This window comes from Staphylococcus sp. FSL W8-0271, from assembly GCF_038006605.1.
Lineage (GTDB): Bacteria > Bacillota > Bacilli > Staphylococcales > Staphylococcaceae > Staphylococcus > Staphylococcus cohnii.
The window spans coordinates 1,326,446-1,384,116 of sequence record NZ_JBBOVM010000001.1 but is presented as its reverse complement, the minus strand read 5'-3'; the positions used below and the strand labels follow the sequence as shown (position 1 = coordinate 1,384,116).

General features: G+C 31.7%; 55 protein-coding genes, 1 pseudogene and 1 riboswitch (1 of these 57 cut by a window edge). Of the genes and pseudogenes, 9 read left to right on the top strand and 47 right to left on the bottom strand.

The features are described 5' to 3' along the window. The 21 genes from NST87_RS06880 to cmk form a co-directional block, all read right to left on the bottom strand. On the bottom strand, nucleotides 1-80 hold the 5' portion of the coding sequence (locus NST87_RS06880) for a helicase C-terminal domain-containing protein (protein WP_040029879.1). Its footprint begins 2,620 nt before the window's first position; only the first 80 of its 2,700 coding nucleotides appear in the window; the start codon lies at nucleotides 78-80; its stop codon lies beyond the left edge, outside the window. Nucleotides 81-104: 24 nt separating this feature from the next. Beyond that, the gene (locus NST87_RS06875; protein WP_019468929.1) at nucleotides 105-1,076 is read right to left on the bottom strand and encodes a biotin--[acetyl-CoA-carboxylase] ligase; all 972 of its coding nucleotides are present in this window, start codon (nucleotides 1,074-1,076) and stop codon (nucleotides 105-107) included. Next, a complete protein-coding gene (locus NST87_RS06870; RefSeq protein ID WP_040029880.1) occupies nucleotides 1,060-2,268 on the bottom strand; it encodes a CCA tRNA nucleotidyltransferase in 1,209 nt (402 codons plus the stop codon). The genes NST87_RS06875 and NST87_RS06870 overlap by 17 nt, the downstream gene beginning before the upstream one ends. Beyond that, on the bottom strand, nucleotides 2,261-3,409 hold the full coding sequence (gene bshA, locus NST87_RS06865; RefSeq protein WP_019468927.1) for an N-acetyl-alpha-D-glucosaminyl L-malate synthase BshA: 1,149 nt from the start codon (nucleotides 3,407-3,409) through the stop codon (nucleotides 2,261-2,263). Before bshA ends, NST87_RS06870 begins: the two co-directional genes overlap by 8 nt. A 32-nt stretch (nucleotides 3,410-3,441) precedes the next feature. Continuing rightward, on the bottom strand, nucleotides 3,442-3,759 hold the full coding sequence (locus tag NST87_RS06860; protein ID WP_019468926.1) for a nucleotide pyrophosphohydrolase: 318 nt from the start codon (nucleotides 3,757-3,759) through the stop codon (nucleotides 3,442-3,444). Between the two features lie 319 nt (nucleotides 3,760-4,078). Further along, nucleotides 4,079-4,774, bottom strand: coding sequence for a zinc metallopeptidase (locus NST87_RS06855; RefSeq protein WP_019468925.1), 696 nt, complete (start codon nucleotides 4,772-4,774; stop codon nucleotides 4,079-4,081). A 37-nt stretch (nucleotides 4,775-4,811) separates the two neighbouring features. Continuing rightward, nucleotides 4,812-5,414 (bottom strand): DUF1405 domain-containing protein, encoded by a 603-nt coding sequence (locus NST87_RS06850; protein WP_019468924.1) that lies wholly within the window; start codon nucleotides 5,412-5,414, stop codon nucleotides 4,812-4,814. 4 nt (nucleotides 5,415-5,418) lie between these two features. Then, nucleotides 5,419-5,979 (bottom strand): YpiB family protein, encoded by a 561-nt coding sequence (locus tag NST87_RS06845; protein WP_019468923.1) that lies wholly within the window; start codon nucleotides 5,977-5,979, stop codon nucleotides 5,419-5,421. Between the two features lie 21 nt (nucleotides 5,980-6,000). After that, nucleotides 6,001-7,248: a tetratricopeptide repeat protein gene (locus NST87_RS06840; RefSeq protein WP_071560129.1), complete on the bottom strand. Its 1,248-nt coding sequence runs from the start codon at nucleotides 7,246-7,248 to the stop codon at nucleotides 6,001-6,003. A gap of 3 nt (nucleotides 7,249-7,251) precedes the next feature. Beyond that, the gene (gene aroA, locus NST87_RS06835; protein ID WP_040029881.1) at nucleotides 7,252-8,550 is read right to left on the bottom strand and encodes a 3-phosphoshikimate 1-carboxyvinyltransferase; all 1,299 of its coding nucleotides are present in this window, start codon (nucleotides 8,548-8,550) and stop codon (nucleotides 7,252-7,254) included. 9 nt (nucleotides 8,551-8,559) lie between these two features. After that, a complete protein-coding gene (aroB, locus tag NST87_RS06830; RefSeq protein WP_135879122.1) occupies nucleotides 8,560-9,627 on the bottom strand; it encodes a 3-dehydroquinate synthase in 1,068 nt (355 codons plus the stop codon). Nucleotides 9,628-9,664: 37 nt separating this feature from the next. Further along, complete coding sequence (gene aroC, locus NST87_RS06825; protein ID WP_019468919.1) at nucleotides 9,665-10,831, bottom strand: chorismate synthase; 1,167 nt, start codon at nucleotides 10,829-10,831, stop codon at nucleotides 9,665-9,667. Nucleotides 10,832-11,217: 386 nt separating this feature from the next. Next, nucleotides 11,218-11,667: a nucleoside-diphosphate kinase gene (ndk, locus tag NST87_RS06820; RefSeq protein ID WP_019468918.1), complete on the bottom strand. Its 450-nt coding sequence runs from the start codon at nucleotides 11,665-11,667 to the stop codon at nucleotides 11,218-11,220. Between the two features lie 124 nt (nucleotides 11,668-11,791). Continuing rightward, on the bottom strand, nucleotides 11,792-12,745 hold the full coding sequence (locus NST87_RS06815) for a polyprenyl synthetase family protein (protein WP_071560144.1): 954 nt from the start codon (nucleotides 12,743-12,745) through the stop codon (nucleotides 11,792-11,794). Nucleotides 12,746-12,770: 25 nt separating this feature from the next. Next, nucleotides 12,771-13,472, bottom strand: a complete 702-nt coding sequence (locus NST87_RS06810; protein ID WP_026034781.1) for a demethylmenaquinone methyltransferase — start codon at nucleotides 13,470-13,472, stop codon at nucleotides 12,771-12,773. 17 nt (nucleotides 13,473-13,489) lie between these two features. After that, nucleotides 13,490-14,047: a heptaprenyl pyrophosphate synthase subunit A gene (locus tag NST87_RS06805; RefSeq protein WP_071560132.1), complete on the bottom strand. Its 558-nt coding sequence runs from the start codon at nucleotides 14,045-14,047 to the stop codon at nucleotides 13,490-13,492. A 327-nt stretch (nucleotides 14,048-14,374) separates the two neighbouring features. Then, nucleotides 14,375-14,647: an HU family DNA-binding protein gene (locus NST87_RS06800; protein WP_019468914.1), complete on the bottom strand. Its 273-nt coding sequence runs from the start codon at nucleotides 14,645-14,647 to the stop codon at nucleotides 14,375-14,377. Between the two features lie 169 nt (nucleotides 14,648-14,816). After that, complete coding sequence (locus tag NST87_RS06795) at nucleotides 14,817-15,815, bottom strand: NAD(P)H-dependent glycerol-3-phosphate dehydrogenase (protein WP_019468913.1); 999 nt, start codon at nucleotides 15,813-15,815, stop codon at nucleotides 14,817-14,819. Nucleotides 15,816-15,831: 16 nt separating this feature from the next. Continuing rightward, complete coding sequence (gene der / locus NST87_RS06790) at nucleotides 15,832-17,142, bottom strand: ribosome biogenesis GTPase Der (RefSeq protein WP_340721464.1); 1,311 nt, start codon at nucleotides 17,140-17,142, stop codon at nucleotides 15,832-15,834. 195 nt (nucleotides 17,143-17,337) lie between these two features. Continuing rightward, entirely contained in the window at nucleotides 17,338-18,516 is a 1,179-nt protein-coding gene (gene rpsA, locus NST87_RS06785) for a 30S ribosomal protein S1 (RefSeq protein ID WP_019468911.1), read from the bottom strand. Between the two features lie 297 nt (nucleotides 18,517-18,813). Continuing rightward, nucleotides 18,814-19,470, bottom strand: a complete 657-nt coding sequence (cmk, locus tag NST87_RS06780) for a (d)CMP kinase (protein WP_019468910.1) — start codon at nucleotides 19,468-19,470, stop codon at nucleotides 18,814-18,816. 78 nt (nucleotides 19,471-19,548) lie between these two features. On the opposite strand from cmk, the gene NST87_RS06775 reads away from it, so the two are divergent. Further along, complete coding sequence (locus NST87_RS06775) at nucleotides 19,549-20,523, top strand: asparaginase (RefSeq protein WP_019468909.1); 975 nt, start codon at nucleotides 19,549-19,551, stop codon at nucleotides 20,521-20,523. A 93-nt stretch (nucleotides 20,524-20,616) separates the two neighbouring features. On the opposite strand, the gene ypdA is transcribed toward NST87_RS06775, so the two are convergent. Further along, complete coding sequence (gene ypdA / locus NST87_RS06770) at nucleotides 20,617-21,603, bottom strand: bacillithiol disulfide reductase YpdA (RefSeq protein ID WP_019468908.1); 987 nt, start codon at nucleotides 21,601-21,603, stop codon at nucleotides 20,617-20,619. Nucleotides 21,604-21,930: 327 nt separating this feature from the next. Between ypdA and NST87_RS06765 the strand changes: the two genes are divergently transcribed. Then, nucleotides 21,931-22,083, top strand: a complete 153-nt coding sequence (locus NST87_RS06765) for a hypothetical protein (RefSeq protein WP_019468907.1) — start codon at nucleotides 21,931-21,933, stop codon at nucleotides 22,081-22,083. 492 nt (nucleotides 22,084-22,575) lie between these two features. Here the strand turns inward: NST87_RS06765 and ebpS are convergent, their stop codons facing one another. The 3 genes from ebpS to NST87_RS06750 all read right to left on the bottom strand — a co-directional run bounded on the left by ebpS (nucleotide 22,576) and on the right by NST87_RS06750 (nucleotide 26,671). Further along, a complete protein-coding gene (gene ebpS / locus NST87_RS06760) occupies nucleotides 22,576-24,192 on the bottom strand; it encodes an elastin-binding protein EbpS (protein WP_340721461.1) in 1,617 nt (538 codons plus the stop codon). Nucleotides 24,193-24,339: 147 nt separating this feature from the next. Then, nucleotides 24,340-25,719, bottom strand: a complete 1,380-nt coding sequence (locus tag NST87_RS06755; RefSeq protein ID WP_019468349.1) for a RecQ family ATP-dependent DNA helicase — start codon at nucleotides 25,717-25,719, stop codon at nucleotides 24,340-24,342. Next, nucleotides 25,706-26,671, bottom strand: a complete 966-nt coding sequence (locus tag NST87_RS06750; protein WP_019468350.1) for a helix-turn-helix domain-containing protein — start codon at nucleotides 26,669-26,671, stop codon at nucleotides 25,706-25,708. The genes NST87_RS06755 and NST87_RS06750 overlap by 14 nt, the downstream gene beginning before the upstream one ends. Nucleotides 26,672-26,780: 109 nt before the next feature. On the opposite strand from NST87_RS06750, the gene NST87_RS06745 reads away from it, so the two are divergent. Beyond that, nucleotides 26,781-27,029 carry a ferredoxin gene (locus tag NST87_RS06745; protein WP_019468351.1) on the top strand — a complete coding sequence of 83 codons (249 nt, stop codon included), beginning with the start codon at nucleotides 26,781-26,783 and terminating at the stop codon, nucleotides 27,027-27,029. Between the two features lie 505 nt (nucleotides 27,030-27,534). Here NST87_RS06745 and NST87_RS06740 read toward each other — a convergent pair. The 6 genes from NST87_RS06740 to NST87_RS06715 all read right to left on the bottom strand — a co-directional run bounded on the left by NST87_RS06740 (nucleotide 27,535) and on the right by NST87_RS06715 (nucleotide 33,113). After that, nucleotides 27,535-28,080 carry an ECF transporter S component gene (locus NST87_RS06740; protein ID WP_019468352.1) on the bottom strand — a complete coding sequence of 182 codons (546 nt, stop codon included), beginning with the start codon at nucleotides 28,078-28,080 and terminating at the stop codon, nucleotides 27,535-27,537. A gap of 63 nt (nucleotides 28,081-28,143) precedes the next feature. Beyond that, a riboswitch (FMN riboswitch) is annotated at nucleotides 28,144-28,280 on the bottom strand. Nucleotides 28,281-28,498: 218 nt separating this feature from the next. Then, complete coding sequence (locus tag NST87_RS06735) at nucleotides 28,499-30,271, bottom strand: ATP-binding protein (protein WP_019468353.1); 1,773 nt, start codon at nucleotides 30,269-30,271, stop codon at nucleotides 28,499-28,501. Then, nucleotides 30,255-30,980, bottom strand: coding sequence for a response regulator (locus NST87_RS06730; RefSeq protein ID WP_019468354.1), 726 nt, complete (start codon nucleotides 30,978-30,980; stop codon nucleotides 30,255-30,257). Before NST87_RS06730 ends, NST87_RS06735 begins: the two co-directional genes overlap by 17 nt. A gap of 136 nt (nucleotides 30,981-31,116) precedes the next feature. Further along, nucleotides 31,117-31,854 carry a pseudouridine synthase gene (locus tag NST87_RS06725; RefSeq protein WP_019468355.1) on the bottom strand — a complete coding sequence of 246 codons (738 nt, stop codon included), beginning with the start codon at nucleotides 31,852-31,854 and terminating at the stop codon, nucleotides 31,117-31,119. Continuing rightward, the gene (gene scpB / locus NST87_RS06720; RefSeq protein WP_340721459.1) at nucleotides 31,847-32,395 is read right to left on the bottom strand and encodes an SMC-Scp complex subunit ScpB; all 549 of its coding nucleotides are present in this window, start codon (nucleotides 32,393-32,395) and stop codon (nucleotides 31,847-31,849) included. The genes NST87_RS06725 and scpB overlap by 8 nt, the downstream gene beginning before the upstream one ends. After that, on the bottom strand, nucleotides 32,379-33,113 hold the full coding sequence (locus NST87_RS06715; protein ID WP_019468357.1) for a segregation and condensation protein A: 735 nt from the start codon (nucleotides 33,111-33,113) through the stop codon (nucleotides 32,379-32,381). The genes scpB and NST87_RS06715 overlap by 17 nt, the downstream gene beginning before the upstream one ends. Nucleotides 33,114-33,204: 91 nt before the next feature. Here NST87_RS06715 and NST87_RS06710 point away from each other — a divergent pair, with 91 nt between their 5' ends. After that, entirely contained in the window at nucleotides 33,205-33,711 is a 507-nt protein-coding gene (locus NST87_RS06710) for a DUF309 domain-containing protein (RefSeq protein ID WP_019468358.1), read from the top strand. 69 nt (nucleotides 33,712-33,780) lie between these two features. On the opposite strand, the gene xerD is transcribed toward NST87_RS06710, so the two are convergent. The 3 genes from xerD to NST87_RS06695 all read right to left on the bottom strand — a co-directional run bounded on the left by xerD (nucleotide 33,781) and on the right by NST87_RS06695 (nucleotide 35,798). Further along, a complete protein-coding gene (xerD, locus tag NST87_RS06705) occupies nucleotides 33,781-34,668 on the bottom strand; it encodes a site-specific tyrosine recombinase XerD (RefSeq protein WP_019468359.1) in 888 nt (295 codons plus the stop codon). Between the two features lie 36 nt (nucleotides 34,669-34,704). Next, the gene (fur, locus tag NST87_RS06700) at nucleotides 34,705-35,151 is read right to left on the bottom strand and encodes a ferric iron uptake transcriptional regulator (protein ID WP_071560138.1); all 447 of its coding nucleotides are present in this window, start codon (nucleotides 35,149-35,151) and stop codon (nucleotides 34,705-34,707) included. A gap of 104 nt (nucleotides 35,152-35,255) precedes the next feature. Next, nucleotides 35,256-35,798 (bottom strand): NUDIX hydrolase, encoded by a 543-nt coding sequence (locus tag NST87_RS06695; RefSeq protein ID WP_019468361.1) that lies wholly within the window; start codon nucleotides 35,796-35,798, stop codon nucleotides 35,256-35,258. Nucleotides 35,799-35,983: 185 nt separating this feature from the next. Between NST87_RS06695 and NST87_RS06690 the strand changes: the two genes are divergently transcribed. After that, entirely contained in the window at nucleotides 35,984-36,898 is a 915-nt protein-coding gene (locus NST87_RS06690; protein WP_019468362.1) for an aldo/keto reductase, read from the top strand. A 203-nt stretch (nucleotides 36,899-37,101) separates the two neighbouring features. Here NST87_RS06690 and NST87_RS06685 read toward each other — a convergent pair whose 3' ends face one another. Next, on the bottom strand, nucleotides 37,102-37,860 hold the full coding sequence (locus NST87_RS06685) for an SDR family NAD(P)-dependent oxidoreductase (RefSeq protein WP_019468363.1): 759 nt from the start codon (nucleotides 37,858-37,860) through the stop codon (nucleotides 37,102-37,104). A gap of 145 nt (nucleotides 37,861-38,005) precedes the next feature. Between NST87_RS06685 and proC the strand changes: the two genes are divergently transcribed. Further along, nucleotides 38,006-38,821, top strand: coding sequence for a pyrroline-5-carboxylate reductase (gene proC / locus NST87_RS06680; protein ID WP_019468364.1), 816 nt, complete (start codon nucleotides 38,006-38,008; stop codon nucleotides 38,819-38,821). Nucleotides 38,822-38,916: 95 nt separating this feature from the next. Here the strand turns inward: proC and rnz are convergent, their stop codons facing one another. Beyond that, complete coding sequence (gene rnz, locus NST87_RS06675) at nucleotides 38,917-39,837, bottom strand: ribonuclease Z (RefSeq protein WP_019468365.1); 921 nt, start codon at nucleotides 39,835-39,837, stop codon at nucleotides 38,917-38,919. Between the two features lie 148 nt (nucleotides 39,838-39,985). Here rnz and zwf point away from each other — a divergent pair, with 148 nt between their 5' ends. After that, a complete protein-coding gene (gene zwf / locus NST87_RS06670) occupies nucleotides 39,986-41,470 on the top strand; it encodes a glucose-6-phosphate dehydrogenase (protein WP_340721457.1) in 1,485 nt (494 codons plus the stop codon). A 284-nt stretch (nucleotides 41,471-41,754) separates the two neighbouring features. After that, the gene (locus NST87_RS06665; RefSeq protein WP_340721456.1) at nucleotides 41,755-42,624 is read left to right on the top strand and encodes an AraC family transcriptional regulator; all 870 of its coding nucleotides are present in this window, start codon (nucleotides 41,755-41,757) and stop codon (nucleotides 42,622-42,624) included. A gap of 118 nt (nucleotides 42,625-42,742) precedes the next feature. Here NST87_RS06665 and NST87_RS06660 read toward each other — a convergent pair whose 3' ends face one another. The 3 genes from NST87_RS06660 to NST87_RS06650 form a co-directional block, all read right to left on the bottom strand. Beyond that, nucleotides 42,743-44,392, bottom strand: a complete 1,650-nt coding sequence (locus tag NST87_RS06660) for a glycoside hydrolase family 13 protein (RefSeq protein WP_040030039.1) — start codon at nucleotides 44,390-44,392, stop codon at nucleotides 42,743-42,745. 446 nt (nucleotides 44,393-44,838) lie between these two features. Next, nucleotides 44,839-46,248: an NADP-dependent phosphogluconate dehydrogenase gene (gene gndA / locus NST87_RS06655; RefSeq protein WP_019468369.1), complete on the bottom strand. Its 1,410-nt coding sequence runs from the start codon at nucleotides 46,246-46,248 to the stop codon at nucleotides 44,839-44,841. A gap of 68 nt (nucleotides 46,249-46,316) precedes the next feature. Beyond that, the gene (locus tag NST87_RS06650; RefSeq protein WP_019468370.1) at nucleotides 46,317-47,456 is read right to left on the bottom strand and encodes a M20/M25/M40 family metallo-hydrolase; all 1,140 of its coding nucleotides are present in this window, start codon (nucleotides 47,454-47,456) and stop codon (nucleotides 46,317-46,319) included. Nucleotides 47,457-47,666: 210 nt separating this feature from the next. Here NST87_RS06650 and NST87_RS06645 point away from each other — a divergent pair. Continuing rightward, nucleotides 47,667-47,756, top strand: a pseudogene (locus NST87_RS06645) (hypothetical protein); the annotation flags it as partial. Nucleotides 47,757-48,171: 415 nt separating this feature from the next. Here the strand turns inward: NST87_RS06645 and NST87_RS06640 are convergent. From NST87_RS06640 to recN, 8 genes are all read right to left on the bottom strand, one after another. Continuing rightward, entirely contained in the window at nucleotides 48,172-49,167 is a 996-nt protein-coding gene (locus NST87_RS06640) for an aromatic acid exporter family protein (protein WP_019468371.1), read from the bottom strand. 12 nt (nucleotides 49,168-49,179) lie between these two features. Continuing rightward, nucleotides 49,180-49,617 carry a bacilliredoxin BrxB gene (brxB, locus tag NST87_RS06635; RefSeq protein WP_071560143.1) on the bottom strand — a complete coding sequence of 146 codons (438 nt, stop codon included), beginning with the start codon at nucleotides 49,615-49,617 and terminating at the stop codon, nucleotides 49,180-49,182. Between the two features lie 212 nt (nucleotides 49,618-49,829). Then, complete coding sequence (locus NST87_RS06630; RefSeq protein WP_019468373.1) at nucleotides 49,830-51,110, bottom strand: dihydrolipoamide acetyltransferase family protein; 1,281 nt, start codon at nucleotides 51,108-51,110, stop codon at nucleotides 49,830-49,832. A 12-nt stretch (nucleotides 51,111-51,122) separates the two neighbouring features. Beyond that, complete coding sequence (locus tag NST87_RS06625) at nucleotides 51,123-52,106, bottom strand: alpha-ketoacid dehydrogenase subunit beta (protein WP_019468374.1); 984 nt, start codon at nucleotides 52,104-52,106, stop codon at nucleotides 51,123-51,125. Continuing rightward, nucleotides 52,099-53,097: a thiamine pyrophosphate-dependent dehydrogenase E1 component subunit alpha gene (locus NST87_RS06620; protein ID WP_340721454.1), complete on the bottom strand. Its 999-nt coding sequence runs from the start codon at nucleotides 53,095-53,097 to the stop codon at nucleotides 52,099-52,101. The genes NST87_RS06625 and NST87_RS06620 overlap by 8 nt, the downstream gene beginning before the upstream one ends. 16 nt (nucleotides 53,098-53,113) lie before the next feature. Beyond that, nucleotides 53,114-54,535 carry a dihydrolipoyl dehydrogenase gene (gene lpdA, locus NST87_RS06615; protein WP_340721453.1) on the bottom strand — a complete coding sequence of 474 codons (1,422 nt, stop codon included), beginning with the start codon at nucleotides 54,533-54,535 and terminating at the stop codon, nucleotides 53,114-53,116. A 463-nt stretch (nucleotides 54,536-54,998) separates the two neighbouring features. Further along, entirely contained in the window at nucleotides 54,999-55,907 is a 909-nt protein-coding gene (locus NST87_RS06610; RefSeq protein ID WP_019468377.1) for a phosphate acyltransferase, read from the bottom strand. A gap of 76 nt (nucleotides 55,908-55,983) precedes the next feature. Beyond that, nucleotides 55,984-57,660 (bottom strand): DNA repair protein RecN, encoded by a 1,677-nt coding sequence (recN, locus tag NST87_RS06605; RefSeq protein ID WP_071562505.1) that lies wholly within the window; start codon nucleotides 57,658-57,660, stop codon nucleotides 55,984-55,986. Between the last annotated feature and the right edge of the window lie 11 nt (nucleotides 57,661-57,671).

Below are 57,671 nucleotides of genomic sequence, written 5' to 3'. Positions count from 1 at the left end.
CCAATTTGAATAATTTCATCATAATCTAATTGATTACCCGTCGTTTCTAAATCAACAACAGCGTAACAAGGTTGTGTCATATTCATTCCTCCTTTTCTTATAATTTAAAGTTCTATATCTGCACTCATGAGTTTGTGTTGTATCTGTTGGTCATCTATGACGATCAAATAGCCATCTTCATCAATATCTATAGCTTTACCTTGAAATTGTTGCGCATTTTCAGTGAATTTTAGAGTTCTATTCCAAATATTTGAAGCTTCAATATATTCGTTTCGTATAGTAGAAAATGGCTGGGTTAAGAATTGGTGATAACGCTTTTCAATTTGATTTATTAATTGTTCTAAAAAATGATAACGATGTATTTTTTGGTTAGCATGTATTCTCAGGCTCGTAGCTTTTAACTGTAACTCGCCTTGAAAGTCTTCAGCCAAGTGATTCATGTTTATGCCTATACCACATATAACCGCTTCTATACCATCACTATTAGCCACCATTTCTGTCAAAAAGCCACAAGCTTTTTTTCCATCAATGTAAATATCGTTCGGCCATTTTATAGTAACGCTTTCTTTACTAAATTGTTGCATTGTATCTCTGATACCCAATGCCATAAACAAATTAAATTTCGTTATCATTTCAAATGGCACTTTTGGTCGCAGCACAATAGACATCCATAACCCTTTACCACGTGATGAATCCCACGGCCTGTTGAAACGGCCTTTTCCTTTCGTTTGTTCATCACTTAAAATTAAAAAAGTATCTGTATTGCCAACTAATTTCTGCTTAGCGAGTAACTGTGTGGAATCTATTTGCGTTATTACCTCTACATGATCAAACATTTTTTGTTCATCGATTAAAGGTTCTACAATCCCACTATACCATTTATCAGGTAGTTCAATTAAGCGATGTCCTTTATGGTTAATTGATTCAATTTCGCATCCTTCTTGCTTAAGTTGATCGATTACTTTTTTGACTGCTGTGCGAGAAATTGCAAGATGTTCAGCGATAAATTGACCAGAAATATATTCATCTTGATTTGTATATAAGATTTGAATAACGTCTTTACTGTATTTCGACATGTGATTTCACCCACCTAATGAGTTCTGATTTAATATTTTGAACATCTCCATCGATAATCGCAAGCTCAATATCTCTCAATATCGTTTTTAGCCAAGGACCGCTTTGTTTATTCACTGCCTCAAGGATAACTTTACCATTAATATCAATATCTTTTCTCGATTGAATTGGTAGTTGTTTTGATACTTCTTTTACAGACTGTGTATTTATAATGAGTGGTGAAAAAGAGGGTAAATGGTTTTTTATGTGTAAATCCATATAATTTAATATGGATTGTATATCTTGCTCCCCATAATCATAAATAAGTATTTTAAAGTCTGATTTTGATTTAATATTGGGTAATTGATTGAGTAACTTTTCTAACTTGCTTATATATTTTTTGTCATTATTACTGATTTTCAGATCATTAAGATTGCCTTTTATTGAAGGTTGCTGTACTTTCAATAACGCTACTAGTAAAGTGAAAGGAATGGCTTCATCCAAAATAAAATTATTTAGATTATAATGTTTAAAAAAAGGAATGTAATTAAATGCATTCAAACGTTGTAAGTTTTCAAAACTATTGGCTACATACTTACCAGAAGTAAGTTTCTTTAACTCAACCACGATACGTTCAATGGATAAATGTTCAATATCATTGATGTGTGATTGCATACCGTAAAAAGTTTCATTTTCTAGTGAGAATCCTAATTGTGATTGAAAACGTAACCCTCGAATGATTCTTAATGCATCCTCATTAAAACGTTCTTGTGCATTACCTACAGTTCTGATTATGCGATTTTTTATATCTTGTTGCCCATTAAAATAGTCATGAATATGAAAATCGGCGTCCATGGCTATTGCATTCATTGTAAAATCACGTCTTTTAACATCCTCATATAATTCACGCACAAAAAATACTTCGTTAGGTCTACGATGATCATCATAATCACCTTCTGCACGAAAAGTCGTTACTTCATAATGTTCCCCATTATAAACGACATTGATTGTACCATGTTCTCTACCTATAGGAATTGTCTTTTCAAAAATAGCTTCTACTTCTTCAGGTGTTGCACTCGTAGTAATATCGATATCGTGTATTGTTTTATGCATTAGATAATCTCTGACAGATCCCCCAACAAAATACGCTTGATACTGATTAGATTGTAAAGTTTTTAAAATTGGTTTTGCTTGTTCGAATAATGTTTTAGTCATGATTACCCTCTAACATTTTTTTATAATAATATTCATATTGATCAGCAATTAAATCTGAAGAAAAACGTTCAGCAACATCTTTCAACATTTGCTGCTGCATTTTTTTATAAAGCTGATCATCTTTCAACAATTGTAAGGCATACGTACTAGCTTTCTCACTATCTCCGACATCTACTAGAAAACCTGTTTGATTATGTTTAATTACTTCCTTGATGCCTCCAGCAGTTGAGCCCACTGGAAGTACACCTGATTTCATTGCTTCTAGTAATGTAAGACCAAAACTTTCCTTTTCACTTAATAATAATACTATATCTGATATTTGATAAAATTCACTTACCCAATTTTGCTTACCTAAAAATAGCACGGAATCTTCAATATTTAATTCACGTGCCTTTGTTTTCATATCCATTAATTGAGGACCATCACCTAATAAAATAAGTTTTGATGGCAATTGCTGGTGTATCTTTGCGAAAGTTTCAATAACTGTATCAATACGTTTGACGGCTCTAAAATTAGAAACGTGAATAACCACTTTTTCTTCAGGTTTTATCCCGTAACAAGCTTTTAATTTGATATCAGATTCAGTCGGTAATGAATGTTTTGTAGGAAATTCATTTTCTCTAACGAAATTATAAATTGGAATAATAGCTTTATCAGTTTCAATAATATCAGTTGTTTGTTCGGCTAGTGATTTACTTACGCTTGTTACTATATCACTACCTTCTATACCAAATTTAATCGCATTTTTTAATGAATGGTCATATCCCAATACAGTAATATCAGTGCCATGTAAAGTGGTCATTATTTTAATATCTTTACCTGACATGTGTTTTGCTAAGATACCACAAACAGCATGTGGTACCGCATAATGCATATGTAATAGATCTAAGTCATACTCATTGATTACTTCAGCGATTTTTGTACTTAAGGTGATATCATAAGGTGCATATTGGAACACAGCATATTGATTCACTTCAACTTGATGAAATGTAATATTTGGTAATGGTTTTCTAATTCTAAAAGGTATATTTGATGTTATAAAATGGATATCATGTCCTCTTTCTGCTAACTTGATACCCAATTCAGTAGCGATAATACCAGAACCACCCATAGATGGGTAACATGTAATTCCTATTTTCATAGGTGGCACATCCTTTCTTAATCAATGTCAATCTATTTTCTTTCAAAACGATTTTTATCACGTGTATTAAATTTATCCATTGTTTCATTAAAGCTTTCCGTCATGTCTATATCTAAAGAATTAGCAATACATAGTAGCACAAATAAATTATCTCCAAGTTCTGCTTTTACTGTGTTTGCTGCTTCACTATCTTTTTTCTTTTTTTCACCATAAAAGTGATTAATTTCTCTTGATAATTCGCCCACTTCTTCTGATAACCTTGCGAGATTTGCTAGAGGTGAAAAGTAGCCTGTTTTAAATTGATTTATATAGTCATCTACTTCGATTTGCATATCTTTCATTGATTTCATGATAAACGCCTCTCATTCTTACAGTTTCTTTTATAGTATAGACTAATTCTATGATTCATGCATTATTCCTGCAACCTTTATACGCTATTCATTGTTAACTGAGCATTGAATATAATGATAATATGATACACATAAAGCATATAATAATAAACCTTACAAAAAATGAACATAATGAATATTTATATTAAAAGATAATTATTGCAAGCATAAAAAAGAGGCTGGACAAATTTATTGTCTCAACCTCTTTTGCTAATATTGTCATTCTTACCACAGTAAAAGAAGAAATCAATTAGATTCCTGTTCTATGCCCATGGCCAAATTATTCACTTGATCTAGCGATTAAAATGAAACGTGCAAGTTCTGCTAATGCTACAGCAGTTGATGCAACGTATGTCATTGCAGCAGCAGATAATACTTTTTTCGCATGTCGATATTCTTTTTCATTAACAATATCTAAACTTTTGATTTGTTTCATTGCTCTACTACTGGCATCAAATTCGACTGGTAAGGTAACAATTGAGAAAAGTACTGCAAATGACATTAATGCAACGCCAATCCAAAGTGCAGTTGAACCCAATGTACTCTGTAAACTAGTTAAAACAATACCAGCAAACACTGCCATGTAACCTAAAGAACTACCAATATTTGCTAAAGGTACTAATGATGTTCTAAACCTTAAGAAGAAGTAACCCTGAGCATGCTGGATAGCATGACCTACTTCATGGGCAGCTATTGCTGTTCCAGCTACAGAAGGTCTATTGAAGTTCGCTGGTGATAAGACAAGTACCTTTTTACTAGGATCGTAGTGATCTGTTAGAAATCCTTTACCTTCGACAACATCTACATCATAAATTCCATTTGAATGGAGTATTTCAAGCGCTACTTCACGCCCTGTTTTTCCACTTGTTGATCTTACTTGAGAATACTTTTCATAGTTAGATTTAACCTTGTGTTGTGCCCATAGAGGCAGAACCATTAAGATAACAAAGTATATAATCATATAAATAAAAGACAAAAATCCTCACTCCTTTATAAACATTTTACTGTGGACGTTAATAATGGTCAAATATTTTATCTTTTTTAAATAGAGTTAAACTTAAATATAAAACTAAAGGTATGACACTTAACCAAAATGCTAAGTATGCAATTGCCCCAATGTGACTTTCAATAAAATCATAAAATGGATATTGCATGAATACATAATCGATAATGTCATTATGGAACACCCATATCATCGCTACGAAAAACGAAAACATAGTCACTTTAAATCTTGGATAAAATATAAAAGCTTCAATGGCCATAATGCCGTGGGAAAGTATCAGCATACAACCTGTAATTGTAATCATGTCATATTGGATAAATAGAATAATATTCATAATTACAGCCCATACACCATATTTGATTAATGTGACAAAAGCAAGTGCTTCAATGATTGGTATGTTTTGGTTAACAATTAACCCTAGAATAGCAATACATAAAAATAATGATGCAGTCGGACTATCAGGTACAAAAGGTATAAAATACCATGGTGTAAGACTCATTTGTGAACCATACCAAATATACCCATAAATCGTTCCCAATAAATTACATATTAATAAGAAATATAGCATCCCTTTATTATAAATGATAAGTTGCCAAAGCGAATAAATGTTCATATAGTCAATCCTTCGATAATGTATTAAGATTCCTCAACTTAAATGTATTAAGGATTTGAGATAATTGATAAAATAAAGCTTTATCTTGTAATTGTAAACTTAAGTCAATATTGTCTTGTAAATATTTGATAATAGATGATTCACTTTGTTTTGATAATGGCAAGCCATAAATGTCTTGAATATATATAGCATAATAAGGAGAATGAAGTAATTGTGTTAACAATAATTCATCTAATCTTGTATCTCTTGAACCTTCATTATTTAAATATAATTTGATATCAAAATAGATGTTTTGATTTGCGATATAGTCAAATATTTTTTCATTGTTAATATATTGTTGATTCTGCACTTTAAGTTTTATGGCGATATTGTCTGTATTCACTGCAGAAATTTCTAAAGTATTATGACTAGGAATTTGCTCATCTACAAAGTATATTTTTTGTAATAATTCAGGTGAGGATTTTATCAAATTTAATACCCATACACTAATTCGAGATTTAAATCGATATTGGAATAATACGTATTCTATAAAACTTGCTTTTACTTGTTGTAAGGTATCAGTCAATGTGCTCACCTTCCTTACTTTTTAGAATGATTGCAATCTCTCAGCTTCATCATGCCATGTTTCATTAGATGGATCTATTTCCAGTAATTGTTTTAAGATTTGTTGAGCTTGTTCTATATAACCAATTTCAACTAAATAGAAATAATAATCACTTAAAAATGCTGATTGCGTTCTCATAGTTGGATAAGCTAATTCAAAGAAATGTTGGGCTTCTTTATCTCGCTCTTCTTGGCCTAGTGCATGTGCTAAATGCCACATAAATACTGGATCTAAATCTTCTTCATCTGCATATTGTAGTAAGCCAATAATTGAATCGTAATCTTCTTCTTGTCTATAGAAATCACTTAAGATTAAAAATGGTTCCTGATAAGCATTGTCTACATCTAAGGCTTGTAGTAGTAATTGAACACCTTCATTAGCATCTCCGTGTTCGATTTGAATACTCCCTGTTGATACCATTAATTCTTTATAAAATTGACTCAATCGCAGCCCTTCTTTACCAATTTCAATGGCATCCGCGTGATTGTGCTCGTTTTCATACAATTGTTGTAGATAAAAATAGCCTTGTAGGAAATCTGGATCTTTTGATAATAGCGTTTGTACTAATTTGATCGCTTCTTGTGTTAAATCATTTTTTTCATAAGCAATCGCTTTTTTGAAGTAACTTTCTGAATCCATTTCATCATCACTGATTTCATCAAACATCGTAATTGCATCGCTATAATTTCCACTTTGCAAGCTACAATCAGCTAAACGTGAGAATAAATTAACATTATTGATCTGATATTCTCCCGTTTCTAGTACCGTTTCATATTCCGAAGTAGCGCGTAAATATTGTCCATCAAAATAAAGTAATTCTGCCAATGCGAAATGGATGATTGGGTCGTTCGGTTCAATATCAATAGCTTCTACTAATTTATCAATAGCTACTTCTAGCATATTTAATTGTTGGTACAAATCTGCTTCTAACATCAAACGTTCCGTAGAAAGTTCAACAGTACTTAAATATTCTAATGCTTCATCCGTTTGATCTTCCGCAATCAGCCCTTCAATAAAATAAATTAACAGTTCACTTTCATCTGGATATTTATGATAAAGTGTACGAAACACCTCAAGGCCTTGCGGCATTAATCCATAATTATATAGTGTTTCACCAAGTATAAAGAGTGCATCATCTTTTGGAGAACTTAACGCGTCATTTACACGTGTATCTAAGTTGTCTAGTTTTTGTAAGTTGATATCATCTATAAGTTTATAGATATCTTCCATACTTTATCCCTCTTTTTCTAATTGTTTAAATTTAGCTAAGAAACCTGGGAAGGAAACATTGACTGCATCAAATTGATCAATCGTTAATGTATCATCGGTTAATAAAGAAGTTACAGCAAGCATCATTCCAATACGGTGATCAGTAAAACTATCCACTGTGGCAGTTTGTTCCAATCTTGATGGATGTATAATCATACCATCACTTGTTGGTTGCAATGTAAAGCCTAATAAATTCAACATGTTTGCTGTAGTATCAATACGATTTGTTTCTTTGACCTTTAATTCTTCCGCTTCTTTTATAATACTTGTGCCATTTGCTTGAGTACAAAGTAAGGCAATAACTGGTAATTCATCAATTGCTCTAGGTACTAAATCACCTTCGATATGAATAGGTTTCATGTTTGGCGTATACTGTATACGTATTGAAGCGGTAGGTTCTGAACCATTAGTTTGATTGAATAAAGTTATATTTCCACCCATTTGTGTCACGATATCAATAATACCTGAACGTGTTGGATTTATGCCAACATTGTGAATTGTAATATCACTGCCTGGTGTTATCAAGCCAGCAACAATGAAATATGCAGCTGAAGAAATATCACCAGGTACATGAAAATCAGTGGCAGTAATATGTTCGATACTATTTGCTGGTAATTCAATCGTTTTATCATTGGTAGTGATTGGAATTTGATAATGTTCAAACATCGTTTCTGTATGATCACGCGTAATACCGATTTCAGAAATAGTCGTTTGTTCGTTTGCAAATAAGCTTGCAAATAATATTGCGCTTTTAACTTGAGCACTTGCGACTTCCATTTGGTATGCTATGCCTTTAATTTGAGCAGGTTTGATTATTAAAGGTGTATAATTATTATTCACACCTGAAATATCTGCATTCATTAAGGTTAAGGGTTTCATAATTCGATCCATAGGCCTTTTTCCAATTGAAGCATCACCTGATAGCACTGTTTCAATACCAAGACCACACAATAATCCAGCAACTAGGCGTGTAGTTGTTCCGGAATTACCAGTATAGAGTACTTGATGTGGTGTTTGGAAAAATTTATATCCAGGTGAATTAATTTCTATTTTATCTTCTAATATATCTATTTCCACACCAAGCAGACGGAAAATTTCAACTGTACGAATACAATCTTCACCAAGTAATGGTTTATATATCGTTGATTTGCCAGATGCTAATGAGCTAAGAATAATAGCTCTATGTGTCATTGATTTATCTCCAGGAACTTCTATATCTCCAATCAGAGGACCTTTTATATCAATTGTTTTACTAATAACCAAATATGCCACCTACTTTTTAATATATGTTTGTAATGCATTAAAACTCTCTAATAATATGGATTTATCAACATGTTTAACCACAGGGTTACCTAATCCTTCTAATAAAACCATCTGCACCCCTTGTTGATCATTCTTCTTATCTCTTAACATCAACTCATAAAGTGGATCAAAATCGAAGGTATTGATAATATTTAATGGATACTCTAGAGAATTTAAATAACTGATGTAATGTGAAATATTAAAATTTTGATTTAAAATATGATTTGACACAATAAATTGGAAGAGGATGCCAATCATTACTGCATGACCATGTGGTATTTTAAATTTATATTCAACGGCGTGACCAAAAGTATGTCCTAAGTTTAAAAATTTACGAACGTTTGATTCTTTTTCATCTTTTACAATGATATTTAACTTAGTCTCTATGCCCTTAAAAAGATAATATTCAATTTCATCTAATGAGGCTAACGTAGCTTTATTATAAAAATGCGCTTCAATATCCCGTACTGCGTTCGCACTATTTAATAATGCGTGTTTATATACTTCAGCATAACCACTCAATACTTCTGTATAAGGGAGTGTCGAAAGAAAATTCAAATCATAGATAACCGCATTTGGTCTATAAAATGCACCAATCAAATTCTTACCGTGTTTCGAATTGATGCCCACTTTACCACCAACACTAGAATCGTGTGCTAATATCGTCGTAGGTACCTGAATAAAATCAACGCCTCTCAATAAGGTAGAAGCTATAAATCCAGCGAAATCACCTGTAGCTCCCCCTCCTACTGCAATGATACACGTATTTCTGGTCAAATTTTTATTCAATAATGTTTCAATACTTTCGGCATAATAAGCTAGAGATTTTGTGGTTTCACCTGATGGAACCATCAGCTTGTGTGCATCGTATTCAGATGTAATAAATTCTAATGTGTCATCCCATTTGTTTGCGATTTCGCTATCAACAACAAGTACAATATCTTTATAATTTTCAATATAATGACGTAGATCCTTTAATGCGTTATGTTCTATGATGATGGGATAATTATTTGTCTCATACGTAGTTTGTAATTTCATAGATATCACCTGGCTAATTTTAAAATTTTAATAAAACTTAGTATTCTATATTTAACAAGCGACGTTCTTCAATTTGTGATTTTAATTGATCAATATGATTACATTGGAATTCTTCTAATAGTGCTTTTGCAAGTTCAAATGCAACAACATTTTCTACTACAACACTTGCAGCTGGAACAGCACAACTATCAGAACGTTCAACAGAAGCTTTAAATGATTCTTTAGTGTTAATATCTACTGAATTTAGAGGTTTATATAGTGTTGGAATTGGTTTCATAACGCCATTGACGACAATAGGCATACCATTAGACATACCACCTTCAAATCCACCTAAATGATTTGATCCTCTGTAATAACCATTGGTTGTATCATATAGTATTTCGTCTTGTATTTCACTACCAGGTTTTTCAGCCGCTTTAAATCCTTCTCCAAAACTCACACCTTTAAAGGCATTGATACTTACGACACCTTGAGCAATTCTACCATCTAATTTACGATCATAATGGACATAACTGCCGATACCAATTGGCACACCTTCAATAACAGTTTGCACAACACCACCAATAGTATCTCCTGCCTTTTTAGCATCATCAATTTTATCTCTCATTTGTTGAGCGATATCATCATTAATAACACGGACATCATTTTTATCAATATTAGATTTAATCGTTTCAAGATCATACTCTAAATCATCTTTAATACCACCAATTTCCATTACTCGACTATAAAAATGAATATCGAGTTGCTTAAGTAATATTTTAGATACAGCGCCAACAGCTACTCGGGCAGCAGTTTCTCTAGCAGAAGAACGTTCTAAAACATTTCTTAAGTCTCTATGATTATATTTCATACCACCGATTAAATCTGCATGTCCAGGACGTGGTTTTGTAATCACACGTTTCATGTTTTCTTGATCTTCATCGCTAATAGGGTCAGCCCCCATTATTTTTCTCCAATGTTTAAAATCATCATTTGTGACAATAAGCGTGATTGGACTCCCAAGTGTATAACCATTTCGCACACCTGATACAATTTCAACACTATCTTTTTCAATTTGCATGCGTCTACCTCTACCATAACCACCTTGACGCTTAAACATTTCTTCATTTATATCTGCAACATTAATTTCTAAATTTGCTGGTACACCTTCAATAATTACTGTTAGCTGTGGACCATGTGATTCTCCTGAAGTTAAATATCTCATTATTTACCCACTCCGTTCTTTAGTACTTTAAATGATTATATGTTCCTTATCTTATCATATTCATTTGTTCAAATTAACAGAAAAATTTCAAATAACTAAACTTTATAAGATTTACCTACATTCAACTATAACATCTGGATCAATTTTAGTAGTAACTTAAGATATTAAACGACTTCACTAAAGAATGCAATTGCAACTATTATCCATAGAAAAAACACTTTCGCATCAATTCATATTATTATGAATACAACGAAAGTGTTTTGATTTTAATCACACGACCAAGTACCGTGTTTTAAGTATCAGTTTTTTATCTATATTGTTGAAAGTATTAAAAGTTAATAACGAATGTCATTTTATTCGCATTAGTTTGTTTAATTCAAAGACAATTATTCATATAACCAAGCTTCACGTGATTCTGTGAAATCACTTAATTCTTCTGCGTTAAACCAAAGCTTGATTTCTTTATTAGCAGATTCTACTGAATCTGAACCGTGAATAATGTTTCTGCCTACAGTCAAACCAAAGTCTCCTCTAATTGTACCAGGTGTAGCTTCTGATGGATTTGTTGCTCCAATAATGTGACGTGCAATATGTACAGCATCTTCACCTTCGACAACCATTGCAAATACTGGTGCAGATGTAATAAAATCAATTAAATTACCATAGAATGGTTTGTCTGTATGTTCGGCATAATGTTCTTCTGCAAGCGATTTTGGTACCGTCATTAGTTTAGCGCCTACAAGTTTTAGTCCTTTACGTTCGATACGTGAAACGATTTCACCTATCAAGTTACGTTGAACCGCGTCCGGTTTAATCATTAAAAATGTTCTTTCCATTGTGTGTTTATCCCCCTGTTAATGATGTAAGTTTTATAAAAATATAAAACAAAATATTATAATGTCTTAAAGCACATTATAATATTAACAGTTAATTTAAGCGCTTTCAATGCTTTTCACACAATTATCCGTTTCTTTTTCCTACTTTTTTAATTATTTTTTTAAATATAGGTTTTGCTTCATCTCTTTCTAGCTGATCAATAAGATGTAAGGCTTTATCTAAATATCTATCACTGATTGCTTGCGATTGGTTTATGACATCAGAATGTTTAATTGTTTGAATACATTCATCAAATAATGATTGATCACTGTTAGGACTAAGTTGTTCGATTTTTGATTTGAACTCAGGATTTTTACGCATTTCTAACAATACTGGTAAAGTTAAGTGGCCATTCATTAAATCACTGCCTACAGGTTTTCCTAATTTTTTTTCAGAACTAGTAAAATCTAGAATATCATCTACGATTTGAAAACTCATCCCAATATAATGTCCAATCATTTTTAAATTACGAACTGTTTTAGTATCGGCGTGTGAAGCAATTGCACCAACTTCTGTTGATAATTGTATGAGCAAGGCTGTTTTGCGATTGATTCTTCTTAAATAATTTGTAATTGTTTGGTTTGCATTAAATTGATCTTGAAATTGGTACAATTCACCCATACATACTTCAACAATAGCACTTGATATCACTTTATGTACTCGATTATCTTCTATATTTGAAATATATTCTAAACCGACTGCTAATAGAAAATTACCAGTAAGAATCGCAGTATCTTGATCCCACTTTTTAGCAATAGTTAAGCTACCTCGACGTTTATCACTTTTATCAATGACATCATCATGTACTAAAGTAGCCATATGTATTAATTCAAGTGCAACAGCTACACGATATACGTCTTCATTCATTTCTTCACCAAACTGACTACTTAATATTACAAAGGCAGGTCTTACACGTTTACCACCTGATGAAAATAAATGATAAGAAGCATCTTCTAAGATTTGGTCTTTACTTATTAATGCTTCCTCTAATCGTTTTTCAATTATTTTAATTTCATTATTCATATTTAACTTTGACACAGTCATCACCTTTGGTTGTTTCATTTTATTTATAGCCTAGGTGCATCGCTGCAACGCCACCAGTGAAGCTACGTACCTTTATATTACTAAATCCTGCTTGTGAAAATAAACGTTTCAATTTTTCTTTATCTGGAAAATCAAAAGTGGATTGTTGTAACCATTCATATTCATCTTTTGATTTCGCAAATATTTTACCGAATATAGGCATAATAAATTTAAAATATAATTTATAACACTGTTTGAATATTGGTGCAGTTGGCTGGCTTGTTTCTAAACAAACAACCATACCACCAGGCTTTAATACTCTATTAAGTTCCTTAAGTGTTGCTAGATAATCAGGTACATTACGCAAACCAAAGCCGATTGTGACATAATCAAATTCATTATCTTCAAACGGTAAATTCATTGCATCACCATGAATAAGTTGGATGTTATGCATATCCGTTGTTTTCTTTTTCCCTACTTCAAGCATGTTTTCACTAAAATCTACACCTATCACTTCACCAGAAGGTCCGACTGCTTTGCTTAAAGAGATGGTCCAATCAGCTGTACCACAACAAACATCTAATGCTTTGCTACCGTCTTTAACATTCATTTCTTTCATTACACGTTTTCTCCATGTTTTATGTTGTTCAAAGCTAATGATGTTATTTAAGCGATCATACTTTCCAGAAATATTTTGAAAAACGTTATGGACTTGTTCTTTTTTTGCTTTATTATCTGTCATCATTGATTACCTCTTTTTTAATAAATTTCTGATTTAATTTCATCTAAAAATGTATTTAATTCATCTTTTGAATATTTCTTTAAATACGAAGGATGATTTTCTAATAAGTTTGCTAATAATTTTTGGTTTATATTTACTGTTTCTGTATTTGGTACGTATCGATTGATTGTTATAAGTGGAAATTTATTTTCTATCATTAAAATATAATGTCCAATTTTTTCTTTTGGAATCACTCCATTATGGATGGAGGATTTCATTTCGTTTATTTCAACAATCGCTAAACTAATTTGCTTTTGAAAAATTGGATCATGTAACTTCGCTAATAATGTATAAAAGTGAGCGCTTAGTAAATCACCAATTAATATGGCTTTCTTAGAGGATAAATTTTTGGAAACCTCATCTAAATGACGCATCGCAGTATCTATAGTGAGGCAAGCTAATTTAGCATCTTCAGGTATATCATAAGAATCAAGGATTTTTGCTAATACTTCATTTATATAAATAGCGTCATAATGATGTATACCTTTCAAGCGTTGGGTAATTTGTTTTTCTAAAATACTTAATGTCGTTTCCATGTTCACACCTCACGTTATTATCAATATACATATTAACATTATATAAGGAAAATTAAAATCAACGGTTTTCAAACTGATAAATATATACGTTTTATGTATTTTATGAATAATAAAAATTATTCAAAGAAATGAATTATGTTTTGTTAATTATCACTGTAAATATTAATTTGATGTTTAATTATTTTAAAAAGCTCTTAATATCATATCATCATATCGAATGATACCCCATTAAGAGACATAGTTTACAATCTATTTTTATTTGCGTTTAAAAGTTTTTACCAAAAGAAAAAAGCCCCTGTAACAAGGGCTTCACTTGTAAGTAAAGAATTATTTAACTGCATCTTTTAAAGCTTTACCAGCTTTGAACGCCGGTACTTTGCTTGCAGGGATATCAATTTCTTTACCAGTTTGTGGATTACGTCCTTTACGAGCAGCACGTTCACGTACTTCGAAATTACCGAATCCAATTAATTGTACTTTTTCACCTTTAGAAAGTGATGTTTGAATTGATTCGAATACTGCATCTACAGCTAAACCAGCTTCTTTTTTAGTTAAGTCAGCTTGTTCAGCAACAGCATTGATTAAATCTGTTTTGTTCATTATGAATTCACCTCCCCTAGGGTTTATAATGATAACTTAATATCATTATGGTATGACTTTAACACAACGAATACTGCAACTGCAATGATTTATGTGTAAAAAACGTTGAATTAATAGGATTTTAATATCAAATTGTTATATATTCGCTAAAAAGTGTAATACTTCTATCTTATTCAGCTTTTTTGCCACGTTCCATTAAATCTTTTACGCTTTCATCGACAGGTTGGTTTTCAAATAAAACTTTGTATAATGCAGTTGTAATTGGCATATCAATATTGTGTTCTTTTGCTAAATTATAAACTGATTTTGTCGTGTATACACCTTCAACAACCATATTCATTTCTTCCAATGCTTTGTCTAAGGATTTGCCTTCACCTAATTTATAGCCAAGTGTATAATTTCTTGAATGTGTAGAGGTACAAGTTACAATTAAATCGCCAATACCACCCAAGCCTAAAAACGTGAGTGGATCTGCACCTAATTTTTCGCCAAGGCGACTTATTTCAGCTAAACCTCTAGTCATTAATGCCGCTTTAGCATTGTCTCCAAACCCCATTCCTGAAATCACACCACTTGCAACAGCTATAATATTTTTCAAAGCGCCACCCAATTCTACACCAACTAGATCGTCATTAGTATAAACTCTTAAATAATCGTTCATAAATAAATCTTGAGCTAGCTTACTTACCTCTGCAGATTTAGAAGAAGCAGCTACTGTAGTTGGTTGTTTGATGACAACTTCTTCAGCATGACTTGGCCCTGATAATACACCTATACCTGCATTATGTTCAGGGCTGATTGAGTCTTCTAACATTTCAGAAACACGTTTATAAGTGTCGTTTTCTATTCCTTTAGCAACATGGATAAAGGTTTTTTTCGATGATAAATGTGAATCTATTTCACTTGCTACTTCTCTCATCGCTTTAGTAGGTAAAGCCATGAGATATACATCTGAATGTGCTATTGCTTTATTTATATCAGTAGTTGCGTTAATTGATAACTCAAGTTGTGCATTTTTAAGGTATTTTGTATTTGAATGTAATTCATTTATTTCTTTAACAGTCGTTTTGTTTTTTCCCCACATTAATACTTGATGTCCATTTTCAGCTAAGACATTTGCTAATGCCGTACCAAAACTCCCCGTACCAAAGACAGTTATATTAGACATGTAACCCCTCCATTTATTAATTTCTTCTTCTAGATATGATGTGTACAGGAGTACCTTCAAATCCAAAGGCAGCTCTTATTTGATTTTCAAGATAACGTTTATAAGAAAAATGCATTAATTCTACGTCATTTACAAATACAACAAATGTAGGAGGCTCTATTGCAACTTGTGTAGCATAAAATACATTTAATCGGCGCCCTTTATCTGTTGGTGTAGGATTCATAGAAATCGCACCTGTGATAACTTCATTTAATGTTGAACTTTGTACACGTTTTTTATGATTTTCACTCGCTTCTAGAATGTATGGGAATAGCGTAGATAATCTTTTCTGTTCTTTAGCTGAAACAAATGCGATTTGTGCGTAATCTAAGAATTGAAATTCTTTGCGCACTTCGTCTTTAAATTTCTTCATTGTGTTTGTTTCTTTATCTACAGCATCCCATTTATTGACAACTATAACAATTGCTTTTCCTTCTTCGTGCGCATACCCAGCGACACGCTTATCTTGTTCTATAATACCTTGTTCTGCATCAATTACTACTAAAACAACGTTTGATCGTTCTATCGCTTTAAGTGCTCGTAAAACTGAGTACTTTTCTGTATTTTCATATACTTTACCCTTTTTTCGCATACCAGCAGTATCAATAAGGACGTAATCCTGATCATCATAGCTATATTCAGTATCAATAGCATCTCTAGTTGTCCCAGCAACATTTGATACGATGACACGATTTTCACCTAATATGGCATTAACTAAGCTTGACTTACCAACATTAGGGCGACCAATGATTGATAAACGAATTGTATCTTCGTCATATGGGTCTGGTTCTTCTTCTTTGAAGTTTTTAACTACTTCATCTAATAAATCACCTAATCCCAAACCATGTGAACCTGAAATAGGATAAGGATCTCCGAAACCTAGTGAATAAAAGTCATAAATTTCATTACGCATTTCAGGATTATCAACTTTATTCACAGCTAACACAACGGGTTTTTTGGATTTGTATAGCATTTGAGCTACCATTTCATCACTTTGTGTTAAACCTTCTCTAACATTTACCATAAAAATAATGACATCAGCTTCATCTATGGCAATTTCTGCTTGTGCTCTTATCTGTGTTTGGAATGGGGCTTCACCGATTTCAATACCTCCAGTATCAATGATATTGAAATCATGAGTTAACCATTCGCCTGATGAATAAATTCTGTCACGAGTCACACCTGGTGTATCTTCAACAATAGAGACACGTTCACCTACGACTCTGTTAAAAATTGTAGACTTTCCAACATTCGGTCTTCCTACAATAGCAACTATAGGTTTAGTCATAACTAACTTCCTCTCTTTTTTAATCTCTATAATTCTATCATACGGGGTAAGTATTTCAAAAGAAATTATTAAAGAAACCATTTAAATGATTTTCATTAAATACAATTACTTAATTGATTGATATGGACATTAAAAAAATAAATCTTGCCCTAACATAATATAGGACAAGATTTGGATTTGGTCTTATGATAATTATTAAAACTTAATATCTTTAAGTTTATCTCCGAAAACATCGCCAAGTGTTGGATTGTCTTCATCTTCGTTATTATCTAAATACGATTGGGTTGTTTCATTATCACTTTCAGCAACGTTTTCGTCAGGTAATGTTGCTTTAATAGAAAGTGAGATACGTTCATTATCAATATCGACACTGAGTATTTTAACACTGACAACTTGTCCTGGTTCTAACACTTCACCAGGTGTACCAATGTGTGAATGACTGATTTCTGAAATATGAACTAAACCTTGCACCCCAGGTTTGATTTCAACAAAAGCGCCAAAATTTGTAAGTCTGACAACTTTACCTTCTATTACATCGCCTTCATTAACCTCTCCTCTTAAAGATTCGAATGGGCTTGGTAACGTATCTTTAATTGATAATGAAATACGTTCAGAATCTTTATCAACAGATTTTACCTTCACTTTAACTTGATCACCAATTGAGACAACATCTTCTGGTGATTTAACATGTTCATGTGATAATTCAGAAACATGTACAAGTCCATCTACGCCACCAATATCGATAAACGCTCCGAAGTTTGTTAAGCGTGCAACTTTACCTTCTATTACATCTCCTTCGTTAAGATTATTTAATAAGTCATCTTTTTTCTCCGCATTTTCTAATGCTTCTACAGCTTTACGACTAAGAATGACGCGATTATTTGCTGGATCTAGCTCTTCAACTTTTAATTTTAGAACTTGACCTTCAAAATGAGAGAAATCTTCGATGAAATCGGTTGAAATTAATGAAGCTGGTACAAACCCTCTTTGACCAACATCTACTACTAAACCGCCTTTTACAACCTCAGTGACTTTAGCTTCAATATTTTCATCATTATCTAATTTTTCTTGTAAAAATTCATATGACTTTTCAGTTTCTAATTGACGTTTAGATAAGATATAAGTACCTGTCTCATTCTCTTCGTCATATTCCACTTTTGTAACATATGCACCGATTTCGTCACCAACTTTAACAGCATCACTCGGATTATCAATATGATGTGTTGAAAGTTGACTTATAGGGATAATACCGTTAAATTTACCACCGTTAACATGTACAATTACTTGTTTTTCTTCAATTTCTTGAATTTCACCAGTAATTCTATCCCCTTCTTTAATTTCGTTAATCATTGATTCATTGAATTCTTCAGTCATCTTGTCTGCCTCCTTATTACACTACATATTTATAACATCTTATAATTTGACAGAATTGTCAAGAAATTCCACTTTATAGTGAACACTCTAATTCTATACATTTAAAAATATTAATTGATAATTATCATGTAGATAATAGTTTTAATATCAATAGCAATTTACATTGACTTATATGTAGTCCAAATTTTAAAAATCTACTACAATAATATACCCTGATTTTGATATTTTATAACTTTTTTACACTATTTTAACAAAAAGACAAAAAGAATAACAAATAGACTATGCATGCTTAAATATTTAAATTTTTTCTACTAATGTTAAAATTTTATCAGTAACTTCTTCGATACTCATGCCAGTAGTATCAATTGTTATTGCGTCATCAGCTTTTTTTAATGGAGATATTTCTCTATTCATATCATAGTGGTCACGCTCAGAAATTTCTTTTTTTAATTGTTCTACTGTTGATTGAATACCTCTAAGTTCATTGTCCTTTTGACGACGTACAGCACGTTCTTCCACAGAAGCAATCATATATATTTTTAAATCAGCATCAGGTAAGACAACAGTACCGATATCTCTTCCGTCCATTACGATTCCTTTTTGCTCTGCCAATTCTTGTTGTTTTTCAACTGCAAATGAACGCACTGATTCTTTTGAAGATACATAGGAAACATGATTTGTCACATCATTTTCTCTTAAATAATCTGTAACATCTTGATTGTCTAAAATAATTCTTTGACCTTTTTCTTCATCATAAGTTAATGCTAGCTCCGTTGACTGAACAAGTTCAGAAAAATTTTCAGTTTTATTTAATTGTAAATATTTATAAGTAATAGCACGATACATTGCACCAGTATCTACATAAACCATTGACAATTTGGCTGCCACAAGTTTTGCTATTGTACTCTTACCTGCGGCTGCAGGTCCATCAAGTGCGATATTTATTGGTTTCATTTTAGTAACCCTTCCTTGTTGTTTTATAAATATTATTTTATCATAAATATGTATTTTATAAATAGGAGGAATGCACACATGAAAAAACTTCTTGTCATACATACTGGTGGTACGATTAGCATGTCACAAGATGAATCAAACAAAGTTGTTACAAATACGGATAATCCAATTTCTAATCATCAAAATATTATTAATAAATATGCTGATGTAACTGAAATAACACCTTTTAATGTACCATCTCCACATATGAATATTGAGTATGTAGAAACATTAAAACAAATTATTAACCAATCTGAAAAACAAGATGATTATGATGGTTATGTGATTACACATGGCACTGACACGCTAGAAGAAACGGCGTATTTATTAGATTTAACAGTGGATATCTCGAAACCAATTGTGATCACAGGCGCGATGCGTTCCTCAAATGAAATTGGTGCAGATGGATTATATAACTTTTTATCAGCAATTAGAGTTGCAATCAGTGATGAGTCATTAAACATGGGTGTTATGGTGGTATTTAATGATGAGATTCATACAGCTAGAAATGTTACGAAAACACATACTTCTAATACGAATACTTTTCAAAGTCCGAATCATGGTCCCTTAGGTGTGATCACAAAACAAAGTGTACAATTTCATCACAGACCATTTGATCATTTAGTACTGACTGAAATAAATCAATCTTTAAATATTCCATTAGTTAAAGCATATATGGGGATGAATAGTGATGTATTAGCTTTTTACAGTGAAAAACAAGTGGATGGCATTATAATAGAAGCTCTCGGACAGGGTAATTTACCTCCGACATGTTTAGTAGGATTGAATCAATGTTTAAGTAATAATATACCAGTCATACTTGTATCTAGATCATTTAATGGCATTGTTGGTCCCATTTATGCCTATGAAGGTGGAGGCGCAACATTAGAAGAAAAAGGTGTTATTTTCTCTAATGGATTAAATGGACAAAAAGCGAGACTGAAATTATTAATCGGATTAAGCAATCATTTAACGTTTGAACAATTGAAAAAATATTTTGAAGCTCAGTTATAAAATAAAAAAGAGTTGAGATAAGCAATATTGGATTTTTAGAATGTTGAATAAATTCTAAAATAATAATCACTTATCCAGCTCTTTTTTTATATATTATGACTCTAAAGGTGTTTGTTTTTTAGATAAAATATTTTGAGTGATGATGCCACCATGATACTTACCATTTTCAATGAAAATGGTATTAGCATCATTTCCTGCTGCAATCACACCAGCAATATAACAATTTTCAACATTTGTTTCATAAGTTTCTTTGTTATGAACTGGCGCTGTACCATATTCATTTTCATTGATTTCAATTCCAATTGATTCTAGGAAATTATAGTCAGGGTGATAACCGATCATTGCAAAAATATAATCGTTAGGAATCTCAATTACTTCCCCATTTTGCTCATAAATAACACTGTCTTCAGTTATTTTTGTGACGTCAGCGTTAAATGCCATGTTTATTTTTTCATGTTTCACTAATGATTCAAAGTTAGGTAAAATCCATGGTTTAACTGCTTTTGGATAGTCAGAACCACGATAGATAACTGTGACATGTGCACCAGCTTTTTCTAATTCTAATGCTGCATCTACTGCTGAATTTTTGCCACCGATGATAACAACATTTTGATCAAAATAAGGATGTGCTTCTTTAAAGTAATGTTTTACTTTTGGTAGTTCTGCACCTTCTACTTCTAATGTATTATGTTGACCATAATAACCAGTAGCTACAGTTAGAAATCGACACTGATAAACGTCTTTCGTAGTAGTAAGTGTAAAACGATTATTAATTTTTTTAACAGTAAGGACTTCTTCGAAAGCATTGATACGTAGTTGATGATGTTTAACAACTTCTCTATAATACACTAATGCTTGATTTCGACGTGGCTTACTTTCTTCTACAATGAACGGAATGTCGCCAATACTTAATTTATCACTTGAAGAAAAGAATGTTTGATGTGTTGGATAGTTATAAATAGCATCCACAACATTTCCTTTTTCAATTACTAATGTATCAATCCCTTTTTTCTTTTGTTCGATAGCCGCACTTAAGCCACATGGGCCACCGCCAATGATTATACTTTCTACTGTTTGCATAGTATTTGTCCTCCTTTTACCACCCATTTATTATACCAGTAGATTTTAAAAAACCAAGTGATAGAATTTGAAAATTTGATTACAATACAAATTAATTCATTAAAATTAGCACAATATGAAAAAACTTACTCATTTGATAAAGATTAGTCCCAAGTTGTCGACAAAGACTTCGACTTTGTTGGTGTTTGTTTGGGTTTTTTATGAACACTTTTCGCGAGCACTACCTTAGCCTATAGTCTTCGGCTAGTGCTATTCCCGCAGGATTCGGCATAAATCACTGCCAATATTATAATATATGTAAATTAAGCAGTGATGGTGCTTGTTGTGTTGAATAAATCAATTGATAAAAGAGATCAATATGAAATGATTTCTATTTCTGAATTAGTCCTTAATAATCATTTATTACGTAAAGTCGACGTGATATTAGATTTAAAATTTGTGTATGAACTTGTCGAAGACAAATATTTGAGAAAATATTAGAAATAGCTATCAAAAATAATTTAATAGATCGCTCAGCTTTATTTATTGATTCTACTCATATTAAAATAAATGCAAATAAGATTAAATACATCAAAAGAATTGTGAAAAAAGATACACTTCACTTCCTGAGAGCATTGGACGAGGAAATAAATGAACAAAGAAGAGCACAAAGAAAAAATATTAAAAATAAAAACAAGGAAAAAAATAAAGCAAAAAGGTAAGCACAACTATTCCAGAAGCAGATACTACATTAATTTATGCTACCATGAATCTTAAAAAACGCAATGTGACTAGTAAAAGTACCAGTAATTGTCTGAAAGATTACTACTATTTAAAAAAACTATATAAATAGAAAATAAACAAACCCTTCGCAAAAATTAATGCGAAGGGTTTGTTTACGTTCAGGGACTACTTCATTTGATAAAGATTAGTCCTTTTATGGAAATGAGCATGATATTCAAGCTCATTATATTTGTACAATGTGAATGATAATTATTGAGGGATAACTAGTTGTTGTCCATTATGAATATCATTACCTTGTAAACCATTAGCTTTTCTGATTTTTTCTACATTTTCAGGAGAACCACTTCCATAATATTGGATAGCTATTCTGTATAGATTTTGACCATTTACAGTATGCGTTTGTTGTCCTGAATTGTTGTTTGAAGATTGATTGTTCTGTTGATTATTTTGTTGATTGTTTTGGCTGTTAGTTGCTTGGTCTTGATTTGCTGAATCATTACCTTGATTCGTAGCTTGGTTATCTTGTTGAGATTGATCGTTTTGACCACTTTGTGCATTTTGATCACTTTGATTGCTTTGATCTGATTCAGTAGCTTGATTTTGATCGCTAGTAGCAGCATCATCAGAATTAGAATCAGTTTGATTTGAACTATCATTATTATCTGATTCAGCGCTATCGTCATTGTTTTTATTTGCTTTATCACTATCAGCATCTTTGTCTGAATCTTTTTTGTTGTCTTTGTCTGAGTCAGCATTTTTATCTTTATTATCAGCTACTTTTTTGTCGTCGTTGCTGCCACTATCATCATTATTACCAGTTAGTGCCATACCTCCAAAAATTCCGATTGCTGCTAAAATTAAAATTGCTGCTATAATAGGCAATATTTTTCCGAACAAACCGCCTTTTTTCTTGTTGTTATCATCATCATTATTATCGTTATTATTGTTACCATTACCATTACTTCCACCAGAGCCGTTGCCATTTGAATGTGCAGCTTTTGCTCCTGCGGCTCCTGCACCAGCTGCGGCTGCTCCGCCAGCTAAGGCAGCACCTTTTTTCTTGTTCTTATTGTTATCATCATTATTATTATTGTTACCGTTGCCGTTATTTCCACCGGAGCCATTGCCATTTGAGTGTGCAGCTTTTGCTCCTGCGGCTCCTGCACCAGCCGCGGCTGCTCCGCCAGCTACGGCAGCACCTTTTTTCTTGTTGTCTTTATGCTCTTTATCTTTTTCAGACTTAGTATTAGTTTCTTCAGTATGTTGATCTTTATTATTAGTAGCACCTACGTCTGTGCTAGCACCACTTTCTTCTTTATCTTTTGTTGATGTGTTATCATCTTTTGAATCAACAGATTCGTCTTTTTTGTCATGATGTTTTTTAGCAGCATAGGCGCCAGCACCAGCTGCTGCCGTTCCACCAGCTACGGCAGCACCTTTTTTGTTATCGTTTTTATCTTCAGAATGGTTGTCATTGTGTGTTTCGTTATCTCTATCTTTTTCATCTCGGTTTTGATTAATATTATTGTTTTCTGAAGGGTCTTGATTCTTACTGATTTCATCTGTATTAGATGATGAATGTGTGTCTTGTTGTTGCTCATCATCTATTTGATTTGATGTATCATTATTCTCATCAACAGGTGTTTGGTTTCTTTCATTTTGATGTGTTGCCGTATCTCTTCTACGTTGTCTTCTTTGAGCATTTCTAGGAGGGAATTGTTCGTCTTTTTTATCAGAAACTTCCTCTTTTACGTTGTCAACGGAATCGTTAACAGAATCCTGTACATCATCATGATGTTCTTTTGGATCAATAGATTGACGATTTTTCTCAAAATCATCTTTGAAATTATTATTAGACAAATTCATCATCCTTCCGTCATTTAATTTTAGTATATACTGTTTTACCCTAAAAGGTAGTATATATGTATAAATTTTATATGAAAAATAAATAAAACTTTAGTGTATATCTAGTATTATAGCTTGATTGAAAAAGTGAAGTAAAGCATTTATCTTTTATTTGAATATATTTTGTAATTTTTCTTTATAATCCATTTTTCTTTTCACTTTTTTACTATTAATTATATGAATTGGGCTTAATTCTGAATCATTATCACAACACTGTGTTGGTTTAGTTGTTAAATTTTCACCGAAAAATTCTATCATATATGCTCTGCGACATTGATCTAAGTTTTTATAGCCTAGCATTCGATAATAACCTCGTTGTTTTCGTTCAAAAGCTGTTTTGAAAATAGCACGTAATTGTTCAATTTTATAATAGCTACTAAGAACGTCTAATATTTCATTTTTTTCAGGTGGTAAAAACATACCTAATTCAAATGCACTCACATCTTCTTCAGTAATGATATCGGCAAAGAGTAACGTTTCTAATAAATAGCTGTCATCTGGTTGATAAAGACTGATTGCCTGGCTTGACTTACCATCACGGCCTGCACGTCCAATTTCTTGCATATAACTTGATGGGCTCGTAGCTAAATGAAAATGTATGATTGTTCGAATATCTTTTTTGTTTATTCCCATTCCAAAAGCACTCGTTGCTACAATAATGGGTATTTCATTATTTATAAATTGATGTTGTACTGTATGTCTTTCCTGATAGGTTAAATCACCATGGTATATTCCTGTTAAAAAGCCATATTGGTAAATTGCTTTGGCTAAAGTCAGGCACATTTTTTTAGATGAAACATATATGATTGTTGGTCCTGATTGTTCTAACATTGGAAGTAACCACTTTAACTTTTCATGATCATCTTCGAAATTTTTGTGAGATAATGTAATATTTTCTCTATTCGTCGTTGTTTTCACAACAGTAAATGTTTTATTTAACATGTGATTTAGGTCGTATGTTAAATATGGTGGTGCTGTAGCAGTCAAAGCAAGTATGTTTGCTTTAGGAAAATGATTGATGATTTTCCCTACAAGTGCATAGTGTGGTCTGAAATCATAGCCCCATTCAGATAAGCAATGCGCTTCATCTAAAACAATTAACCCTAAATCCAAACTTTGTATAAGTTTAAAATTATGTGGTTGCAACAAAAATTCAGGACTTAAAAATATGAAGCGACTATGTCGCAAAGATTGTATATTTTGTTTTTTTTCATTTTCATCTAATCCTGAATGGATACATGAAACATAATGCTCACCTTGAAGTTTTAATTGCATGACTTGATCATCCATTAAAGATATTAATGGTGAGATGATGAGCGTTGGTTTTTGCTTAATATAGGTTGGTAATTGGTAACATAGACTTTTTCCGCTACCAGTAGGTAATATACCCAAAGTATTTTTATCATTTAATATATGTTCTATGATTTCTTGTTGTCCAGGTTTAAATGTATCAAAACCAAACCATTTTTTTAATTCATGATGTAACATTTAAATCACCTCTTTCAAAACCGATGATTAATAGTTTTATTTCAAAGTAATTTAATTTAGGAAATTTTTCTTTGTAGTTTCTTAGTCTTTCGCTACGGTTTTCTACATAATAACTTAAAAAATGTGTATACGTCTTCTCGTAGATAAATGTATCGTAGTGTGATAAATATCCTTTAATAAATAATTCTAGTATATGATCTTCGATTGTGTTTGGTTTTACATTTTGTATTTTGGCTAATTGTTTAAAATTGAGTCCTCTTTTTATGCCTTTGTAAGTTTCTTCTGTTTTAAAAAGTAAAGTAGGTAAAATAATCAATTGACTTAAAATAGGATATTTAGTTACATTTTCTAATTCAAACATCATTATTACTAAATCATTCATTTCTAGTACAAACAATTGTTGTTGAGAAATGCCTTCTATTAAGCTAACTTGTTGTCTTGTATACATACTTTCTTTATATCCTTGTAAATAGTAATGTAAGTACGTTTTATTATTCTTTTCCGTAATTGAAGAAAATAAAATGTTTAATTCGTTATTTATTTTGTATGATATGTCCTTATTTTTAAAGTTGTTATATACTTTTTTTACTCTATATTGAATTGTACTGTTGTGGGTTACAGGTACAAATTGAAATGAATCATGAGCTACATTCGAAATTGTTTGAGTTAATAATTGAATTGCCTTAAAAGTATTTAATAAACTATCGTATGTATACCTTGGATGTGTACGAATTAATTGCGTATCATCAACATCTTGTGTTTCATTTTGAGCATATCCAACAAATGATGGATATTTTAAGTTTGGTAAGCTATGATACAATGATAATAGTTGTTGGCTACAGGCGTCAAAAAAGGTTTGATGGGACTTTTTGCCTGTGATAATATTATATATGCTTTTTTCTGTTTTGTAATTATGTGCTTGCGTTCGTGTAAAGTGAATTAAATTATACATGTGTGCTCCCTCATTTTATAAAACAAAAACATTTGAAAAAATTTAAAACAGTAACTACAATACTAATTGTGTTATTAGTGTAGCATGTTTGTTAAAGGAGGCGAAGAGTTTGGCTAAATATACAATTGTTGATATGGATACATGCATTGCATGTGGTGCTTGCGGTGCTGCTGCCCCTGATATATATGATTACGACGATGAAGGTATTGCATACGTTATACTAGATGATAACCAAGGTACTGCGGAAGTACCAGAAGAATTATATGAAGACATGGAAGATGCATTAGAAGGTTGTCCGACAGATTCTATTAAAATTGAAGAGGAATCTTTTGACGGCGACCCTTTAAAATTTGAATAATAAAATTAATCACATAGATATTCATTTTTGAAAAAATTTAATTTGTATAAGCTCAGTGTATTCATTGTATTAATGAAAATGCTGAGCTTTTATATTATGAAAATATAAGCATTATGCAAGTTATCATTTTGAAATGAACGAGTAAAGCTTTGTACATAAATCTTATGTACAAAATAAATGACCAATCCGTATACAAAAGGATTGGTCATTTTTTATTTAATATTTTACGATTTTATGCGTGCTTGCTTGCCTGGGTATGGTGCGATCCTGTAGTCTCTCACTCATACTATTCCCCCCGGCGTCAGCACGTTACAAAATTGATATAAATGAGGCGTATAAGCACAACAAATAAAGAGACATGATAAATGTTAATAACTTCAAGTTTAAAATTTATCAAAGCCTTTTAATAACAAAAGAAGCTGAGATAATAAATTTATCTCAGCCAATCTCATGTCTTGTATACTTATTTGTTTCATATCTTTAGATTAAAACGTGTACTTATCTATTAGTTAAGTAAAATTTTTTTTAAACGTTTGAATAGTAGCATAAATATTAAAGAAATTATGATACCTTTTATTATGTTAAAAGGTATAACACCTGAAACTATAACAATTTTAATATTTTCAACTACATTAGTTAAGTTCATGATCATACCATATAGTGGTAATAAAACAAAATAGTTTAAAATACTCAAGACAATCGTCATGACAATTGTCGCTATAGCAAATCCAATAATTTGTGTTTTGACAGTATGTTTATTTTTAATAATATAAAAAGCACTTAAAATAAAGCTCGCACCAGCTAAGAAATTAGCAATGGGACCCACTGGATCACCTATATTAAATAAGAAATTAAGTAAATTTTTTATAAATAATATAATAATACCGGCTACTGGCCCTAAACTAAAAGTTGCTAATAAAGCTGGAATATCACTAAAGTCTAATGTTAAATACGGCGGTAAAAACGGAATTGGAAATTTGATAAACATCAAAATAAATGACACCGCACTTAACATACTTATTGTAATAAGTCGTTTGGTTTGTTGTTGCATATTCAATTATCTCCTTCCATTCATCTTACACAGAAAAGGAGGATTTAATTGCACAACAAAACCCTCCATCTTCTCCCATCCAGACTATACTGTCGGCTCTAGATTTACACTAGATCAGCCATTTATCTCATTAATAGATAAACGGGTCGCAGGCTTAAATTACTGCCGGTTGGGAATTACACCCTACCCCGAAGATGAATTTCTTAAATTTTATAAATATATCATAGCCTATTACTCAGATAAAAACAATAGTCGTGCTCTATTCTAAGTAAATGATATTAATTTAAAAAAAGACGAGATTGGAAATCAATATTAAAATAGTGATTTCTTATCTCGCCTTTTTCAGAACACGCATACTTCATAAATATTCATATTTATAAAGTGAATTAAATTTTACTTTATAATAATTAATTGATACTCAAGTGTTTTCATGTTCATCTGTTGGTTTTGGTAGATTTATTATAAATGTAGTGCCTTTGCCAAGCTCACTTTTAACGTCAATCGTTCCACCGTGTTCATCGATAATCATACGACAGATAAACAGTCCTAAACCAGTCCCTTGTTTACCCCGTTTACGAGCGGTATCAACTTTATAAAAACGATCAAATACTTGTTGTAAGTGTTCTGGAGCAATGCCAGATCCTGTGTCTGAAATGTATAAGATATTTTCAGTTTCTGTTTCTCCATAACTAATTGATATTAAATCACCAGGTTCTGTATATCTGGTTGCATTATCAATAAGATTGGTCAACACTTGTTCAATTCTATCAGTGTCGAAATACCATAATTGATTGTGCGTATTTGGATTTAAATTCATCGTTAACTTTAAATCATTTGCTTGTTTTTGGTATTTTTGTTGCATTCTACTTAGCAGCGGATCAATCGGTTGTTTTACTTTTTCTACAGTTAGTCCTTCGGCATCCATTCGTGCAACATTAAGTAATTCATTTACTAATCGATTTAAACGCTTTGTTTCGTCAAGTACAATTGACAATGATTCATGTATTTCGTCTGGCTCTGTTACAATACCATCAACAATCGACTCTGTATATCCTTGTAATAATGAAATAGGTGTACGCAATTCATGTGATACATTAGCAATAAAATCTTTTTTCATTTGATCAATATTATGCTCATTGGTCATATCACGAATAATAGCTACAATACCACTTCTACCATCAGGTTGAATTTGTTCAATATAACTTGTAATAATGACAAAATAACGTGTACTAATTTCGTATTCTTCGAATTGTGTTTGTTGGGTTTTAAATGTTAATTCGTTTTGACGATCAAGTTTTTCTAAATCGTGAGCATCTAATATTTTCAAAATATTTTGTGCCATCTTGTTTGATATGATTATTTCTTGTTTATCATTAAAGCCAAGTACACCTTCAACCATAGAATTTATTAAACTATCTCTGATATTTTTAGATGAGGATAATGCGTCTATATGTTGTTGTATTTCGGAACTCATCGTGTTAAAAGCACGTGATAATTCTCCAATTTCATCTCGAGAATTAACAGGAACTACTTGAGCATAGTCACCTTTAGAAACTTTTAATGCTTGTGTCCTTAAATTTCTAAGCGGTTTTGTAATTCGTGATGATAAGAAAAAGGCAAACACAGTTGTAATAGATAAAAAGATTATTGCAATAATTAATATAATGACTGTGATCACATTATTGGTATCTTCTATCGTTTTCAAATCTTGATAGATAAAAACACCACTATATTTACTATTATGAGGACTAGACTCTAGATTTTTAGATGGATAGCCTATTAAAACATAAGTTTTTTGCTGTTTATTCATATCAATTGTCACGTGCTCTGATATCTGTTTTCCTCGATCGAACACTTTTTCATAGTTTTTATTACCTTTTATTTCTTTGAACATTTTTTCTTTTGTTTCATCATTATTAATACTATCCATATGTTTATGGTTCATGATGATGAGTCCTACTGGCCCCTCAATGAGAGATTTACTATGTTTTATGGCAGTTGCTTTATCATCTGAATTCTCAACTAAATGACTTATTCTTTTAGCATCTTCAAGTAATGAATCTTCTGTTTCTTGCGTAAAGTAAGATTGTATAAACGTTATAAGTGCTGCACTTAATAAAATTAAAACTGTCGTTACTATAAAGATTATAGTTAACCACAGTTTTACTACTACGTTATTGAGTCGGTTCATTTTCAGATTTAACCTCAAATTTATAGCCAACGCCCCAAACAGTCTGAATCATTTGGGCAGCTTCATCAGAAACGCGATTTAATTTCTCTCTTAAACGTTTTACATGTGTATCAACAGTACGCAAATCTCCGTAAAATTCATAGTGCCATACTTCTTTTAAAAGTTGTTCACGATCAAAGACTTTATTTGGCGTTTTTGCTAAAAAGATTAAAAGTTCATATTCTTTTGGAGTTAAGTTTACTTGATTGCCATCTGCTAGCACACGGTGTGCGTCATTATCAATAACAAGATGTTCAAATTCTATTAAATCTCGTGCATGTGGTTCGCTTTGTTCTGTATGTGCAACTTGAGTTCTTCTTAATAAAGCTTTGACACGTAAAACCACTTCACGTGGTGAAAATGGTTTTACAATATAATCATCTGCGCCGGATTCAAAACCTTCTACGCGGTTTGTTTCTTCTCCTTTAGCAGTTAACATAATAATTGGTGTTTCTTTTTGCTCTCTTAATCTAGATGCGACAGTAATGCCATCCATTTCTGGCAACATTAAATCTAATAAGATACATGCATAATCATGTTCCATTGCCATTTTGTATGCTTCTTGTCCGTCTCTAGCTTCATGAGTTTCAAAAGATTCTCTTTCTAAGTACAATTTCAATAATCGTCTGATTCTATCTTCATCATCGACGATAAGTATTTCATTTGCCATAGGTTCGTACCCTCCCACACTGCTAACTTTCAATTTCAACCATATTATATCATAGGTTGAGCTATAAAAGTGTTTATGAATGAAAAGTTTGTGAAAAAATTATCAATATCAAGTTTTTGTTAAAGTAAAGTCATATTTAATGTCCGTGTTCTGCAATTTGACGTAACGTTTTTACTTCATGAGGTGTAAGTACGCGACCTTCACCTGCATTGAGTCCTTTTAGGTTTAAAGGGCCAAATTCTATACGCTGTAATTTTGATACTTGATGACCAAAGTGTTCAAACATGCGTCTGACTTGTCTATTGCGACCTTCAGTTATTGTAATTTCAACAAGTGTAGTGTTTTTATCTTTATCTTGATTTTTAATTTTAACTGTCGCAGGTTGTGTTTTTCCATCTTCTAAATTAACACCTTGTTCTAATGCTTTAACTTCTTCACGCATAAGGTAACCTTTTAATTTAACTACATATTTCTTTTTGATTTTATAACGAGGGTGTGTCATTAAGTTAGTGAACTCACCATCGTTAGTAAGTAAAAGTAACCCTGATGTATCATAATCTAAACGACCGACTGGATAAATCCTTGTCTTAATTTGTTTAAAATAATCCGTAACGACCTTTCTACCTTTGTCATCTGATACGCTAGTGATAACTTGCGAAGGTTTATAGAAAAGAATATATAGTTTATCTTCTTGTTCTAATTTAATTCCTTCAACTTCTACCATATCTGTCGGTTTAACTTTAGTACCTAATTCTGTTTCAATTTCACCATTTACTTTTACTTTACCTTCTGTAATTAATGTTTCAGCTTTACGTCTTGATGTATAACCACTATTTGCGATACGTTTTTGTAATCTTTCTGTTTCTTTATTCATTATTATCTCCTTTTTGATTTACTAAATTACTAAAGAAAGCTTCTATTTCTTCGTCTTCTTCATCGGTAGTTGGTAAATCATCTAATTGTTCAATACCAAATACATTTAAAAATAATGCTGTTGTATATAATTGTTGACTTCTGGAATCTTCCTCATCTTTAGCTTCAATTAAACCACGTGCTATCAGAGTTTTGACTGCTCCGTCAGAATTAATGCCTCTAATCATTTCGATATCACTTCGAGATAATGGCTGATTATATGCTATTATCGATAAAGCTTCCATTGCTGCTTGTGATAATTTCATTTTAGATTTTTGTTCTATTAACTTCTCAATGTATTCTGACGCGTCTTTTTTAGTTGTTAAGACATAATGTTCCCCATAATGTTGGATTTTTAAGCCACAAGCGTCATATTCTTTTATTAATGTATGAAAACGATCTTGGTCAATGTCTAAAATTTCTAGAATTTGTTTTTCTTCAAGTCCTTCATCACCTGCAGTATAAAGTAATGCTTCCAGGATTCCTTTATCGTTCAATGCCATAATTAACTCCTCTTAAAATATTAATATCGTCAAAGCTTTTTTGTTGTTCAATATTTACTATTCCAGATTTAGACATTTCTAGTATTGCAAGAAAATGAGTAACAACCATTTCCAATGGTTCAGTAAAATTGAATAAACTAAAAAAGTTGAAGGATTCATGCTTTTGTAAACGTTGAGTTACTTGTGTAGTAGCTTGTTGAATTGTAAACGTTTCTTTTCGAATATCAACAGATTTAGGTGTTTGATATTCAACACGATTTTTCACTTTTTGGTAAGCTATGATTAACTCTGTTAAATCAATCGTATTATTAGGGTCCCAAGTTTCATTTGATTCTAAGTGCGTTAAATCTGTTGGATGCTTAGAATAATACTTTTCTCTTTCCGCCCTTTTTTCGTTTAAGAGCACTGTGTATTCTTTATAGTTTTGATATTCAATTAATCTCTCAACCAAATTTTCACGCGGATCATCATCTAAATCGTCAATTTCTTCTGAATGAGGCAATAGCATTTTGCTTTTTATCATAAGTAATTCTGAAGCCATAACTAAATATTCACTTGCCACATTAATTTCTAATTGACTCATCGCATGTATATATTGCATATACTGTTCTGTTAAAGATTTCATTGGTATATCATAAATATCAATTTCAAATTTTTGAATAAGATGCAATAATAAATCTAAAGGACCATTAAAGGCATCGAGTTTTACTTCATACATTTTATCTACCTCATATTAGCAAGTTAAGTGCGTAATTCACTAAATTATTATAGCATGTTTATTATAAACATTTAAAATCGGAGCGATATTCATGTTGAAAAATGCACTAAAAGATTTTTATTTTCAATTTCATACAAAGCAACATTATTTTCTTTGTCACGATATTTTAGAAGAAGCTTGGAAAACCAAACCAAATTACAATAAGGATGATGCTGTTGTGAGCCTTATATTGATTGCAACTGGATCTTATCATTACCGTAGACATAATTATGTAGGCGCCCACAAATCTTTTAATAAGGCATTAAGAGTTATTGAAAACTATGATTCAGCGATTAATATTGGACTTGATATACAAGCGTATAAAAGGCTGTTAGTCGAATTAATTAAAGCTACAAAAAAAGAGCAATCTTTTGAGCCATTTCATCTACCTTTAACAGATACAATGGAACAAATTATATTAGAACAGTACCCGAATTATGTGATGACATATTATAAAATTGAAGATGACTATATCATAGATCACCATTTAAAAAGGGATAGAACTGAAGTTGAAGCGGCGAGGAAACGTGCATTACAAGCGCGAAATAGATCAGTATAAACACTTATGATTTATGGCATCAATAAAAAAACACAGTCCAGTTATTCAATCGAATAAACTAGTCTGTGTTTATGCTCTTGGATGAAATTCGTTATACATCTTACGAATTTGTGATTTCGAAACGTGTGTATACAATTGTGTTGTAGATATATCAGAATGACCGAGCATTTCTTGAACTGCACGTAAATCTGCTCCGTTTTCAAGTAAATGGGTAGCAAATGAATGTCTTAATGTATGTGGTGTTAAAGTTTTTATTATATTTGCTTTGATACCATTTTGTTTAATCATTTTCCATATCGCTTGTCTCGATAAAGGTTTACCATGCATGTTTAAAAATAATGTGTCAGTAACCGTATTTTTTAATAATTGTGGTCTTACCGTTTCTAAATAAGTGTTTAAGTATTCAATTACTGTATCACCTAATGGTACAATTCTTTCTTTATTTCCTTTACCAAAAACACGTATAAAGCCCATAATTAAATTAACGTCTTCTAATTCAATCTGAATCAGTTCTGATACACGCATTCCGGTAGCATAAAGTAATTCTAACATTGTGCGATCTCTATAACCGTTGTTTTTGGATAAATCAGGTGTCTCTAATAGTCTAAGTACTTCATCTATTTCTAAAACATCTGGTAATTTACGATCATATTTAGGTGTTTCTATTAATACCGTTGGGTCTTTTGCTGCATATTTTTCTCTTAATGCAAACTGATGAAAACTGCGAATAGTAGAAATGAAGCGAGCTAATGATTTTGAAGATGCACCTTCATCATGTAAGTGACCCAAACACTCTTGAATGAGTTGTCTATCCACAAAATCAATATGACTAATTTTGTGTGATGTTAAAAATTCATCATATTTTTTTAAATCTCTTCGATATGCACCAATTGTATTTACACTTAACCCTTTTTCTAATTGTATAAATTTCAAATATTCATCTATAATATTTTTCACTGTACTACCTCTATTTCTGAAATAGTATTTTTAAATTTATTTCCCTTTTGCTTGGCATGACGCACAAATACCATGGAATGTTAAACGGTGGTCTAATATTTTAAATTCGAATTCATTTTCAACTCTTTCTTCTACACGAGGTAATAAGTCTTCTTCGATTTCTTCTACTTTACCGCATTTCATACAAACAAGATGGTGATGAAAATGTTTTGCTCCTTCTTTTCTCAAATCAAATCGAGCAACACCATCGCCGAAATTTATTTTATCGACCACTTTTAATTCTGCTAGCAATTCTAAAGTACGATATACAGTTGCAAGTCCAATTTCAGGTGCTTTGTCTTTAACTTTCAAATAAACATCTTCTGCACTTAAATGGTCTTTTTCATTTTCAATTAAAACTCTTAAAGTTGCCTCACGTTGTGGCGTCAATTTATAAGATGATTGCTGTAATTGTTGCTTCACGCGATTTAATCGTTCTTCCACGGAAGCCTCACTCCCCTACTAATAATTATAATCATTTTAATTTAGTTATGATATATATATATAAAATACCAATAATTGATAAAATTCGCAAGTATTCTCGTATCTTATTTATAATGATTATAATTAAGTAATAAATGTTGTAAAGCAATTATAGTTTTTGCGTCTTCTAATTCTTTATTGTCTAATAATGTTTTAATTTCATTCATATCATAATATGCTAATTCTAAAAATTCATCTTCATCTAATTGCATTTTACCTTTTGTTAAATTTTCAGCTATATAAATTGATATTTTTTCATTTGAGAAACCTGGAGAACCATACATTTCCGTAATATGTTCTAATTCATCAGCAATATAACCTGTTTCTTCTTCAAGTTCACGTTTGGCAGCTGAAATTCGTTCTTCTCCTTGTTCCAATTTGCCTGCGGGTATTTCTAAAAGTGGTTTTTCACAAGCCTTACGAAATTGTTTCACTAATATCACTTTATTTTCAGGTGTAATTGGACAAACAGCGACAGCACCATTATGGTATATCAATTCACGTTTAGAAGTTTGTCCATCGGGTAGTTCAACATCGTGGACTTCTAAATCAATGATTGCCCCTTTATAAATAGAAGTACTATGTAAAGTCTTTTCAAATAGGTTCATAAATAATCACAGTCCTTTTAATTGGTTTAAGATATTGTTAAGATGTACTCATTAGTTATTATGGGAATAGCGAGGAACATATACATGTTTCATTTTTGCTATGTATAGATAGTTAATATTGAATATCCAACTTACTTTATTACGTCTACACCCCATTATTCAAGTGTATCGAAAGGAGATAAAACATGCAAAAAAATGTTTTGAAAAGCGGTATAGAAATTTCAGAGTTAGGTTTAGGTTGTATGAGTCTCGGGACAAATAAAAAGCAAGCAGAGCCTATCATAGAACGTGCAATTGAACATGGTATCACTTATTTTGATACAGCTGATATGTACGATAAAGGTGTAAACGAGACAATTGTTGGTGAGACTTTAAAGAAATACCAAAATAGAGATGATATTATCATTGGTACAAAAGTAGGAAATCGTTTAACGGAAGATGGTTCTACAACATGGGATCCTTCTAAATCTTATATTAAAGAAGCAGTGAAAGGCTCATTGAAAAGACTTGGGTTAGATCATTTAGATTTATACCAGTTACATGGTGGTACGATTGATGATCCAATTGATGAAACAATTAGTGCTTTCGATGAATTAAAGAAAGAAGGCATTATCCGTGCTTATGGTATTTCTTCAATCAGACCTAACGTGATTGATTACTATTTAAAACATAGCGATATCGAAACGCTAATGTCTCAATTTAACTTAATTGATAACAGACCAGAACAACTTTTAGATGATGTGCATGCTAAAAAAGTTAAAGTACTAGCACGTGGTCCAGTATTTAAAGGATTATTAACTGCTAAAAGTAATAATACGTTAGATTCAAAATTTAGTGATGGTATTTTTGATTATAGTTATCAAGAACTTGGAGAAACAATTGCATCAATTAAAGAAATTGAAAGTAATTTATCTGCACTTACTTTTAATTATTTAACTTCTCATGATGCATTAGGTTCTATCATTGTAGGTGCAAGTAGTACGGATCAACTAGATGAAAATGTAAAAAATTATCAACATTCAAAAGACATAAGTTTAGAAGCATTAAAAGCAGCGCAAGATCGAGTGAAAAATTTAGAATATACCCAACATTTAAAATAAATCTCTTTTCGTTGTCCTAAAACATGTATGTCTGAGCAAAGATGACAATATAAATAACTTCAATCAAAGCAAAAACGTCAATTTCTCTTATGATTTTATAGAAATTGACGTTTTTTGTTTAAAAAGCTTCATAACCCATGACATTGTTATCTTCTATTTTAATGCTATAGTCAAAATGATTATTACCCAACTTTGAATAAATGCTAACCTTTGTTCTTAAATAATGAAGTGAAGTTTTTTTCTATAAACCGTGGCATCAATTGATAAATTTTTAATAAATGATGCATCCATCTAGGTTGATTAATTTCTAATTTTTTCTCAATTATACCATTGATAATTTGGTTTGCTAATTTTTCAGGGTCAAGCATCATGTCACTGTATTTTTTGGCAAATTTCATAGATGGATCTGCTTTTTCATGAAATGGTGTCGCTATTGGCCCAGTATTAACAGTCATAATATGATAATTTGGTTTCTCAATACGCAGTGCATTTAATAATTGGTTAAAAGCTGCTTTACTTGCACCATAATGTGCAGCATAACCTTGACTTATAAAGGCAGCTTGGCTACCTATACCTACTATTATTGGAGTTTTTGAGAATGCCGGTTGTAGAACTTTCATTAATATATTGAAATGAAGCACATTTAATTTATATGTTTCAAGCATTTCTACAAATGTATGGTCTTCAATAGATTTAAAATACCCAAGGCCAGAACTGTATATAAGTCCATCAATAGTATGGTGTTGAAAGTATTCTTTTAAATCAATGATTTCTTGTTGTGATTGTAAATCGCATTTAATGATATTTAGATGTTCCGCATCATATTGTGTTGCGAATTGTTTTAATTTATCCGGATTTCGGGCAAGTACTGTAACATATGCTCTTTTAGATAATAATGCTTTTAATATGGCTTTACCTAATCCACTTGTACCACCAGTTAATACAAAATGTTTACCTATCATAGTAAATTCTCCTTGCTTTAAATTCATAGTTCAAGTATATGAGTGTAAACGATATTTTGCCACAGGTCTTTAAAAATTCTTAGCCATCATTTAAATCTATGTTAGTATGGAAACATAAAAAACAAAGAGGAAGTGAAGTCTTCACATGAAACTAGTATTTTATGGTGCCGGAAATATGGCGCATGCAATTTTTACAGGTATTGTTAGTTCTAAAGTGATTGATTCTAATAATATTTATTTAACGAATCGTTCAAATGAAGTTGCATTAAAAGAATATGCTGACGAGTTAGGTGTTAATTATAGCTATGATGATGCAGCATTGTTAAAAGATGCAGATTATGTATTCTTAGGAACGAAACCTTATGATTTTGATGATTTAGCAGAGCGTATTAAGCCATATATTGCAGAAAAGAATAAATTCATTTCTATTATGGCTGGTTTACCGATAAACTATATTCGTGAAAAATTGGCTTCTAACAACCCAATTGCGCGTATCATGCCAAACACAAATGCTCATGTTGGACATTCAGTTACTGGTATTAGCTTTTCCAATAATTTTGGCGCTAAGTCAAAAGAAGAAGTTGATAATTTAATAAATGCATTTGGATCTGCGATAGAAGTTTCAGAAGATAATTTGCATCAAGTTACAGCAATTACTGGAAGCGGTCCAGCTTTTTTATACCATGTCTTTGAACAATATGTCACAGCAGGCACACGTTTAGGTTTGGAAAAATCACAGGTAGAAGAATCAATTCGGAATTTAATCATAGGGACGAGTAAAATGATAGAACGTTCAGAATTGAGTATGGAACAGTTAAGAAAAAATATTACTTCTAAAGGCGGTACAACACAGGCAGGCCTTAATGCACTTGCAGAGCATGATATAGAAGCAATTTTCGAAGATTGTTTACGCTCTGCAGTAAATAGAAGTATTGAATTATCTAACCAAGATAATGATTAAAATTTAAAAAACCTAAAATTGTTATAAAAAAGTGGGACAGTCATCTAAATTGTAAAATACTACAATTTTTAGAAAACTGTCCCGCTTTTCATTTTTTAAAATTGCCAAGAATCAAAATCACTGACAAAACTAAATGGTGGCGTATTACTCAAAGCTTTAAGCGATTTACTAATATCGCACACCTCTTCTTTAGTATAACGATTGCTGATATGTGTTATTAAACTATAGTCAACATTTGCTTCTCTCATCAATTCAAAAACGTCATCAATATGGCTATGGTGATAGCTATTAGCTAATGATTTATCTCCTTCTATATATGTACTTTCATGTACCATGATATTTGCATCACGTGCAATTATCATTTCATTTTTACAAGGCATAGTATCTCCAAAAATTGCTACGACTGGACCTTTAATTGCATCATCTTTAAAATCTTTAGAGTTATAAATCTCACCTTTGTATTCGAATGTTTCATTGTTTTTTACATCTTGATATTTAGGTCCTGGTTCTAACCCAATGTTTCTGAGCGCTTCAACATTGATTTTACCAGATTTATATGGCGCTTCTACCCTATATCCAAAAGAAGGAATACCATGATTTAGCATATGTGCTTCAACATTAAATCCATTATGATGATAAGAAAGTTGTTCCTCTATTTCAATATAAGTGATTGGATAATTTAATTTTGATTCTGATAAAGTTAAAGTAGTTTCTATATATGACTTAATACCTTTTGGGCCAATAATAGTAAGAGGCTTATCTTCGCCCCCTTGAAAAGATCGGCTTGTGAGTAACCCAGGTAAACCAAATATATGATCACCATGCATATGCGTAATAAAAATGTGATCTACTTTTCCTAATTTGATTGAATGGTGTAATATTTGATGCTGTGTGCCTTCACCAACATCAAAAAGCCAAATGCTATTGGAGTATGGTTCCAAATTTAATGCAATCGCTTGGGTATTTCTTTCTTTAGTTGGCAGACCAGCACTTGTCCCAAAAAACGTAATTTCCATGCATATGCCTCCTCTTCTTGTTCATATTTTATCATATAAAAGTAATAAAAATATAATAAAATATGATATCACAAGCAAAATTGTGGGAAGATACTGGTGTATTGGTCTATAATAAATACAGATTTAATAAAGAATTGAGGTTTTGATCTTGAATACTAGAAATAAAGATATCCCATGCTTAATTACAATTTTTGGAGCAACTGGTGATCTTAGTCACAGAAAATTATTTCCATCATTATTCCATTTATACCAACAAGAAAATTTGAATGAGCACATTGCAATTGTTGGAATTGGTAGAAGAGACTTAACAAACGATGATTTCCGTAGTCAAGTGAAGTCGTCAATTCAAGAACACGTTAAAGATACTAAACACCTAGATAAGTTTATGGAACACGTATTTTATCACAAACACGATGTAGGTGATGAAGCAAGTTATCAATCACTATTAGAATTCAGCAATAAATTAGATCACGATTTCCAATTACAAGGTAATAGACTCTTTTATTTAGCTATGGCTCCGAATTTCTTTGGTGTTATATCTGATTATTTAAAATCTTCTGGATTAACAGATACAAGTGGTTTCAAACGTTTAGTTATTGAAAAACCATTTGGTTCAGATTTAGAATCTGCTGAAAAATTAAATGAACAACTACGTCGTTCATTTAAGGAAGAAGAAATTTACCGTATTGACCACTATCTTGGTAAAGATATGGTGCAAAATATTGAAGTACTTCGTTTTGCTAATGCAATGTTTGAACCATTATGGAATAACAAATATATTTCAAATATTCAAGTTACTTCATCGGAAGTGCTTGGAGTCGAAGACAGAGGTGGCTACTACGAATCTAGTGGTGCATTAAAAGATATGGTTCAAAACCATATGCTGCAAATGGTTGCTTTGCTAGCAATGGAAGCACCTATCAGTTTAAATAGTGAAGATATCAGAGCAGAAAAAGTTAAGGCTTTAAAATCATTGCGTAAATTAGAACCTGAAGAAGTTCGTCAAAACTTTGTTCGTGGTCAATATGATGAAGGTATCATAGAAGGACAGCAAGTTAAAAGATATAGAGATGAGGATCGTGTTGCAGAAGATTCCACAACGCCAACTTTTGTTTCTGGTAAACTAACCATTGATAATTTTAGATGGGCTGGCGTACCGTTCTACATAAGAACTGGTAAACGAATGAAGAGTAAAACGATACAAGTAGTCGTTGAATTTAAAGAAGTTCCAATGAATCTATACTATAAAACAGATAAAAAACTAGATTCCAACCTATTAGTTATTAATATCCAACCAAATGAAGGTGTTTCTTTACACTTAAATGCTAAAAAGAATGTACAAGGCATTGAAACTGAACCAGTTCAACTATCATATGCAATGAGTGCACAAGATAAAATGAACACAGTGGATGCTTATGAAAATTTATTATTTGACTGTTTAAATGGAGATGCAACTAACTTTACGCATTGGGAAGAATTAAAATCAACTTGGAAATTTGTTGATGCAATACAAGAAGAGTGGAACCAAAATGAACCCGAATTCCCTAATTATACGGCTGGAACAAACGGCCCATTAGCGAGTGATTTACTATTAAGTAGAGATGGTTTCCACTGGTGGGACGATATTCATTAAATAATTTTTTAAAAATAAGGCAATGATACAAGTTTCAATTTGAGCTTGTGTTGTTGCTTTTTTATTATACCTTATTTGTGTTATGATTTAGACTATTGATTAAATCATTCATATACAAATTTAGGATGTTTACATTTTACCCTATTTAATATTTTTGAGATGTAAGTCACATGAAAATGATGTAAAATAGAATTAATCAACAATGATTCATAACATTGTGTATAGAAAAGTAGCGACGAGGTACATAATCATTTGTATTTCGTTATCATTTAGGAGTGAAAGTTTTGGACGTTATCAAGCAAATCCAACAGGCAATTGTATATATTGAAGATCATTTGCTAGAGCCTCTATATTTGCAAGCACTTAGTGATTACGTTGGTCTTTCACCATTTCATATTGACCAATCATTTAAAATGATTGTAGGTCAATCACCAACAGAATATGCAAGGTCAAGAAGATTGACTTTAGCAGCACAAGACATTTTAAGTGGCTCAGCTCGCTTGGTAGATGTTGCAAAAAAGTATAGCTATAAAGACGCAAATGATTTTGCTAATGATTTTAGTGATTTCCATGGTGTTTCTCCTATTCAAGTCAATACAAAAAGAGACGAATTAAAATTGCAATCAAGGCTTTATATTAAACTTACTACTACAGAACGGGCCCCTTATGCGTACCGTTTGGAAGATACACAAGGTTTGTCTTTAGTAGGTTTTGCTAAGTTCTTAAATTCAGAGGAAATTGATAACCCTTTTAAAGTGCCTGATTTTTTAGAGGATTTATTAATTGACGATAAAATTAAAGAATTACAACGATATAATGATACAAGTCCACATGAACTCTTTGTGGTTAATTGTCCGCTTGATAATGGAATGGAAATTTTTGTAGGCGTACCGAGTGAAAGATATCCTGCGCACCTTGAAAGTCGTTTCTTACCTGAAAGACAATATGCTAAATTTAATTTACAAGGTGAGATGGATTATGTAGTCAATGAAGCTTGGTATTATATAGAGACCAGCCTTCAAATGACTTTACCCTATGAGCATAATAGTTTGTACGTTGAAGTTTATCCATTTGACATTTCATTCGATGATCCATTCACTAAAGTTCAATTATGGATGCCTGTTGATCAAGAACAATATGACATATTAGAATAAAAACATGAAAATACACTTAAATAATATATAGCGAGCAAGCAAACATATTTTTATATAAGTTGCTTACTCGCTATATTTTTGTTTGTTAATCATTATCCTAATTACTAGATAATAGATTCTAAAGTTTAATTACAAATGCTTCGTATGGTTGGATATTTTCAAAATCAATCGTACTATCTTTGTAGTTATGTAGTAATATGTTTTCTTCCAGGAAACTTGCATCAAAGGATAATTCAGCTTTTTTATTTGTTAAATTACCAACAATTAGTACATATTGATCATTTAATTCTCGTGTATATGCAAATATTTGGTTATTTTTTGAATCAACCAAATTAAATTCACCATATGTAAAAACATCATGAGATTTTTTTAACTTTATTAAAGCTTTATAGAAATTTAATATTGAATCTGGATCTTTTTGTTGATGTGCAACGTTAATGTTTTTGTAGTTTGGATTTACAGGAAACCAAGGCGTTACATCTGAAAATCCTGCAAAGTTAGAACTGTTCCACTGCATAGGTGTTCTAGAATTATCTCTATTTTCTTTTTTATGTTTATCTAATAGTTTTGAGACATCGCCACCTTGTTGTTTGACAATTTTGTATTCATTGACCACTGCAACATCATTAAAGGTTTCAATATCATCAAAAGGATAATTGGTCATACCAATTTCTTGACCTTGATAGATAAATGGTGTACCTTGCTGTAAAAAATATACGACTGCATGACTTGTTGCAGATTCAAACCAATAATGCGTATCATCCCCCCAAGTTGACACACGTCTTGGCTGGTCATGATTTTCAATAAACAATGCATTCCATCCAACATTTTCAAGTTTTTTTTGCCATTCATTGAGTACATTTTTATAGGCTTTGACGTCAAATTTAACGTCGCCTGAATTCCACAAGCTTAAATGTTCAAACTGAAAAATCATATTGAATTTGCCAGTTGTCTCACCTACCCAAGGTTCAGCGTTTTCTGGACTAACACCATTTGCCTCTCCTACGGTCATAATATCATAATGACTTAAAGATTTATCTTTCATTTCTTGTAACCAAGTTTGTATGCCAGGCTGATTCATATCTACTTCAAAAGCTGGTGCATAATCTTTTCCTTCTGGTAGTTTTAAGTCACCAGCTTCAAATGTTTTTTTAATATGTGTTATAGCATCTACTCTAAAACCATCTATACCTTTATTAAACCACCAATTCATCATTTCAAAAACAGCATTTCTAACTTCTTGGTTTTCCCAGTTTAAATCTGGTTGCTTTTTACTGAATAAATGAAAATAATATTGACCTGTTTGTTCATCAAATTCCCATGTAGATCCATTAAATATACTTTCCCAATTATTTGGTTCCGATCCATCTGGTTTCGGATCTTTCCAAATGTACCAGTCGCGTTTAGGATTATCTTTACTGGATTTCGATTCTATAAACCATGGATGTTCGTCTGATGTATGATTAACGACTAAATCTAGTATTAACTTCATATCTCTTTGATGTATTTCATTTAATAATTGATCAAAATCCTCCATGGTTCCAAACTCATTCATGATATCTTTATAGTCGCTTATATCATAGCCATTATCATCATTTGGCGATTTATACATTGGGCTAAGCCAAATAACATCAATTCCTAAATCATTTAAGTAATCTAACTTTTCTATCACACCTTTTAAATCTCCGATACCATCGCTATTAGTATCATTAAAGCTTCTTGGATAAACTTGATAAGCGATTGCTTCTTTCCACCATTCCCTTTTCATATAAATCCCCCTATAAAGGTATTAAATTTGTTAAATCCTATCAATATTTATATCTGAAAATTTAACTATGAACTAGCGTGCCATATAAATATAGTATGAAAAATAGTACCAATGTTTAAACAGTCATAGCTTAATACAATATTAAATATAATAGACTTAATCATATATATTAATAGATTAATTAATGTACGTATAAAAGTCAAAATTTTAGCGCAATCGCTTACAAATGAATATATTTATTATTTTTAAAACGAAAAAAACACTTCCGTATAAATTCATTTTTTATTACGAATTCAACGAAAGTGTTTTAATTTCACTCCATAAATTGAAGTTATTATTTATTTATGTTAATAAATATATTTTAAAGCCTGAATTGTGTATGTCTCTGACAATTTTAGGTCTTCTGAGATAGTTATTCAAAAACTAACTATTATAAAATATCTAAATTATTCTTCAATCCATTGTGTATGGAAAATACCTGAACGATCTTTACGTTCATAAGTATGTGCACCAAAGTAATCACGTTGTGCTTGGATTAAGTTAGCTGGTAAATTTTCTGAACGATAACTATCATAGTAGTTAATACTTGCTGAAAAACCTGGTGTTGGAACGCCGTTTTGAACGCCTGTTGCAACAACGTCACGTAAAGCTTCTTGATAATTCGTAACGATATCTTTGAAATAAGGATCTAACAATAAGTTTTGTAGATCGCTATCATTATCATATGCTTCTTTAATTTTTTGTAAAAATTGAGCACGGATAATGCAACCTTCACGCCAAATCATAGCAAGCTCACCAAGTTGAAGGTTCCATGTATTGTCTTCACTAGCTTTTCTCATTTGAGCAAAACCTTGTGCATAAGAACAAATTTTACTCATGTACAGTGCTTTACGGATTTTTTCAAGGAATGCTTCCTTATCACCTTCAAATTTGGCATTAGGTCCATTTAATTGTTTTGAAGCATTTACACGTTCTTCTTTAATTGAAGAAATAAAACGAGCAAATACAGACTCAGTGATAATTGTTAAAGGGATTCCTAATTCTAAAGCATTTATAGATGTCCATTTGCCTGTACCTTTTTGGCCAGCTGTATCTAATATTTGTTCAACTAACGGACCATTTGTTTCATCATCTAATTTATTGAAAATATCACCAGTAATTTCTATTAAATAACTTGATAATTCACCAGCATTCCAATCTTTAAATGTTTGAGCAATATCTTTATGCGACATACCTAGCAAGTCTTTCATCATTGCATAACTTTCTGCAATTAATTGCATGTCAGCATATTCTATACCATTATGAACCATTTTAACGTAATGACCCGCACCATTTGGACCAATATAAGCTACACATGGTGCACCGTCTTTTGCTTTTGCTGATATTGCTTCTAATATATGACTCACTTTATTAAAAGCTGCTTCTTGTCCACCAGGCATAAGTGAAGGCCCAGTCAATGCACCAACTTCACCGCCAGATACACCCATACCAATAAAGTTAACACCACTTTCAGCTAAAGCTTTGTTGCGTCTGATTGTATCTTGATAATTTGTATTACCACCATCAATTAAAATATCATCATCATCTAATAATGGTAATAGCGTATCAATTGTTGCGTCTGTTGCTGTACCAGCCTTTACCATTAATAAAATTTTACGGGGTTTTTCTAAGGAATTTACAAATTCTTCCATTGAATATGTTGGATGTATGTTTTTTCCTTCAGATTCTTTTACCATTTCATCTGTTTTTTCTGAAGAACGGTTAAAAACTGATACACTGTATCCGCGTGATTCAATATTCCAAGCAAGGTTTTTACCCATTACGGCTAAACCAACTACACCTATTTGTTGTGTCATTTAACTAACCTCTCTTATTAAAGTTTTCTAGTACATTGTATCACAAAGGTATCTTTATATTCACTTAATCAGTTTATAGATTGTTTAATAAGCACATCGTTGATACTTAAAAGTTGGTTAGCTAACTGATTTAAAGATTTAATTGAAATTCTTTCTTCAGTAGTGTGAATGTTTTCATAACCGACACCTAAAATGACTGTTGGTATACCAAGTTGATTGATTATATTACCATCAGATCCGCCACCAGCAATGACGGTATTTGCCTCTAAACCTAAAGATAAAGCGCTAGATTTTGCTATAGAAGTAACTGTTGCATCATCAGAAATTTTAAATCCTGGATAACTTTTGATGATTTCTACTTCTGCATGACAATGATACTTTTTTGCAGTTGTTTCAAATACAGATTTCATATGATTCACTTGTTTGATAATACTTTCATCTGAATGTGAACGTGCTTCTGCATTTAATGTTACTTTTTCAGCCACAATATTAGTAGCTGATCCACCTTCAAAGCGCCCGATATTAGCTGTAGTATATTCATCTATTCGACCTAAGTTCATTTCACTAATTGCTTTTGCAGCTACATTTATTGCGCTAATTCCATGATTAGGCGTACTGGCATGTGCAGTTTTTCCAAATATTGTGGCATTTAATTTCATTTGAGTTGGCGCACCTACTACTGTTGTACCGACTGGAACACTTGCATCAATCGCAAAGCCATAATTTGCGTCTAGTAAAGTTTTATCAATAGTTTTCGCACCTTCTAAACCTATTTCTTCTCCCGCAGTTAAAATAAATTGTATTTGACCATGGGGCAAATTTTGTTCATTAATGACACGGATAAATTCTATAATAGCTGCTAAACCTGCTTTATCATCTGCACCTAAAATTGTAGTTCCATCTGAGTATATGTATCCATCTTCTTTTACAGTCGGTACAATATTTTGACCTGGTACAACCGTATCCATGTGACTTGTAAAATATATTTTCTCAAGATGTTCAAAATTTGGAGTAGCCTTTAATGTGCATATTAAATTATTAGCACCTAATGCTTCATTTTGAATACTTGCATTGTCTTCACTGATATTTATATTTTGTTGTTCCATCAATTTTTTTAAATGGTTTTGTATAGTTTGTTCATTTCCACTTTCTGAATCAATTTGAACGAGTGTTAAAAATGTCTCTAATAGACGTTCTTCATTTATCATATTTATCCCCTTTTCTATAATCACAATTTATTTTAGTTTACATAAGTTTAAAGTTTAGTAAAACAAATATGTTTATACGTATTAGACTTGTTATGTTATAATATACATTGTTAAAATAATGATATTTAAAATTATTGTGGATGCTTCAAAGTACAATAATAATTAATAAGATGCATTGGGTATATTATGGAGGAATAAAGATTGAATAACAATAAAGTGCTTAGATTTATAATTGTAGTTATGTTGGTAGCAGTAGTACTTGCACTAATCTTGACAAGTATAGTTCCTTTAACGAGTTAAAATTATAAACTTAATTTTATCTTAACTTTAAAAAATTTTTGTCTATCGGATTTGGTCATAAATCCGTTTAAAATAGCACTTAGGTGATTTAATTCAATTCATCTGAGTGCTATTTTTTTATTCAATGTTTCGTATTGTTGGCTCCCTTTCTTAAGCGACAGCTTTATCCTGTAGTTTTCAACTTCACTCAAGCGTCTCGCTAAAATACGTCGCATTTATATGTATTTTCACAATATATTACTATGAAAAAAATAAGGAGAAATTATAACTAAAAATATTTCAAAGTCCCAATCAATCAAAAGCCTTCGGAACCAAAAACAAAAGAAATTTACAATCAAGAAAAATTATGGCCTAGGTATAAAGAAAATAGATGTCATTTTCTTACCTAGGCCAAGGTGATTATTATTGATGCTTTCTATGAAAAAATTGTTGATTTTGTATCTTTATGTAATTTTAAGGATCCAAATTGTGATTTAACTTCTAAATATTCTTCTAATTCATTGAGTAGTTGTTTAATACTAGCTCTAGTTCTAAATGAAGCATGTGTATTTGGTAACTCTAATTGTTCTAACTCTATTTTAATTTCATACAGAGAATGCAATCGTAACACCGTATAGTCATTACTATTTACGTTATGAGCCACTTCCAAAAATAAACTGCTGATTTTAGTTAACAGCGTATCTTTCGTTTCAATGTTTTGTATCATTTTAGACATTCTTTCAAGTAGTTCTAATTGCTCTTCTCTCATATCAAAATAATGATAGTAAGAATTTTCATTACGTACAAAATGATTTTTAACATCCCTAAATGCAATTGATTTTGCCTTTTGAATCGTAAGTTGTAATTGGTTGAATGAAATACTTAATGAAGCATTAGGTTCTTTACAAGTATTACTAAACGTTTCAAAAATTGTTGTAAATTGATTTTCTATTTCTTCTTTATATTGTTTAAGTTTAAAGTCTAGGCTAGGCATGATTAGATTCATTATAAATGCAATACCAAGGCCCACAATTAATAATAAAATTTCATTGATAAACAAATGCATGTCAATCACTTCAGCATTAAATACATGCAACAAAATGACACAACTTGTAACTACGCCTTCCTGTACTTTAAATACAACAGTGAGCGGTATAAAAAATAAGACGATTAGACCTAAAATAATAGCATTTTGACCGAAGTAACTGAAAGCTATTGACCCTATTATAAGGATTAATATACAAGATACAAATCTAGATATAATTGCTTGAAGTGAATGCACTTTGGTATGTTTAATACAAAGCACTACTAAAATGGCACTAGAAGCAAAATTATCTAATCCCATTAATTTAGCAATGATAATTCCTAGTGCCATACCTACAGCAGTTTTAATTGTTCTAAATCCGATTCGATATGGATTTAATCGCATCATCGGTGTCAACCTCTATCTTTCAACACAATAAGTATCAAATAAATTTTGTAATTGATTAATAACGTCCATCACATCATGGCCTTCGATTTGATGACGTTCTATCATTTGTGTGATTTCACCATTCTTTATTAATGCAAATGATGGGCTTGACGGTGCGTATCCTTTAAAATAATCTCTTGCTTGTTGTGTAGCTTCTTTGTCTTGTCCAGCAAACACTGTTACTAGTCTGTCTGGTAATTTATCATAATGTAAAGCATGCGTAGCTGCTGGTCTAGCAATTCCACCTGCACAACCACAAACTGAATTAACCATAACAAGTGATGTACCTTCTTGACTGAACACTTTATCAACTTCATCTGCTGTTGTTAATTGTTCATAACCCGCTTCCTCGATTTCATTTCTTGCTTGGCTTACTACATCATTCATATATAAATCAAAATTTAAATCCATATTCAAATCACCTTTCATTATCAATTTATTAATTTCATTTTACTAATATATAGACAATAGTTCAACATGTGTGTTTAATGAGAAAGTAAGTTTACTAATCGTGTAATACTTGAACAATAATCATTAAAAAATAAGTTAGAAATCAAAATAAGCAAAATTGATTTCTAACTTACCATTTTCATATAAATTAGCACTTGTTTATACAATAAAAACTAATAAATACTTGTATTTTCTATAGAGTATTGCTCAATTCTTGTCTTAACGAAATTCATAAATCTACCTGCTTGCAAACCATCTAATATACGATGGTCAATAGAAATACATAGATTAATCATGTGTCTAATAGCTATCATATCATCAATAACAACGGGTTTTTTGATGATGGATTCAATTTGCAGTATAGCGGCTTCTGGGTGATTGATAATACCCATAGATGATACTGAGCCAAATGTACCAGTATTATTGACCGTAAAAGTACCACCTTGCATATCTTCAGATCTTAATTTTTTATTACGTGCTTTTTGCGCTAAATCGTTTATTTCTCTAGCAATGCCTTTTAAGGATTTTTCATCTGCATTTTTGATTACAGGAACATATAATTTTTCTTCATCAGCTACTGCAATTGAAATATTGACATCTTTATGCATAACTATTTCAGAATTTTGCCAACTACTATTGAGTAAAGGATATGCTTTTAATCCTTCTGCAACTGCCTTTACAAAGAACGCAAAATAAGTGAGGTTATAACCTTCATTTTCTTTGAAACTATTTTTATGATAATTTCTTGTTTTAACTAAGTTTGTAGCATCTGCCTCTACCATCATCCAAGCATGTGGGATTTCATTAACACTGTTCACCATATTTTCAGCTATTTGTTTGCGAACACCATTTACTGGGATCGCAGAGCCGGGAGATGGTTCGTTATATTGAACTTGCTTATTGACTTTCGGAGAGTCTTTAGGAGCGATGATTTCTGAGCCTAGTTTATTAGTACCTTCTTTGATTACTTTCTCTATATCTTTTTTGGTTACTCTACCTTCAAAGCCAGTCCCTTTGACTTGTGAAAGGTCAATTTGATGCTCAGACGCAAGTTTGAATACTACCGGTGAAAAGCGTCCGTTATTTTTCGGAAGATTATCTGATGAGTCAATCGTGCTATCATTTACATCAGAGGAATCAGCCATAGTTTGTGTTGCTTCTGATGTATATTCATCTTGTTCGTTTGTAGTATTGTTATCGGTATTTTCATTAGACAGTTCTTCCTCAGTATCTAAATAACAAATCACTTCGCCTACTTCTACTGTTGTACCTTCCTCCACAATAATTTCGCGGATTGTACCAGCATATGATGAAGGCACTTCTGCAGTTACTTTATCCGTAATAACTTCACAAAGTGGGTCATACTCTTCTACTTTATCGCCTACTGAAACGAGCCATTGTTCTATTGTGCCCTCATGCACGCTTTCTCCGAGTTTAGGCATTTTTATTTCCATCATTGTGCCTCCTTAAAATTCTGCGAGTTCACGCATTTTAATTTTTATCTTATCTGGATTAATCATAAACTCATCTTCGAGTGTTGGTGCAAATGGCATTGAAGGAACATCTGGTCCAGCAAGTCTCATTATCGGTGCATCTAAATCAAACAGACAATTTTCAGCAATAATTGCAGCAACTTCAGATATGATACTACCTTCTAGGTTATCTTCAGTGACCAATAAAACCTTACCTGTTAATTTAGCTCTCTCAATAATTGTTTCTTTATCTAAAGGATAGACTGTGCGTAAATCAACCACTTCAACATTTATATCATCTTCAGCAAGCATATCAGCTGCTTGAATACAGTAATTGACACAAAGACCATAAGTAAATACAGTTATATCATCGCCTTCACGCTTAACATCTGCTTTACCAATTGGGACGGTATAATACGATTCAGGTACTTCTTCTTTAAGTAAACGATACGCTTTTTTATGTTCAAAATACAATACGGGATCATTGGATTCTATTGATGAAAGTAATAGACCTTTAGCATCATATGGTGTGGAAGGAATAACTATTGTGAGACCCGGCGTAGAAGCGAAAATGGATTCAACACTTTGTGAATGATAAAGTGCGCCATGTATACCTCCACCAAATGGAGAGCGAATAGTAATAGGACAATGCCAATCATTATTAGAACGGTATCTCATTTTTGCTGCTTCACTCATAATTTGGTTCGTTGCAGGTAAAATATATTCAGCAAATTGAATTTCTGCAACTGGTCGTTTACCTAACATAGCAGCACCAATACTAGTACCTACAATATTCGATTCAGCAAGTGGTGTATCTAATACTCTTGCTTCTCCATATTTTTGCTGTAAACCTAACGTGACTCCAAACACGCCACCTTTTTTTCCTACATCCTCACCCAATACAAAAACGTCATTGTCTTTTTCCATTGCTTGGTCTAGGCCTTGATGAATTGCTTCTAAATAAGATAATTTAGCCATTATTTAAGCTCCCTTCTTCGTAGACATATGTGTAAGTTTCTTCTGGTGATGGATAAGGTGCTTTTTCAGCTTCTTTTGTTGCTTGATTTACAATCTCTTTATGTTCTTTTTCTATTTCATCTAACCATTGTTCATCAATGATACCTTCTTCTAATAAAAAAATTTTGAATTTTAGGTTGCAATCTAATGATTTTAACCCATCACGTTCTTCTTGTGTACGATACTTGTCATCATCATCTGATGAGTGTGCAGTCATTCTTGTACACATTGCTTCGATTAATGTCGATCCCTCACCATTCAATGCGCGTTCTCTTGCTTCTTTCATTACTTTATACATTGCTATCGGATCATTACCATCGACATGCTCGCCATGTATACCATAACCAATAGCACGATCAGATAATTTTTCTGCACCATATTGTAGCGTGTCGGGTACTGAAATTGCATATTTGTTGTTTTCAATCACACAAATAAATGGAAGATTATGAACACCAGCAAAATTGAGACCTTCATGAAAATCTCCTTGGTTTGAACTACCTTCTCCCACAGTTGCCATAGCAATATTAGGTTTATTATCCATTTTTAATGCTAATGCAGCACCTACAGCGTGTAATATTTGTGTTCCAACAGGAGAACTTTGAGATAATATACCTTTTTCTCTTTTTCCAAAATGAGAAGGCATTTGTTTTCCACCGGAATTTATATCATCACGTTTACCGAATGCAGCTAACATTGAGTCTAATGCTGTCATGCCCATATAAGTTACAAACGCTAAATCTCTATAATAAGGTGAAGATATGTCTCCCTCATGCATAGCATATGCCATACCTATCTGTGTCGCCTCTTGCCCTTGACAACTTATGACAAATGGGATTTTCCCAGCACGGTTTAAAAGCCACATACGCTCATCAATTTTACGACCTAAGTCCATCCATTTATACATGGTTTGTAAGTCAAACGCTTCGAGTCCAACTGATTTATAATCAAACATCTTATTTCCTCCTTATTTAAACATGAATCGCTCTGTTTTCAACTTTTAAGCCTAACTCCATTAACACTTCAGACAGCGATGGATGAGCATGAGTAGTTAATCCAAGTTCTAGAGTGGAGCCATTCATAAATTGCATTAATGATACTTCATTAATTAATTCTGTTACGTGCGGACCGATCATATTAAGTCCAAGTACAGTATCATTATCCTGATCGATTATGATTTCGCAAAAGCCTTTTTGATTTGTAACATCTTCTATAACAGCTTTGCCGATTGCTTTAAACGGAACTTTAAAGGCTTTTGCATTAAACTTTTTAGATTTTGCTTGTTCTAAATTTTGCCCAATACTTGCAACTTCAGGTTGCGTATAAACACATTTTGGCATTTTATCATAGTCAACGGATATTGGTGAAGCATCAAACATATGGTCGATTGCCGTTATGCCTTCTTTAGATCCTACATGTGCGAGTTGTAATTTACCGATACAATCGCCTGCAGCATATATATGTTTGTCTTGAGTTTGTTGATATTCGTTTACGATTATATGGTTGGCATCTGATAGTTGTATTTTTGTATTATTCAAGCCAATATCATGCGTATTTGGCTTTCTACCAATTGCGACTAAGCATTTTTCAAAATGAGCCGTTTCATCATTCAATAAAATATTGATACCAGAGTCTTCAATTGAAACTTGTTCATTTGATAGTTGTGTATTTTCATAAAATTTCACACCACGTTGTATTAAATCATTTTTTAATGTATTTGCGATGGATTTACTCTCGGTCGGTAAGATACGTTTACCTGCTTCTATGACAGCTACTTCAACCCCAAAATCTGTCATTAAAGATGCGAATTCTAAACCTATGACACCTCCACCGATGATTGCCAGTGATTGGGGTAATTTATCTAGTTTTAATATATCATCACTGGATAACACAGTGTTTCCATCAAATGGTAAAAAGGGTAAAGGCAATGGAGATGAACCGGTACAGATTAATACATTATTATTTGGAATTAATTCCGATTCACCATTTTCGTATTCTACTGAAATAGTACCGCTTTGAGGTGAGAAAATAGATGGACCTAATATTCGTCCAACCCCATTAAATACGTCAATTTTATTTTGATTCATAAGTTGTTCAACACCTTTGAACATTTGTTGGACAACTTCTTTTTTACGTGCTTGAATGCGTGAAAAATTTAATTTAAATGCATCTACATCTACACCAAATTCACTCGAATTTGCTACTGTTCTTAATACATCAGCTGATTTCAAAAGTGCTTTTGTTGGTATGCATCCTTTATGTAAACATGTGCCACCTAAAAGTGACTTTTCTACAAGTGCAACTTTTTTCCCTAATTGAGATGCTCTAATTGCTGACACATACCCAGCAGTACCTCCACCTAAAATTACTAAATCATATTTTTCGTCTGCCATATTTTTACTCCTAACTGTAATCTTAGTATTATGTCAATAATCGTATTTAAACAAAAAATTGAGCAAAGTAATTGAAAATCAATATATAACAACAAAATTAAATTCATAACAGATTTAAATTTTTATTAAACTGAATTGTTTGAAATTAATTATTTTAAACATGCGAATAAAATCACCTTTGAGTTTTAAAAGTGATTTCAATGCGTGTTTTTTAATTTTCTAAACTCCTTCATTTTTCAAATACTTTAATTCTACACTTTAAAAGAATTGTCTAGTTAATGAAATATTGATGATTACTATGATTACAATAAGTCTTTTATAGAAAAATCGTATTCTTCATCCTTTACTTAATACAAGCGCAAAATAATAATTTTCTATTCATTTATATCCTTTACTATCTTACATCAAAATTCAATATTATAAAATTAATAACCCAAATAATAGTGTAAAAATTCAAATATAATTAGAAGTTAAATCCATTTTGCGACTTCAAAGCAAGTAATAATGAGTTTAATTTATTTTGTTTACTTTCTGTCCTCGATGTGAAGACAATAGGGAATTTTGCTCCTAGTAACAAACTAGAAACAGAAGCATTGCCAAAATAAGTTAAAGATTTTAACAATACACTCCCAACATCTATATTGGAAACTAGAAGTGCATCAACATTACCAGCAATACTAGATGTATTATTTTTTTCAATTGCTCTTTTTTTACTGATTGCATGATCAAAAAGAATGGGGCCATCTATTTTCACATCTGTATCAGATGTTCGATTGAAAATATTTTTTAATTTTTCACCATCTATAGATGACAAAATCTTTTTAGATGCTTGTTCTACTGAAGATAATAAACCTATGTTAAATTCATCATAACCTAGCGTTTTGCTGAAAGTAGTTAAATTTTTAATGATTTGCTTTTTCTCTTCAATTGTCGGAGCTACGTTATATGCGACATCACTAATCATTAAAGTTTTGTGATAATTAGGTATACTAAAGCATGCAACATGATTTAAAAAGCCATATTGATCTATAAAGTTTTTATTACTTAAAAGAAAAGAAATCATTGATGTGGCTTTCATTTTCCCTTTCATTAAAACGGTAACTTTTCCTTGTGATAGATCTTCTGAACATTGTTTTAGTAATTCGTAATCACTTGAAAATGTTAGCACATGAATTCTATTTAAAATTTGTGGTTCTAAATCAAAAGAACGTATGATTTCCGTAGTGTCTTGGGTATCATAAATAAAAATATCTATGTTAGTTAATTCTAATGCTTTAACTAATACTGCTATCATTTTCTCATCATTTGCATATAAAACCGCTACATTTCCAGCCATTGTTTCACATGGTTCAACTAATTGTTGGAATCGCATAAAATCAACATCCTTCACCGATTATTTATCAAATTCAGCTAGCACTAAAAATAACAATAATGAATTTAAATTTTTATTATAGATTGTGATTCTGTTCTATCATTTCCTTAGCATTTTGTCTGGTTAATTTTGTCACAGTAGCACCTGAAATCATTCTCGCTACTTCATCGATACGTTCTTCTCCTGACAATTCTTTAACTTGCGTTGTTGTTCTTTCATCATCTGTATTTTTACTAATAAATAAATGATGGTCACTCATTGATGCAACTTGTGGTAGATGCGAGATGCATATCACTTGAATGTGTTCAGCCAGTCCTTTCATTTTTTCTGCCATCTTTTGAGCAGCTTTACCAGACACACCAGAATCTACTTCATCAAATAAAATGGCTGTTTGGCCTCTAGTTTTTACAAAGATAGTTTTTAACGCTAACATAATTCTGGACAATTCTCCTCCAGAGGCTATTTTATTTAAGCTTTTTAAAGGTTCGCCTTTATTTGGACTGATTAAAAATTCTACAAATTCTATACCTTCTCGATTAGGTGAGTCTAATGGTTTAAATGAAATTTCTAAATTAGCATCGTTCATCTGAAGGTTTTGGATTTCATCTACAATATGATTACGCAAAGATTGAGCGACAATTCTTCTTTCTTGTGATAACTTTTCCCCTAATTGCATAACATTTTTATATAAATCATCTATTTCTTGACGTAATTGAGCAGTACTTTCTTCATAGTTTTCAATCTTATTAATTTCGTCAGCCATTTTATCTTGATACATAATGAGTTCATTGATATCTTTACCATATTTACGCTTTAAGCTATTTAATAAATTCATCCTGGATTCTAATTCATTTAAATATTGTTCATCAAATTCTGTATTCGTTAAATCATCATATAATTGATGTTTAGCGTCTTCAAGTGTGTAATAAAACTGGTCGACATCTTCTTTTAATGCATCGTATTTTTCCGGTAAAATTTCACTGATTGATTGTAATTGATGACTCAATTCGTATAAACGATCTGTAATGGCATGCTCATCCGTTAATGTAATATGTGCGTTGTTTAACGCTAAACTAAGACTTTCGGAATTTTGAATACGTTTGATATCAGTTTCAAGTTGTGGGACTTCGTTTTCTATAAGATTCGCTTCTTGTAATTCATCATATTGAAATTTCAACAAGTCTAGCCGTTGTAATAATGCTTGATCAGCTGACTCTAACTCAGCTAATTCTTTTTTCTTAGCTTTATATTTATCAAAAGTATCAACATACGATTCAAGTAGCGTTTGATATGTATTTTCTGCATAACTATCTAATAAATGTAAATGATATTTTTGTTTTAATAATGTTTGTGTTTCATGTTGGCCATGTATATCTAACAATTCTTGCATTATTTTTCGCAAATCTTGTAAAGTAACTGTTTGATTATTAACTCTACAAATACTCTTACCAGAGCTAAATATTTCTCTTTTTACTAATAAAAAGTCCTCATCTATATCGATTGATAAATCATGAAGTATTGAAATGGCTTCTTTACTATTATCAATATCAAAGATACCTTCAATCACTGCTTTTTTCTCACCGTGTCTAACATAGTTTGATGATGCACGCATGCCAATGAGTTGCCCAATTGCGTCTATAATAATTGATTTACCAGCACCAGTTTCACCACTTAAAACAGTTAAGCCATCACCAAAACTCACTTCTAATTCATCTATAATTGCGAATTGTTTAATCGATAAGGTTTGTAGCATTCATAATCACT

Excerpts from the sequence above, each read along its gene's own strand:
- NST87_RS06875 (WP_019468929.1), bottom strand. The coding sequence starts at position 1,076 with ATGTCGAAATACAGTAAAGACGTTATTCAAATCTTATATACAAATCAA.
- NST87_RS06870 (WP_040029880.1), bottom strand. The coding sequence starts at position 2,268 with ATGACTAAAACATTATTCGAACAAGCAAAACCAATTTTAAAAACTTTA.
- bshA (WP_019468927.1), bottom strand. The coding sequence starts at position 3,409 with ATGAAAATAGGAATTACATGTTACCCATCTATGGGTGGTTCTGGTATT.
- NST87_RS06860 (WP_019468926.1), bottom strand. The coding sequence starts at position 3,759 with ATGAAATCAATGAAAGATATGCAAATCGAAGTAGATGACTATATAAAT.
- NST87_RS06850 (WP_019468924.1), bottom strand. The coding sequence starts at position 5,414 with ATGAACATTTATTCGCTTTGGCAACTTATCATTTATAATAAAGGGATG.
- NST87_RS06840 (WP_071560129.1), bottom strand. The coding sequence starts at position 7,248 with ATGGAAGATATCTATAAACTTATAGATGATATCAACTTACAAAAACTA.
- aroB (WP_135879122.1), bottom strand. The coding sequence starts at position 9,627 with ATGAAATTACAAACTACGTATGAGACAAATAATTATCCCATCATCATA.
- aroC (WP_019468919.1), bottom strand. The coding sequence starts at position 10,831 with ATGAGATATTTAACTTCAGGAGAATCACATGGTCCACAGCTAACAGTA.
- ndk (WP_019468918.1), bottom strand. The coding sequence starts at position 11,667 with ATGGAAAGAACATTTTTAATGATTAAACCGGACGCGGTTCAACGTAAC.
- NST87_RS06810 (WP_026034781.1), bottom strand. The coding sequence starts at position 13,472 with ATGACAGATAATAAAGCAAAAAAAGAACAAGTCCATAACGTTTTTCAA.
- NST87_RS06805 (WP_071560132.1), bottom strand. The coding sequence starts at position 14,047 with ATGGAAACGACATTAAGTATTTTAGAAAAACAAATTACCCAACGCTTG.
- NST87_RS06800 (WP_019468914.1), bottom strand. The coding sequence starts at position 14,647 with ATGAACAAAACAGATTTAATCAATGCTGTTGCTGAACAAGCTGACTTA.
- NST87_RS06795 (WP_019468913.1), bottom strand. The coding sequence starts at position 15,815 with ATGTCTAATATAACTGTCTTTGGTACGGGGAGTTTTGGTACGGCATTA.
- der (WP_340721464.1), bottom strand. The coding sequence starts at position 17,142 with ATGACTAAACCTATAGTTGCTATTGTAGGAAGACCGAATGTTGGAAAG.
- rpsA (WP_019468911.1), bottom strand. The coding sequence starts at position 18,516 with ATGACTGAAGAATTCAATGAATCAATGATTAACGAAATTAAAGAAGGG.
- cmk (WP_019468910.1), bottom strand. The coding sequence starts at position 19,470 with ATGAAACCAATAAATATCGCACTTGATGGACCTGCAGCCGCAGGTAAG.
- NST87_RS06775 (WP_019468909.1), top strand. The coding sequence starts at position 19,549 with ATGAAAAAACTTCTTGTCATACATACTGGTGGTACGATTAGCATGTCA.
- ypdA (WP_019468908.1), bottom strand. The coding sequence starts at position 21,603 with ATGCAAACAGTAGAAAGTATAATCATTGGCGGTGGCCCATGTGGCTTA.
- ebpS (WP_340721461.1), bottom strand. The coding sequence starts at position 24,192 with ATGAATTTGTCTAATAATAATTTCAAAGATGATTTTGAGAAAAATCGT.
- NST87_RS06755 (WP_019468349.1), bottom strand. The coding sequence starts at position 25,719 with ATGTTACATCATGAATTAAAAAAATGGTTTGGTTTTGATACATTTAAA.
- NST87_RS06750 (WP_019468350.1), bottom strand. The coding sequence starts at position 26,671 with ATGTATAATTTAATTCACTTTACACGAACGCAAGCACATAATTACAAA.
- NST87_RS06740 (WP_019468352.1), bottom strand. The coding sequence starts at position 28,080 with ATGCAACAACAAACCAAACGACTTATTACAATAAGTATGTTAAGTGCG.
- NST87_RS06735 (WP_019468353.1), bottom strand. The coding sequence starts at position 30,271 with ATGAACCGACTCAATAACGTAGTAGTAAAACTGTGGTTAACTATAATC.
- NST87_RS06730 (WP_019468354.1), bottom strand. The coding sequence starts at position 30,980 with ATGGCAAATGAAATACTTATCGTCGATGATGAAGATAGAATCAGACGA.
- NST87_RS06725 (WP_019468355.1), bottom strand. The coding sequence starts at position 31,854 with ATGAATAAAGAAACAGAAAGATTACAAAAACGTATCGCAAATAGTGGT.
- scpB (WP_340721459.1), bottom strand. The coding sequence starts at position 32,395 with ATGGCATTGAACGATAAAGGAATCCTGGAAGCATTACTTTATACTGCA.
- NST87_RS06715 (WP_019468357.1), bottom strand. The coding sequence starts at position 33,113 with ATGTATGAAGTAAAACTCGATGCCTTTAATGGTCCTTTAGATTTATTA.
- NST87_RS06710 (WP_019468358.1), top strand. The coding sequence starts at position 33,205 with ATGTTGAAAAATGCACTAAAAGATTTTTATTTTCAATTTCATACAAAG.
- NST87_RS06695 (WP_019468361.1), bottom strand. The coding sequence starts at position 35,798 with ATGAACCTATTTGAAAAGACTTTACATAGTACTTCTATTTATAAAGGG.
- NST87_RS06690 (WP_019468362.1), top strand. The coding sequence starts at position 35,984 with ATGCAAAAAAATGTTTTGAAAAGCGGTATAGAAATTTCAGAGTTAGGT.
- NST87_RS06685 (WP_019468363.1), bottom strand. The coding sequence starts at position 37,860 with ATGATAGGTAAACATTTTGTATTAACTGGTGGTACAAGTGGATTAGGT.
- proC (WP_019468364.1), top strand. The coding sequence starts at position 38,006 with ATGAAACTAGTATTTTATGGTGCCGGAAATATGGCGCATGCAATTTTT.
- rnz (WP_019468365.1), bottom strand. The coding sequence starts at position 39,837 with ATGGAAATTACGTTTTTTGGGACAAGTGCTGGTCTGCCAACTAAAGAA.
- NST87_RS06660 (WP_040030039.1), bottom strand. The coding sequence starts at position 44,392 with ATGAAAAGGGAATGGTGGAAAGAAGCAATCGCTTATCAAGTTTATCCA.
- gndA (WP_019468369.1), bottom strand. The coding sequence starts at position 46,248 with ATGACACAACAAATAGGTGTAGTTGGTTTAGCCGTAATGGGTAAAAAC.
- NST87_RS06650 (WP_019468370.1), bottom strand. The coding sequence starts at position 47,456 with ATGATAAATGAAGAACGTCTATTAGAGACATTTTTAACACTCGTTCAA.
- NST87_RS06640 (WP_019468371.1), bottom strand. The coding sequence starts at position 49,167 with ATGATGCGATTAAATCCATATCGAATCGGATTTAGAACAATTAAAACT.
- brxB (WP_071560143.1), bottom strand. The coding sequence starts at position 49,617 with ATGGATTTAAATTTTGATTTATATATGAATGATGTAGTAAGCCAAGCA.
- NST87_RS06630 (WP_019468373.1), bottom strand. The coding sequence starts at position 51,110 with ATGGAAATAAAAATGCCTAAACTCGGAGAAAGCGTGCATGAGGGCACA.
- NST87_RS06625 (WP_019468374.1), bottom strand. The coding sequence starts at position 52,106 with ATGGCTAAATTATCTTATTTAGAAGCAATTCATCAAGGCCTAGACCAA.
- NST87_RS06620 (WP_340721454.1), bottom strand. The coding sequence starts at position 53,097 with ATGTTTGATTATAAATCAGTTGGACTCGAAGCGTTTGACTTACAAACC.
- lpdA (WP_340721453.1), bottom strand. The coding sequence starts at position 54,535 with ATGGCAGACGAAAAATATGATTTAGTAATTTTAGGTGGAGGTACTGCT.
- NST87_RS06610 (WP_019468377.1), bottom strand. The coding sequence starts at position 55,907 with ATGCGATTCCAACAATTAGTTGAACCATGTGAAACAATGGCTGGAAAT.
- recN (WP_071562505.1), bottom strand. The coding sequence starts at position 57,660 with ATGCTACAAACCTTATCGATTAAACAATTCGCAATTATAGATGAATTA.